Raw genomic sequence first — 50794 nt, 5'->3', positions numbered from 1 at the left:
CCTCCCCGGCTTCCGAAGGCTCCCCCGTCCCGCCCGCGTCCGCCGTCTCGTCGGACACCGCCTCGTCGGACACCGTCACCAGCAGCAGGCGGCCGTCGTGCGAGGCGATCGCCAGTCGTTCGCCCGCCGGGTCGCAGACCATCTCCAGCACCCGGCCCAGACCGCCGGAGGCCAGTCGCCGCGGCGCGCGGTCGCCGCTCGCGCGCGGCAGGTAGGCGATCTCGACGGCGTCCTCGCCCTCCGCGTCCGTCACATAGGCGACCTGCCCGCCCGGGCCGAGCATCTCGGGGAGCCGGACCCGTGCCCCGGGCGGGTCGGTGATGGTCCGCGCGGGCCCGTCGCGATGGGTGAGCCAGTACAGGCTGCCGCGCACGACGACCGCGCTCGCCCGCCCGGTCTCGTCGACCGAGATCCCGTCCACGTGCTGCGCGGCCGGAATCGGGTAGCGCCGCCGCCCGGTCCGCGGCCCGCCGAGCCGTACGTCGATCCGGCGCGGTTCGGAGTCCGGGGACAGGTCGTCGACGATCCAGAGGTCCCCGGCGCACTGGTAGACCACGCGGGCGCCGTCGCTGGCGGCGTTGCGGGCGTAGAAGGCGTCGTGGTCGGTGTGCCGGCGCAGGTCGGAGCCGTCGTGGGCGCAGGAGTAGAGGTTGCCGACGCCCTCGTGGTCGGAGAGGAAGGCGACCCGGCCGCCGACGAGCATGGGGGCGGCGAGGTGGCCCTCCAGGTCGGCGAGCAGCCGCTGTCCGTGCAGCCAGAGCCGGCCCGTGGCGCCGCCCCGGTACCGCTTCCAGGAGGCAGGCTCGTGCGGCGGGGTGCCGGTCAGGAGCAGGGTGCGGCGTTCGCCGTCGAGGTCGGCGCTCTGCAGGTCGGTGACCGGGCCCCAGGGGAGTTTGCGGCCGGGGGAGCCGTCGGGGGAGAGCTTGTAGGCCCAGGTGAAGTGGGAGAAGGGTTCGCCGTGGGAGCCGACGGCGAGGATGTCGCCGTCCGGAGTCCAGCCGCAGACGCGGGTGTCGGGGCTGCCCCAGTACGTCAGCCGCCGTCCGGGACCGCCGTCCACGGGGACCAGGTGGATCTCGGGCACGAGGCTGCGCCAGCTCGTGTAGGCGACCTGGCCGCCGTCGGGCGAGAGGCGGGGGTGACCGGCCTTGGTGCGGTCGGCGGTGAGCCGCCAGGCGCGGCCGGGTCCGTCGAGCGGGGCCAGCCAGAGGTCGTCCTCGGCCACGAAGCACAACTGGTCGCCGCTGAGGTGCGGCAGGCGCAAGTAGGTCACGTTCCCATGCTTTTCCGGCACCAGGGGCCGGGCAACTTGTGGGTTCTTGACGGACGTGAGCCAGAGCACGTACGAAACCGTTTCGTTTCGCAGGGGCGCAGGGTATCTTCTTGGTGTACGGGATGAGTCCGTACCGGAGCCGGAAGGTGAGTGGCATGACTGAGGTCGCGACGGCGCGTCGCAGTCGCATCACGCCCGAGCGCGAGGCCGAGCTGTACGCGGCCGTGCTCGACCTGCTCCGAGAGGTCGGCTACGACGCCCTGACCATGGACGCCGTCGCCGCCCGCACCCGGTCCAGCAAGGCCACGCTCTACCGCCAGTGGGGCGGCAAGGCCGATCTGGTCGTGAAGGCCATCAAGCACACCAAGCCGGATCACGGCGAGGGGATCGACACCGGCTCGCTCCGGGGCGATCTGCACGCGCTGATCCGGCTCGAGGACGACTGCACCATCGAGCAGAACTCGGCGCTCATGCGGGGCGTCGCCATGGCGATGCACAACAGCGCCGACCTGCGCAGGGCGTTCCGGGCGCAGCTCGTCGAACCCGAGATGGCGGGCTTCCACCAGGTGATCCAGCGGGCCGTCGACCGGGGCGAGGTCCGTGCGGACTGCCCCGCGCTGGAGTTCCTCCTGCACATGATGATCGGCGGCTTCGCCACCCGGGCCCTGCTCGACGACCAGCCGCCCACCCAGGCCTTCCTCACCTCGTACATCGACGCCGTGGTCCTCCCCGCCCTCGGTGTCCCCACCACCTCCTGACCGTCCCCGCGGTCGCCACCTCCCGACCGTCCCCGCGGTCCGCCCTTCCTGACGCCACCGCTCACGTCGTCGGGCCGGTCACGCCTGCCCGACGTGGACGTCGAGGGCGAGGGGCTCGAGGCCCTCGACTCCCGCGACGCGGACCCGGACCCCGGCAAGGGGCGGGAACCGGTCCGCGCATGACGCCGCGCTGAGCGGGCGCGGTGCGGAGAAGGCCGGTGAGGGCTCCGTGGGGACGGGGCGCTCTCACCGGCCTTTTGTCCGCCCGGTCCGTTGTGACCCACTTTCGGGTGACGCTCCATCACCGGGAGGGCCCGCAGGGCAGATGCGGCAACGGCTCCGTGCCTTCACTGCATAGATGGACATAGAAGGCTACTGTCACCGGAATATGGATGATTCGTAACGTGAGGCGTTAATCGGCCGCTTGCGGGACGTGTGGTGGTCAAGTGTGGGTTCTGCGGCCGATGCGGTCGCAACTCGCACAAAACTAGGAGACCTTGTGTCTGCTTCCGTTGTTTCCGCCCGTCGTCTCGCCGCCGCCGGCCTCGTGGCCGCCGCCGTGGTCGGTGCCGTGGCACTGCCGGCGTCCGCCGCCGACCACTCGCGCCCCGAACGGCCGAAGGTGGAGATCAGCGACGTCCAGTACGACGCGCCGGGCGGCCGTGACGACCGCTCCAACCGCTCCCTGAACAGGGAGTGGATCGAGCTCACCAACACCACCCGCCACGCGATCAACCTGGACGGGTGGAGGCTGTCGAACCGGGACGGCCGCGTCTACACCTTCGACGACTACCGCCTGGCCCCCCGCGCCACCGTCAGGATCCACACCGGCCAGGGCCGCGACACCCGCACCGACCTGTTCCAGGACCGCCGCCGCGAGGTGTGGGACAACCGCGCCGACACGGCCACCCTGCGCAACGACCGCAACCGCTTCGTCGACGCCGAGTCCTGGGGCGGCCGTCACCACCGCGATGACCGCTACCACGGCGGCGACCGTCACGACCGCGGCGACCGTCACCACGGCGGCGACCGTCACGACCGCGGCGACCGTCACTGACGAACCCTCACCGGCGGCGCGCCCGTCCCCCTCTTCCGGGGGCGGGCGCGCCGTCCTGACGTGCGCGGGGCGCCGTGACGTCCTGCGGGTGACCGCCGTACCCGGCTTCGCAGAGCCGGGCCCATGGCCCGCCTTCGAACCCGCCCGTGCGATGCCCTCCCGTCCGCTACGGCCGCGCGTACGGCCGCGTCATGATCTCCAGGTTGTGGCCGTCCGGGTCGGCGAAGTACGCGCCCCGGCCGCCGAACAGGCTGTTGGTGCGGCCGGGTTCGGTGTGCCGGGGATCGGCGTAGTACGTGACGCCGACGGCGTCCAGGCGGGCGATCATCGTGTCGAACTGCTCCTCCGCCACGAGGAACGCGTAGTGCTGGGACTGGATCTGCTCGTCGCGCTTCTCGTAGAAGTCGAGGGTGACGCCGTTGCCGAGGTCGACCGGCAGGAACGGGCCGAAGGGCGCGCCGACCGGCAGGCCCAGGATCGCGGCGAGGAACTCGGCCGAGAGCTGCCGGTCATGGGCGTGCACGGCGAGGTGGTTGAGCTGGGGAAGCGTTGACTGAACGGGCATGGTGAGGGAAGGTCTCCGGTCTCGGTGTCCAGGGTGGCGCCCTCGCGGGGAGGGTGAGAAAGAAGGACGCGGAGACGGGACGGCGGGCCCCTGGCCCGCCTCGCGCTCATGCCGGGGCCGGGCGCCTCACTCGTGCATGGCCCATGGCCGACCCGGTAGTCACCAGAGGGAAGGTAGTGGCCGCCCCGGCCGGCCGCAACGATGTTTCCGGCCGAACCGGATCACCGGTGTTCCCGCGACGCGGACCGACCCGGGACGCGGTGGTGCGCGAGGTGCTCGCCGAGGACTTCGGCATCGACGTACCGGACGACTGCCCGAGCCCGCTGCCGTGACCCGAGTGGATGCGCCCCGGCGCGTCGAGGAGCACCCTGGAAGCAGGTGTTCCGGAGGTGATCGTCGTGATGCACACCACAGTCGGATGGCACGTCGAGTTGGAGTTCGAGGAGGACGATCAGCACACGCGCGCGGTCGCGCTGGTCAGGTTGCCCGACGGGTCCGAGGTCCGGGCCCACGGGCACGCCAGCCGCCACCGGGTCGACCCCAACCAGCCGCGGGTGGGCGAGGAGATCGCCGGCGCCCGTGCGCTGAACGAGATCGCCATGCAGCTGCTGACGAAGGCCCACATGGAGATCGACGACGCGTCGGGAAGGACCTCGCACCCGATCCACGTATGAGCGGAGGAGTCGGACGCGGCGGACCCGGCGGGAGCAACGGACGCGTCGGGCGCGGCGGACGCGGGAGGACGGCCGTCAGCCGCCGGTCGTCGCCGTCCGTACGGCCCTTACGAGTGCCTGCGCCCGCGGGTCCGCCGTCACGCTCGACCGGAAGCCGTTGGTGACGTAGCCGAAGGCGATGCCCGACTCCGGGTCGGCGAAGCCGAGGGGGCCGCCGCGGCCGGGGTGGCCGAAGGAGGCGGGGGACAGCAGCGGCGACGCGGCGCCGTGCAGCATGTAGCCCAGGCCGAAGCGGGTGTTCACCACGAGTACCCGGTCCGCCCCGGCCGACCGCTCACCGCGCGCCGCGGCCGCCGTCTCCGGTGCGAGGAGGCGGCGGCCACCGTCGGCCCCGCCGATCAGCGACGCGTAGAAGCGGGCCAGGCCGTCCGCCGTGGCGATGCCGTTGGAGGCGGGCAGGACCGCCGCCCGGTAGGCGGGGTCGTTCTCGTCGGGCAGCGGGGTGATCGCGGCGAAGGCGCGGCGGGTGAGCGAGTCGGGGTCGGCGTAGGCGTCGGCGACCGCGCGCTTGGGGCGCGTGCGCAGCGCACCCGCCTGCGAGGGCGCCTCGGTCTGCCCCACGCGTCCCACGCGCGCCCGCTCGCGCTCCGGCAGACCGAGCCACAGCTCGGCCCCGGCCGGTGCGGCGATCTCCTCGGCGACCCAGGCGCCGATCGTCCGCCCGGTGACCCGTCGCACCAGCTCGCCGGTCAGCCAGCTGTAGGTCTGCGCGTGGTAGCCGTGGTCCGTCCCCGGCTCCCACACCGGCGCCTGCGCGGCGACCGCCGCGGCGCCGAGATCGGGGTCGGCGGCCTCGGCCGGCGTCAGCGGCCGGTCCAGCACGGGCACCCCGGCGCGGTGCGCGAGCACGTCCCGCACGAGGGTCCGGTCCTTGCCGGCCGCCTTGTACTGCGGCCAGTACGTCCCCACCGGCGCGTCCAGGTCCAGCTCCCCGCGCTGCCACAGCATCAGCAGTACGGCGGCGGCGACACCCTTCGTCGCGGAGCGCACGACCTGCGCGGTGCCCCGCTCCCAGGGCGCCCCGCCGTCGACGTCGCGGCTGCCGCCCCACAGGTCGACGACCTTGTGCCCGTCCCGGTAGACGGCGACGGCCGCGCCCCGCTCCCCGAGGGTGTCGAAGTTGCGGGCGAACGCCTCCCCGACCGGCTCGAAGCCGGCGGTCACCGTGCCGTGCACATCCACGTCCGTACGTCCTCTCGGTTCACCTGCGACCGGGGGGACAACGTCCTAGCCGGACCCGCGATTCCGGTGTCCGGTCAGCCCAGCAGAATCGTTACGTCGATGTTGCCGCGGGTCGCGTTCGAGTACGGGCACACCTGGTGCGCCGCGTCCACCAGCTGCGCTGCGAGGCCCGCGTCGAGCACGGGCAGCGAGACGCTGAGGGCGACCGCGAGGCCGTAGCCGTGGGTCCTGTTGGGGCCGATGCCGACCTTCGCGGCGACGGTGGAGCCGGTGAGGTCGTATCCCGCCCGGTTGCCGACCAGGATCAGCGCGTTGTGGAAGCAGGAGCTGTAGCCGGCCGCGAAGAGCTGTTCGGGATTGGTGCCGTCGCCGTCGCCGCCCAGTTCCGGCGGCATGGCCACCTTCAGATCGATCCGTCCGTCCTGGCTGGTCACATAGCCGTCCCGGCCGCCGTGGGCGGTCGCCTCGGCGACGTACATGATCTTCGTCGGACGGGTGTCGATCGTGTCGACGGTGCTGACGGCGTCGACAGCGGCGCCTTCGGTCACTGCGGGACCTCCCCGGAGTTGTGCCCCATTACATCGTGCACAAGGTACCTGCCGGTGGGGAAGCGCTCGGCCGAGGGGGCGGTAACCGCAGGTAAGAGTCCTCGCCCCGAAGGCCCGGCGGCGTCGCCCCGAGGGTCCGGCTGCCCAGTCCCGAGGTTTCGGCGGCCTCGCCGCGAGGCTTCAGCGGCCCCGCTCCGCCGCCCCCTGCGCCTTCTCCGCGAGCCTCCACAGCTCCTCGCGCAACCGCACGGCCTCCGCCGCGTCGAGCCCGGTCGACGCGAGCAGCGCGCTGGGCACCCGCTCCGCGCGCTCCCTCAGTTCCTCCCCGCGCCCGGTGCAGGCGACGAGCACCGAGCGCTCGTCGCGCGCCGAGCGCTCCCGGTGCACGAGCCCGGCCGCCTCCAGCCGCTTCAACAGCGGCGACACCGTGCCGTAGTCGAGCCGCAGGGCCGCCGCCAGGTCCTTGACCGTGGTCTGGCCGCGTTCCCACAGCACCAGCAGCACCAGGTACTGCGGGTAGGTGAGGCCGAGGTCGTCGAGGAGCGGCCGGTAGGCGGCCGTCACCGCACGCTGGGCCGCGTAGAGCGCGAAGCACAGCTGCTCGTCCAGCGACAGCGAGCCCTCGACGTCACGGTCCTGGCGTGTCACGCGCGCGTTCGTCACGCTCCCATTGTCACGGAGCGCGGGTCGAATCCGAACGGCAGCTCCAGACGGTGCGCCCGCATCAGCGCGTCGTCGGCGAGCAGTTCGCCCGTGCGCCCGTCCGCCGCGATCACGCCCTCGCTGAGGATCAGGGAGCGCGGGCACAGCTCCAGGGCGTACGGCAGGTCGTGCGTGACCATCAGGACGGTGACGTCGAGGGAGCGCAGGATGTCGGCGAGTTCGCGGCGGGAGGCGGGGTCGAGGTTGGAGGACGGCTCGTCCAGGACGAGGATCTCCGGCTCCATCGCCAGCACGGTCGCGACGGCGACCCGGCGGCGCTGCCCGAAGGACAGGTGGTGCGGCGGACGTTCCCTGAAGTCGGCCATGCCGACCTGCGCGAGCGCCCGGTCCACGCGCTCATCCAGCTCCGCGCCCTTCAGCCCGGCCGCCGCGGGCCCGAACGCCACGTCCTCGCGCACGGTCGGCATGAACAGCTGGTCGTCGGGGTCCTGGAAGACGATGCCGACCTTGCGCCGGATCTGGGCCATGTGCCGCTTGCCGACGGGCAGCCCGGCGACCGTCACCGTGCCGGCGCCGCCGGTCAGGATGCCGTTGAGGTGCAGCACGAGGGTGGTCTTGCCGGCGCCGTTCGGCCCGAGCAGCGCCACCCGCTCCCCGCGCGCGATCGAGAAGTCCACGCCGAACAGGGCCTGGTGGCCGTCGGGGTAGGCGAAGGCGAGGCCCGAGACCTCGAGGGAAGCAGTCACAGGGTCCATCCCAGCACGCAGACGACGAGGGCGGCCAGCGGCGGGGTCAGCGCGTACGACCACTGCGCGCGCGAGGCGGTCACCTCGTCGATCACCGGCATGGTGCCGGCGTAGCCCCGGCTGACCATGGCCAGGTGCACGCGCTCCCCGCGTTCGTAGGAGCGGATGAACAGGGCGCCCGCGGACTTCGCGAGGACACCCCAGTGGCGGACGCCGCTCGCCTCGAACCCGCGTGACTCCCGCGCGATCCGCATGCGCCGCATCTCGTCCGTGATGACGTCGCCGTAGCGGATCATGAAGGAGGCGATCTGCACGAGCAGCGGCGGCAGCTTCAGGCGCTGCAGGCCGAGGAGGATCTCGCGCAGTTCGGTGGTGGAGGCCAGCAGGACGGAGGCGGCCACGCCGAGGGTGCCCTTGGCGAGCACGTTCCAGGCGCCCCACAGACCGTCGACGCTGAGGGACAGCCCGAGGACGCCCACCCGCTCGCCCTCGGCCACGAACGGCATCAGCACGGCGAACGCGACGAACGGCACCTCGATCAGCAGCCGCTTCAGCAGGAAGCCGGCCGGGACGCGCGCCCGGAACGCGACGACGCCGAGCAGGACGGCGTACAGGCCGAACGCCCACACCGCCTCGCGCGGTGTCGACACCACGACCACGACGAACGCGAACGTGGCGGCGAGCTTGGTGTGCGGCGGCAGGGCGTGCACCGGCGAGTGCCCGTGCCGGTAGAGCCGGTGGGCGTGCCCGGCGCCCATGTCAGACGTTCTCGACGGAGGTCGGGGAGGCGTCGGCGCCGCGCCGGCGGCGTACCGCCCAGAACACGGTGCTGCCCGCGACGACGGTCACGCCGACGCCGATGACGCCCGCGAGCCCGCCGGACAGCCGGGCGTCGTCGACGTCCTCGACGCCGTAGTCGGCGAGCGGGGAGTCCGCGGCGGCGTGCTCCTCGGTCTTGTCGTCGATGCCCTTGTCGGCGGCGACCTTCTCCAGGCCGTCCGGGTCCGAGGAGGCGTAGAAGCTGACGAAGCCGGCGAGGACGAGGGAGGTGACCAGGCCGGTCACCCACAGCGTGCGGCGGGAGGCGCGCGCCGCGACGGGCGCCGTGCGCGCCTCCTCGGCGGCGGGCACGTCCACGAGCTCGCCGTGCACCCGCAGCCGGAGCCGCTGCCGCAGCCCGCGCGCCCCGTACACGAGATCCGGCCGTACGGCGATGACGGCGCCGACCGTCAGCGCGGTGATCGCGGCCTCACCGACGCCGATCAGCACGTGCACGCCGACCATCGCGGTGGCCACCTTGTCGATCGCCACGTCGGTGGTGCCGCCGACCGCGTACATCAGCGTGAAGGCGAGGGCCGCCGCCGGCACGGACAGCAGGGCTGCGGTGAAGGAGGCGACGGTGACGGAACGGTGGCCGCGCGGCAGGACCTTCAGCAGTCCGCGGAAGACGGCGTAGGCCACCACCGTCGTCACGACCGCCATGTTGGTGATGTTCACGCCGAGCGCGGTCAGACCCCCGTCGGCGAAGAGGATGCCCTGCATCAGCAGGACGACGGACACGCACAGGACCCCGGTGAAGGGGCCCACGAGTATCGCCGCGAGGGCACCGCCGAGCAGATGGCCGCTTGTTCCGGCCGCGACGGGGAAGTTGAGCATCTGTACGGCGAAGATGAAGGCGGCCACCAGGCCGGCCAGCGGTGCCGTGCGCTCGTCGAGTTCGCGGCGCGCCCCTCGCAGGCTCACGGCGATGGCGCCCGCGGCGACGACTCCGGTCACGGCGGAGGTCGGGGCGTTGATGAATCCGTCGGGTACGTGCACCGTTCGATGATAGTGGCTTAATGCGAACAGGTTGCAAGAGCGAGGGAGTCCTGCTGTGGGGCGCACGGTGAAGTTCGTGTATCGCACATGTGAGATGCGCCCGTCCCGGCGGGCGGGGCCCGGGAAATGTGCGACATTGGAGAAGGGGGGGACGCACAGATTCCGCACAGGTCACGCAGAGTGAGAGGGCGGCAGATGTCTGTAGTCGAGCAGTACGCGCGAGCCCATATCGTCACGGACGCGGACCTGACCGAGGAGGAACGGAGCGCCGTTCCCGTCTCCCTGCACTACGACCCCGACGACGACCCGCGCACGGTCCGTGTCGGACTCCCCGGCGGCCGTGAGTGGAGCATCGCCCGCACCCTGCTGGAACAGGGGCTGCGCGCTCCGGCCGGCAGCGGGGAGGTCCGCGTCTGGCCCTGTGGGCGCGTCCAGGCCATCGTCGAGTTCCACTCCGCGCAGGGCGTCTCGGTCGTGCAGTTCGAGTCCAAGGCACTGCTGCGCTTCCTGCGCCGCACCTACGCGGCGGCGAGCGCGGCGGGCCGGCAACTGACCCGCTAGCCGCCCGGCCCGGATCTGTCCGGTCCTGGCCCCGGCCCGCCTGCCCCGGCTCGCCTGGCTCCGGTCCGCCCGGCTCCGGTCCGGCTCTGGCCCTGGCTCGCCTGGCCCCGGCCCGTCCGCCCTAGGCGCCCGCCTTCAGCAGCGCCGCCACGATCGGTCCCGCCGACTCGCTGCCGTGACCGCCCTGCTGCACCACGCCCGCCGCCGCGAGGTCGCCGCGGTAGGCCGTGAACCAGCCGTTGGGCTGCTTCTGCCCGTCGACCTCGGCGGAGCCCGTCTTGGCGCCGTAGTCCGGGCCGAGCCCGGCCATCGCTTCGGCCGCCGTGCCGCGCGCGGCCGTGTAGTTCATCAGCTCCCGCAACTGCGACAGCGTGTCAGCGGACATCGTGCGCGGGGCCTTCGCCAGGCTGCGGCCGTCGACCGACGGGGCGACCAGGTACGGCTGGTGGAAGGTGCCCGACTTCACCGTGGCCGCCACCGACGCCATGTTCAGCGGGTTCATCCGCACCCCGCCCTGGCCGATCAGCTCCGCCGCCATCTGGGCCGCCGACTGCACCGGTACCGAGCCGTCGAAGGTCGGCACGCCGATCGCCCAGTTGTTCGACGACAGGCCGAAGACCTGCTGCGCCTGCTTGGTCAGGCTGTCGTCGTCGAGCTTGCCCGCCTGGCTGATGAAGGCCGTGTTGCAGGAGCGCGCGAAGCTCGCCTTGAAGGAGCCGCCCTTGATCTCGAACTTGTCGTCGTTCTGGAACTTCCAGCCGCCGTAACTGAAGTACTTCGGGCACGGATGCGCCTTGTTCGCCGACGCCAGGCCCTTCTCGATGAGCAGCGAGGAGGTGATGACCTTCATGGTGGAGCCGGGCGCCAGCGAGCCCTGGAACGCCGTGTTGAAGTTCGGGTTGCTGTTGGCCACGGCCAGGATCTCGCCGGTGGAGGCGCGGGTCACCACGACCGACGCCCGCGCGGCGCTCGCGACCTGCTTCTCGGCGGCGGCCTGCAGCGACGGGCTCAGTGTCGTCTTCACGGTGCCGGCGGTGCCCTCGCTCAGCTCCAGCAGCGTCTTGTCGGAGGCCTTCTTCGCCTTCGACGCCTTGCCGCGGACCACCCGCAGCTCGACCCCCGCGGTGCCGCCGGCCTTCTTGCCGTACTTCTCGCGCAGTCCGTCCAGGACGGTGCCCAGGGACGGGTACCTCTTCGCGGTCAGCTCACCGCCGTCGCGGTCGAGCGCCTTGACCGGCGGATCGCCGGCCTCGCCGGTCACCAGGGTGTCCCCGTCGGCCAGATCGGGGTGGACCACGGACGCGTGCCAGTCGACGAGCGGCTCGCCGTCCTTCGCCCGCCGCACCACGGTCAGCGCGCTGTCGTACACCACCGGCTTGCTCGCCTTGCCGAAGGTGACCGTGCCCTTCACGGCGAAGGGCACCTTGGTACCCGCGCGCGGGCCGGCCGTGAGGGTGGCGCCGGTGATGCGGGCGTCCTTGGTCCAGCCGGTGAGCAGGGCGCCGGCGGCCGCCGGATCGTCGGTGGCCGCGGCGGCCTCGGCGACCTTGCCCTGCTGCCAGGCCGCCAGGAACGCCCTGGCGGCGGTGGTGACCTCGGCCGCCGACAGCGGACCGGTCCGGACCGCCGGTTTCCTCGCCGTCGCCGAACCGTCCTGGGCCGCCGCTCCGCCGCCGTACAGCGCGTAGCCGCCGAGGCCCGCGCCCGCGACGACGACGGCGATCACGCCGCCGACCACGGCCGGCCGCTTGCTCCGCTGTTCGGCGACGCGCCTTCTCTTGCCCACAGCCCGCGATCCTCCGTGCTCTACGGGGGGCCGCCTCGCCCCACTGTCCCCGCCGGACCCTCCCCGCCGGGTGAACCGTCCCACCGGCGGTGCGAGTCCTTCCCACCGGCACCAACGACGGCGCCCAGCCTAGGGCCTCTCATTGGGATCATGCCGGGCTCGCGGGGTCTGGCACCGCGGCTCGCCGCGTTGTCGTCGGTTGCCATGGCTCCGCCATGGTGCCCTCCTCCGCCTTGCGACGCACGGCACCAGACCCCGTTCCCTGATCCGGCCCGATCCCGACGAAAGACCCTGGAGTCCCCGCCCGCGGGGTGACGTCAGGTGTGACGTCACCCACGCCTTACGGGTGTCCTCAGGCGCCCGACCGCAGTACGGCCGCGACGATCGGGCCGGCCGCGTCGGTGCCGTGACCGCCGTCCTGGACCATCGCCGCGGCGGCGACGTCGTTCCGGTAGCCGGTGAACCAGCTGTCGGAGCGCGCTTTCCCGTCGACCTCCGCCGAACCCGTCTTCGCGCCGATCCGGCCGCTCAGGCCGGACATCACGCCGGCCGCCGTGCCGCTGGTCGCGGTGCGGTTCATCATGGCGCGCAGTTGCTCCACGGTGCCGGCCGGCAGCCCGCGCGCGTGGGCGAGTTCGCGGCCGTCGAGGCTGCGCGGCACGATCACCGGCTGCCGGAAGGCACCCGTCATCGCGGTCGCCGTCACCGACGCCATGTTCAGCGGGTTCATCTGGACCTGGCCCTGGCCGAGCATGTCGGCCGCGGTGTCCGGGCCGCCGGAGGCCGGGACGGAGCCGTCGAAGGAGGGGACGCCGGTCTTCCAGTCGAGGCCGATCCCGAAACGGTTCCTGGCCTCGTCGGTCAGGGAGTCCACCTTCACCTCGTCCGCGTACTTCACGAAGGCGGTGTTGCAGGAGCGCGCGAAGCTCTCGGAGAGGGTCGCCTTCTCGTTCGGGGGCATGTTCTTGATGTTGCCGAAGGTCTGGCTCTGCCAGGTCGCCTCGGACGGACAGGGCGCCGGGCCGGTCGCGGTGGTGATGCCGTTGTCGATGAGGGTGGCCGCGCTGATGATCTTCATGGTGGAGCCGGGCGCCACCTGCCCCAGGAAGGCCGCGTTCCAGCCGTCGTTGCGGTTGTTGGCGACCGCCAGCACCTCACCGCTGCTCGGCTGGACGGCCACCACCGACGACTCGGGGTACTTCAGGACCGCCTTCTCGGCGGCCGCCTGCGCGCTCGCCCTGAGCGTGGTGGGCAGCCGGCCCGCCCTGCCCTCGGCCAGGGTCAGCAGCGGCGTGTCCGCGGAGTCCGGGGCGGCGTGGCGGATCACCAGCTCGACACCGGCCGTGCCGCCCGCCTTGTCGCCGTACTTGGCGCGCAGTTCGTTCAGCATCGGCCCGAGCGAGGGGTACCTCTCCTTCGTCAGCACCCTGCCGTCGCGGTCCACGGCCTCGATCGGCGGCGCCGCCGACTCGCCCGTGACCAGTGTGTCGTCCATGTCCCTGAGCCGGGGGTGCACGACCGACGGCTGCCAGTCCACCAGCGCCCTGCCGGTGGTCACCCCGCGCACGACGGTCAGCCGGCTGCCGTAGGCGAGCGCCTTGGACTTCCCCCCGTACGACACCGTGGCCTTCACCGTGAACGGCACGCTGCGCCCGGCCGGCGCGCCCGGAGTGACGCGCACACCGGTGATGCGCGCGGCCTGGCCGTACGAGGTGAGCAGCGGCCCCGCCTTGCCGGCGTTGTTGGTGAGCGCCGCCGCGCTCGCCGCCTCCCCCTTCTCCCAGGCCGCGAAGAACGCGGCGCTGGTCTCCTTCACCTCGGCGGCGCTCGGCGGCCCGGTCCGCACGGGCGCCGGTCCGCTCGCATCCGGTGCGCCGCCGGCGCCGTCGCCGTCCAGCGCGTTCACGATGTTGAAGGCGCCGTACCCGGCCCCGCCCACCATGACGGCGAACACCGACCCGACGATCGCCGCCTTGGCCCCCTTGCGCATGGTCGTCCTCCCCGTTGAACCGCCAGGCCCTTCTGAACGCGTTCAGAAGGATCCCCCACGGCTCACAGTAAGCGGAAGAGGGTTCTACGGGACGGGAGTTGTCGCAATCGTTAGACCCAGGCGTCCAACCACATATGTGAACGCCGGTCGTCGATCGGGATCGCGGTGCCGGTGTGCAGGGGCCAGAAGTAGATGAAGTCCGCGGGATCCGGGCCGGTAGGGCCCCGACCAGCGCGTTCGGCTCTGGCCGGGACCGTCTCAGGCGGCTTGGGCCGCCTCCGGGCCGTGATCTTGAGGAGTCGACGCCAGACAGAGGCTGTCGACGGCCCGCCGGGTGCGGCCCTCGCTGCTCGGCATGAGGTGCGTGTAGGTCCGGAGTGTGAACCCGGGATCGCTGTGTCCGAGGTAGGAACTCAGGGCCCGGATGTTCTCGCCGGCGTCCAGCAGCACGGACGCGTAGAAGTGCCTGAACGCGTGCATGCCGTGCTCAGGGGCCGACGCGTACCGCTTGCCTGCCTCCCGCGCCGGAATGATCCCAGCGGTGGCCGGCGCGGCTTTCCAGTGGTGCTCGTTGAAGTCGCTCACGCGGACGTGATTGCCTTCAGGGCCGCCGAACAGGAGCCGCTTCGTCACCGGCGGGCCGTCCGGCGTACGCCACGGAAGAGTCACGTCGACAGGCGCGCACGCCTCGGAACGAGCGCGCAGCGCGGTGGCCACGGCCTTCGGAAGCGGCACGTCGCGGACCTTGCCTCCCTTCGGCAGGGCGAACACGTACTTCCCGCGGATGCGCTTGAGCTGATGGCCCACGGCCAGCCACCCGCCCTCGAAGTCGAGTTCCTCCACGGACAGGCCGAAGAGCTCGCCCTGACGCAGCCCGCAACCCGCGCCGACGTCCACAGCGGCCTGACAGCGGCGGGGGAGGGCCGCGCGCACGCCGAAGACCTGCGCGGCCGTCCACGGGTGGACACGCGGCCTGCCGGGCTGCGTACGGGCTACTCGTCAGACCGTCCCATCCGGTGCACCATCACGATGTTCCGGGGCGACTCGAACCGTAGGTGCTGCCCGAATCGCGGCAGCGTAAGGGGCCAGCTAGGGCCTTCGGTTTCATGGAGGCCACGAACCAGCGGCGGGAGTTTCCCTCCGGCGCCTCCTAGCGGCCCGTATGGCCGTCGCTGACCGATCCGGCTGGGGCCTGTCGTCCGGATGAGCCCGGCAAGATCCGGACGGCAGGCCCCAGGTCCCTCAGACGCGGTCCTGGAAGACGGTGTACCAGGGGTACGTCCCCACCACGGCGCCGTCGGCCGTCACGGCCTCCAGCGTGTAGAAGTACGTGTTCCCCTTCGTCGCCGTGGCGTCCTCCCACGTCCGGGCGTCCGCCGGGAGCAGTCCGTCGTGCTGGGGCTCGTACGCCTTGGTCGCCGGGTTCCACCGGCTCACGCGGTAGCCGGTGACCGTGGCGCAGCGGGCCGTGTCGGTGCACTGCCAGTCGACGGACGGACGAGTGGCCGTCCGGTTGTGGCCCAGACCGCCGAGGCTCCAGTCCCGGGTGACGGTCACGGACGGCCGGACGTCGAGCTCGGTGGCCTCGACCACGGTGACCTTCGGGTCGCTCGGGGGCAGCGTATTGCCCCAGTGGTCCTTGGCGACGACCGCGTACACGTGCGTCTCGCCGTCCGGCAGGTTGCCGCAGAGGATCGCGAGCCAGTTGCCCGTGCCTTCCGAGCAGGTGTCGGGGCCGAGCCACTTGACCGTGCCGTCGGCCTGCCGTACGCCCTTCCACACCACGTACTCGTCGATGTCGTCCTCGGGCGAGGCGGCCCAGCTCACCAGCATGCCGTCGTTGCGCGGGGTGACCTTCACGCCGGTGACCGGGCCGGGCGCCACGGTGTCGCCGGTGCGGACGACGACCGGCGCGGAGTACGCCGACTCGTTGCCGTACGGGTCCACCGCCGTGACGGCGTACGTCACGTACGTGTTCGCGGGCATGTCCACGTCGTAGCAGTTGCCGCCGTTGCTCGCCTCGTCGCTCTCCTCCGCGACGCAGGTCACCTGGGTGCGCGCGGTCGGGTCGAACGTCTTGCCGGGCGAGCGGTACACGCGGTAGTGCCCGCCGTTGTCCCAGTCCTCGAAGAAACCGTCGGGCTGGCTCCAGTGCACGTTGGTGTGGCCGGGACGGGCGCCGGCGGTGACGCCGGTCGGGGACTTCGGTGGCATCCGGTCGACGCCGTCGCTGGTGACCGTCGCGTACGCCCCCGGGTTGCCGGCTGCGTCGAGGGCCCGGACCCGGTAGTACGTGTTCGTGTTCACGGCGCCGCTGGTCCGGTACGACGTCGTGGTCGTCGTGCCGCGCAGCTCGAACGGTCCGGCAGCCGCGGAGGCGGCGTACACCTCGTACTTCGCCGTGTCGGCGACTCCCTGCCAGTTCAGGGTGTCCCACCACCCGTCGCCGGTGGCGACCGTGAGTCCGGTGGGGGCGGCCGGCCCGGTGCGGTCGACGGTCGTCGCCGTCACGTCGGGGCTGCCGGTGGACTCGCGGCCGGCCTTGTCGACGGCGCGGACCTCGTACAGGAAGGTCTGGCCGGTGGCGGGCGGGGCGTCGACGAAGGACCGGGTGGTCAGCAGGGACGTCCCGCTGACCTTGGCCCAGCTGGTGGCGCTCAGCCGGCGGTACACGCGGTACCCGGCGAGGTCCATCTCCTTGTTGGCGGTCCAGCGCAGGGTGGTCTTGGCCGTCGTCCAGTCGTACGCGGCGGTGAGGCCGGTCGGGGCGAGCGGCTTGACCGTGTCGACGGCGGCCTCGGTGCGCGGGGTGTACGTGAAGGCGGCGTTGGCGACGCCGGTCCATGCGACGTAGTCCACGCGGATCGTGTGCCTGCCGGCCGGGATGGCCAGGTCGATGGTCTTGCGGGCGGTGGTGGAGACGTTCTTCCACAGGTCGATCTTCCGCACGCCGTCGACGTAGACGCGCATGCCGTCCTGCGTGGCGGCGGAGAGCCGGAAGGGGCCGCCGGAGCCGAAGTCACGGGTGAGGGACCAACGGACGGAGAAGTTGTCCTTGGGCAGCGTGACGCCGGCAGGGTCGCCGTACCCGTAGTTCTCGCTGATGGCGGTGTCGCAGGCGGTGAGCTTCGGCGTGCCGCTGAAGGTGGAGTTGCCGAAGTACTGCGCCCTCCAGACGGGAGAGGCGCAGGTGACCGCCGCGAAGGCAGGGGCGGCGATGATCAGGCCGCCGGTGGTGGCGAACGCGGCCGTCGCGGCCAGCGCGGACAGCCGGGTACGAGTCATCACAGAGGAAGGGCCCCTTTCGGACCAAGGCGGATCACGTGAAAAATCAGACCCCTGTGTGACTCGTGGGTCGGGGGCAGGGTTGTCCCCGACCCACGCACGTTTTTTCGGGCAACGTCCCGACCGCTCACCCGTACGCAGCGGCGCGGCGCTCAGGCGACACGCCTAGAGCTACGGATCGAAAGGCCGGCAGGCGGGCCGCCAGCCCGTCAGACCTCAGCGACCGCCCCGCCGGTAGTTCGCATGGGCGTGGTGCCTGGGCGGCTCATCGTGACCAACCTCTGGCCACACGCGTGCTGAGGTTGAGGAGCAGCGCGAGTATCACCCGAATAACGCGCTGGTCGTCGTTCACTCGATCCAGTTGGACCGGACAGGGGATGAGCCGGCGACCAGTGGCGGCGTCCTGCACTGCACCGGTCCACGGGCCATCCAGGACGAAGACCCGACGGTGATCTCGTATGCCTACCGGGCGCCGATCGGCGAGATGAGCTCCGACGAGGAACAGGGAGAACCGAGCCTCTTTCCCCCACATGTCCCCCAGCAGCGACAGGAGCGGGCAGAAGCGCAGGTCACCGATGGGGGACACGTCCCGCTGCAAATCTGCTGCGGGGCCGTCTCCGGGCCGTCCGAGGGCGGCCCACGACAACCGCTAACCACCAACAATGACCACGAGGGCACGGCGGACTGCCGTGCCCTCGTGGTGCGTCTGCCCAGCTAGACCCAGGTGTCCAGCCACATCCGCGACCGCCAGTCGTCGATCGGGACGGCGGTGCCGGTGTACAGGGGCCAGAAGTAGATGAAGTTCCAGGCGATCAGCAGCACCAGGACGCCCGCGCCCGTCGCGCCCACCACCCGCCGGGTGTCGCTCGATCCCGGCCGGCCGACGAGGGCCCCGGTCATCATCGCCACCGCCAGACACAGGAACGGCAGGAAGACGACGGCGTAGAAGAGGAAGATCGTGCGCTCCTGGTACAGGAACCACGGCAGGTACCCGGCGGCGATGCCGCACGCGATCGCGCCCGCCCGCCAGTCGCGGCGGAAGAACCAGCGCCACAGAACGAACAGCACCGCGAAACAGGCTGCCCACCACAGCACCGGCGTGCCGATCGCGAGTACCTCGCGCGCGCACTTCTCGCCCGCGTCCACCGGACAGCCGTCCGTGCCGGGCGCCGGGGACTCGTAGAAGTACGACACCGGACGGCCCAGGACCAGCCAGCTCCACGGGTTCGACTGGTAGGTGTGCGGAGAGGTGAGGTGGGTGTGGAACTGGTACACCTCGTGCTCGTAGTGCCACAGGCTGCGCAGCCAGTCCGGGAACAGCCAGGTCCAGCTGCCGCCCTTGCCGTCGGTCGCCGCCCAGTTGCGGTAGTAGCCGCCCGAGCCGCTGTCCGAGGAGAGGATCCAGCCCGTCCACGAGGCCAGGTAGGTGACCAGCGCGACCGGCACGGTCGCCAGGAACGCCAGGCCCGTGTCCCGCTTCAGCACCACCCGGTACGGGTGCCGGGCACCGGCCACCCGGCGCGCGGCGACGTCCCACACCACCGTCATCAGGCAGAACGCGACCATGATGTACAGGCCGTTCCACTTCGTGCCGATCGCCAGCCCCAGCATCACGCCCGCCGCCCAGCGCCACGGGCGCAGGCCCAGGCGGGCGGTCTCGGCGACGTGCGCGTCCGGGCGGCAGCGGCCGTCCGCGCCCGGCGGCAGCGCCGCGGCCAGCCTCGCGCGCGCCCGGTCCCGGTCCACCACCAGACAGCCGAACGTGGCCAGCACGAAGAACATCAGCACCCCGTCGAGCAGCGCGGTGCGGCTCATCACGAAGTGCAGCCCGTCCACCGCCATCAGCGCGCCCGCCAGACAGCCCAGGAACGTGGAGCGGAAGAGGCGGCGCCCGATCCGGCACAGCAGGAGGACCGACAGGGTCCCCAGCAGTGCCGTCATGAACCGCCAGCCGAACGGATCGAACCCGAAGACCAGTTCGCCCAGCCCGATGACGTACTTGCCGACCGGCGGATGCACGACGTACGCCGCGTCCGTCGGGATCGTGACGTGGCCGCCGCTGCCCAGGATGACGTCGTTGGCGTTCTTGTCCCAGTTGACCTCGAAGCCGCGGTGGACGAGCGCCCACGCGTCCTTGGCGTAGTACGTCTCGTCGAATATCACCTTCTTCGGGCCGCCCAGGTTCCAGAACCGCAGCACGCCCGCCACCAGCGTGACCAGCAGCGGACCCAGCCAGCCCGACCAGCGGGTGATCCGGCCGGCGAGCCCCGCCGGCACGCCGAGCGCCTGCCAGAGCCGCGGGCTCGGCTCGGCGAACGGCGGCACCAGCCGCTCCCGGACGTCGCCGTCCGACGCCGCCGTGTAGCCGAACCGGCGCAGCCGCGACTGCCACCCCGGCCGCCGGTCCTGCGGTGCCTGGTCCTGCCGGTAGTCCGTGGAGTCCGTGGAGGACGCGGTACTGGTCACCGCGCCATCGTAGGGAACGGGACTGTGGGAGTCCCGTGCACGGGCCCTGTTCGTCCGGCGACGCCGGGCTCCCGGCGATCCGGCCCGGCCGGTCGAACAGGGCACTTCTCCCCCTGCGAGGATGGAAACGTGACAGTCGCACCCGGAACCCTGGTCCTTGCCGGCACGCCCATCGGGGACATCGCGGACGCCCCGCCCCGGCTCGCGGAGGAGTTGGCCGGCGCCGACGTCATCGCCGCCGAGGACACCCGCCGGCTGCGCCGGCTCACGCAGGCGCTGGGCGTGACCCCCAAGGGGCGTGTCGTCTCCTACTTCGAGGGCAACGAGTCCGCCCGCACCCCCGAGCTGGTCGACCACCTCCTCGGCGGCGCCCGCGTCCTCCTCGTCACCGACGCCGGCATGCCGTCCGTCTCCGACCCCGGCTACCGTCTGGTCGCCGCGGCCGTCGAGAAGGACATCCGGGTCACCGCCGTACCCGGCCCGTCCGCCGTCCTCACCGCGCTCGCGCTGTCCGGCCTGCCCGTCGACCGCTTCTGCTTCGAGGGCTTCCTGCCGCGCAAGGCGGGGGAGCGGCTGTCCCGGCTGCGCGAGGTCGCCGAGGAGCGCCGCACCCTCGTGTACTTCGAGGCCCCGCACCGGCTCGACGACACCCTCGCCGCGATGGCCGAGGTGTTCGGCACCGACCGGCGCGCCGCCGTCTGCCGCGAACTGACCAAGACGTACGAGGAGGTCCGGCGCGGCCCGCTCGGCGAGCTGGCGCAGTGGGCGGCGGAGGGGGTGCGCGGCGAGATCACCGTCGTCGTGACCGGGGCGCCCGAGCGCGGCCCCGGCGAACTCGACGCTGCGGAACTGGTCCGGCGGGTGCGGGTGCGCGAGGAGGCCGGCGAGCGGCGCAAGGAGGCGATCGCGGCGGTGGCGGCGGAGGCCGGGGTGCCCAAGCGGGAGGTCTTCGACGCGGTCGTCGCGGCCAAGAACGCCGCGGGCTGAGGAGCCTCCCGGGCAGCCCGGCGGGCGGCAAAGAAGCGGCACGCCCGGCAGACGGTGGAGGACCGTCGCCGACGGGCGAGCCGGGCCGGTCGGCGGCCGACGGCCGGGTGTGCCCCTTCCGTAGGATCGGGGCATGCCTTCGAACGCCGACAAGAACGCGGCGCCGCCGCTCCCGGCCCCCCTGCGGGTACCGGTCGCCGACTCCCACACCCACCTCGACATGCAGTCCGGCACGGTCGAGGAGGGCCTTGCGAAAGCCGCGTCGGTCGGCGTGACGACGGTCGTCCAGGTCGGCTGCGACGTCGCAGGCTCCCGCTGGGCGGCCGAGACGGCGGCGGCGTACGACAGCGTCCACGCGGCGGTCGCCCTGCACCCCAACGAGGCCCCGCGCATCGTCCACGGAGATCCCGACGGCTGGTCGCGGCAGGGGGCGCGCGCGGCGGGGGGCGCCGGGGCGCTCGACGAGGCGCTCGCCGAGATCGACCGCCTCGCCGCGCTCCCCGAGGTCAAGGGCGTCGGCGAGACCGGACTGGACTACTTCCGCACCGGTCCCGAGGGCAAGGACGCGCAGGAGCGTTCCTTCCGCGCCCACATCGAGATCGCCAAACGGCACGGCAAGGCCCTCGTGATCCACGACCGCGACGCCCACGCGGACGTGCTGCGCGTGCTGAAGGAGGAGGGCGCCCCCGAGCGCACCGTCTTCCACTGCTACTCCGGCGACGCGCGGATGGCGGAGATCTGCGCCCGCGCCGGCTACTTCATGTCCTTCGCGGGCAACGTCACCTTCAAGAACGCCCAGCACCTGCGCGACGCCCTCGCCGTCGCCCCGCTGGAGCTGGTCCTCGTCGAGACCGACGCCCCCTTCCTCACCCCGGCGCCCTACCGCGGACGGCCCAACGCCCCCTACCTCGTGCCGGTCACGGTCCGCGCCATGGCGGCCGTCCGCGGCATCGACGAGGACGCCCTGGCGGGCGCCCTGGCCGCCAACACGGCCCGCGCCTTCGGCTACTGACCCGCGGGCACCGCCGGGCACCGCCCCGGACGCCACCGTGGGTAGTCGCGTCGCTTTGGAGAGTGACGGCCGCTCCGCTAGGTTCTGGGGGCCCGATCCGGACCCCTTTGGACCCAGGACCCCTGGAGCGTGTCGGAGTGAGCAACGTGCACCACCCGCGCAACGCGTACGGCGCCGACGGCACGTACGTCGACGTCCACAACGCCGAGACCCTCGCCCACGGGGTGTACGCGGCCCCCCGGGAGCAGGGCGTCCCCGGCCTCCCCGGCACCCCCGGCACCCCCGGCGGCCGTGGGGCGCCGGAGGCCTGCGCGGACAGGTGCCGGCCCGCCTACGAGCCGACCGTGCCCGCGGTGCCCGCGGTGCCCGTGGTGCCGCTGGAGTCACCCGAGCCGACGCTGCCGCGCCCGGCGGACGGAGCACCGTATGCCGGTGGTGCCGGCGACGCCGGCACGGGGCGCGCCGCACGCCGGCGCAGGACGCGCGACGCCGGGCGCGCGGACTCCCCGATGCGCCGGCTGCTGCCCCTGCTCCCCCTGGTGCCGCAGGCGCTGGTCGTCGCCTTCCTCGCGGGCGGCACCACCGCCTTCGTCGCCAAGGACAAGGCGATCGAGCTGACCGTCGACGGCAAGCCGCGCACCCTGCACACCTTCGCCGACGACGTGGGCGAGCTGCTGGCGGAGGAGGGCGTGCGGGTCGGGGCGCACGACATGGTGGCGCCCTCCCTCGGCACGGCCCTCGACAGCGGCGACGAGATCGCCGTGCGCCACGGCCGCCCCGTCCGGCTCACGCTCGACGGCCGGCGGCGCGAGGTGTGGACGACGGCCCACACCGTGGAGGAGGCGCTCGGACAGCTCGGTGTGCGGGCGGAGGGCGCCCACCTCTCCGTCTCCCGCTCCCGGCGCATCGGACGCGAGGGGCTGGTGCTGGACGTCCGTACCGAACGCGCCGTGACGATCATGGCCGACGGCCGGGCCCGCACCGTCCGCACCAACGCGGCGACCGTGGGCGAGGCCGTCGAGGAGGCCGGCATCACCCTGCGCGGCCAGGACACCACGTCCGTCCCCTCCGGCAGCTTCCCGCGCGACGGCCAGACGATCACCGTCCTGCGGATCACCGGGGCGAGGGAGGTGCGGGAGGAGGCGATCCCCTTCCTGGTACGGCGCACCGACGACCCCGCGCTGTTCCGGGGCACCGAGGTCGTGGAGCGGGCCGGCCGGCCGGGGCTGCTGCGGGTCACCTACGCCCTGCGCACCGTCAACGGCGTCCGGCAGAAGCCGAGACGCATCCGGACCGAGACCGTGCGCGAGCCGCGCGCGCAGGTGGTCAGGGTCGGCACGAAGCCACGGCCGGCCTCCGTGCGGGGCGCCGACCACCTCGACTGGCAGGCGCTCGCGGCCTGCGAGTCGGGCGGTCGCGCCGACGCCGTGGACCCGTCCGGCACCTACGGGGGCCTCTACCAGTTCGACACCCACACCTGGCACAGCCTCGGCGGCACCGGGCGCCCCCAGGACGCCCCCGCCGCCGAACAGACCTTCCGGGCCAAGAAGCTCTACATCCGCCGGGGCACCGCCCCCTGGCCCCACTGCGGCACCCGCCTCCACGACTGACACCGATGGCACCGGGGGCGGGCAGCGCCCCGCGCCCGTCGCCCACCGCCGCCGGACACGCGCCGTCCGCCGGGCACGCGCCGTCCGCCGGGCACGCGCCGTCCGTCGGGGTCCGCCGTCCGCCGTCCGTCGGTTGCCTGCCGCCTGCCGCCTGCCGCCGCCTGTCGCCCACCGCCGCCGGGCACGCGCCGTCCGTCGGTTGCCCGCCGCCCGCCGCCCCCCGCCTGCCGCCCCCCGCCCGCGGGTTCGGGGCACGCGCGGCCCGCCGCCGCAGCCTCGGCCGGGGACCTGCAGTCCCGCCTCCCACACCCCCGTACCCTTGTCCCGTGACCAGCCCCACCCCCGACGCCCTCCTGGGCCCCGCCGACATCCGCGAGCTCGCGGCAGCCCTCGGCGTGCGGCCCACCAAGCAGCGCGGCCAGAACTTCGTGATCGACGCGAACACGGTCCGCCGTATCGTCCGCACCGCGCAGGTGCACCCCGAGGACGTGGTCGTCGAGGTGGGCCCGGGCCTCGGCTCCCTCACCCTCGCGCTGCTGGAGGTCGCCGACCGCGTCACGGCCGTGGAGATCGACGACGTCCTGGCGAGCGCCCTGCCCGCGACGATCGCCGCCCGCATGCCGAGGCGCGCGGACCGCTTCGCGCTGGTGCACTCCGACGCCATGCACGTGACCGGGCTGCCGGGCCCCGCCCCCACCGCCCTGGTGGCGAACCTGCCGTACAACGTCGCGGTGCCCGTGCTCCTGCACATGCTCGAGACCTTCCCGACCATCGAGCGGACCCTCGTCATGGTCCAGTCGGAGGTCGCCGACCGCCTCGCCGCCGGCCCCGGCTCGAAGGTGTACGGCGTCCCGTCCGTGAAGGCGAACTGGTACGCCGACGTCAAGCGGGCCGGCGCCATCGGGCGCAACGTCTTCTGGCCGGCACCGAACGTGGACAGCGGGCTGGTCTCGCTGGTGCGACGGGCGGAGCCGGTCAGGACCACGGCCTCCCGGCAGGAGGTCTTCGCCGTCGTCGACGCGGCCTTCGCCCAGCGCCGCAAGACCCTGCGGGCCGCGCTCGCCGGGTGGGCCGGGTCGGCGCCCGCCGCCGAGGCGGCCCTGGTCGCCGCCGGGGTGTCCCCGCAGGCGCGCGGCGAGTCCCTCACGGTCGAGGAGTTCGCCCGGATCGCCGAGAACAAGCGGGAGAACACCGCCGAGCACGTGCAGGAGAACACGGCGTGAGCGTCACCGTCCGCGTACCCGCCAAGGTCAACGTCCAGCTCGCGGTGGGCGCCGCGCGCGCGGACGGCTTCCACGACCTGGCCAACGTCTTCCTCGCCGTCGGCCTGTACGACGAGGTCACCGTCACCCCGGCCGACGAACTCCGCGTCACCTGCGAGGGCCCGGGTGCCGCCCAGGTCCCCCTGGACCGCACCAACCTCGCCGCGCGCGCGGCGATCGCCCTCGCCGAGCGCCACGGCCGCACCCCGGACGTGCATCTGCACATCGCCAAGGACATCCCCGTCGCCGGCGGCATGGCGGGCGGCAGCGCGGACGGCGCGGGCGCCCTCCTGGCCTGCGACGCGCTCTGGGGCACCGGCGCCTCCCGCGGTGAACTGCTGGAGATCTGCGCCGAATTGGGCAGCGACGTGCCGTTCAGCCTGGTGGGCGGGGCCGCGCTCGGCACCGGACGGGGCGAGAAGCTGACGGCCGTGGAGACCGGCGGCACCTTCCACTGGGTGTTCGCGATGGCGGAGCGGGGACTGTCGACCCCGGCCGTCTTCCGCGAGTTCGACCGCCTCGCCGAGGGCCGTGACATCCCCGAGCCGGTCGCCTCGCGGGACCTCCTCGACGCCCTCGCGAAGGGTGACGCGGACGCGCTCGCGGCCACCGTCTCCAACGACCTCCAGCCCGTAGCCCTCTCCCTCTTCCCCGAACTCGCGGACACGCTCGCCGCGGGGGAGGCGGCCGGCGCGCTCACCGGCCTCGTCTCGGGCTCGGGCCCCACCACCGCGTTCCTGGCCCGGGACGCGGAAGCGGCGGAGGGGATCGCGGGTGCGTTGCGGGCCTCCGGCACCTGCCGCGACGTACGGACGGCGTCGGGTCCGGTGCCGGGGGCGACGGTGCTCTGAGGGACTCCGCTCAGAGTTCGTCGACGGCGGTCAGGTCGATGGAGATGTCGTAGGGCTCGTCGACCTTGAGCTGGTCCCGGTGCATCCCCATGTGAACGTACGCCTTGGTGAGCGGGTCCAGTCCGTAGACGTGGACGACGGGCCTGCCGCCGGTCCCGCCCTGCTCGACCCGCCAGAAGTTCGGGATGCCGGCGGCGGCGTACTTCTGCGGCTTGGTCGTGCGGTCCCGGGACTCCGAGTCCGGCGGGACGACCTCCACGGCGAGGAGCGCGTCCTCGGCGCGGTAGCTGGTCTGGTCCGGCCCGGTGACCGCGCCGGCGCGGATCACGCTGACGTCGGGTTCGGGGCCGTTGCGGTCGTCGAGGACGACGGTCATCTCGCGTTTGACCTTGAACTCGGCGGGCAGTCCGCCGCGCAGACCAGTGACCAGCAGGTCGATCACGTCGGCGTGGAAAGCTCGCTGCGGACTCGCGAAGACCAGGCTCCCGTCGATCAGTTCGGTGTGCGGCGGGAGATCGGGCAGCGTGAACAGGTCGTCCACGGTGTAGCCGTCCTGCGGCGGCACCGGCCACTGGACGCGGTGCTGTACGGACTCGGCGGCCATGGTTCCTCCCATGGACGGGATCCTGCTGCCCGTCCTCCACGGTAGCGGCCCTTTCCCGATCACGTCATCACAAAGAGTGACAGTCCCCTCGCGCCCCGTCCCCGGCCCGGCAGGCCCTAGGCTAGAAGGCTGACCGACCCCCATGCGCAGGAGAAAAATGGCCGTCAACCTGGTCAATGTCGAGAACGTCAGCAAGGTGTACGGAACCCGTGCGCTGCTCGACGGTGTCTCGCTCGGCGTCTCCGAAGGGGACCGGATCGGGGTCGTGGGCCGCAACGGCGACGGCAAGACCACCCTGATCCGCATGCTCGCCAAGCTGGAGGAGGCGGACACCGGGCGGGTCACGCACTCCGGCGGGCTGCGCCTGGGCGTCCTCACCCAGCACGACTCCCTCGACCCGGCCGCGACCGTGCGGCACGAGGTCATCCGGGACATGGCCGACCACGAGTGGGCCGGCAACGCCAAGATCCGCGACGTCCTGACGGGCCTGTTCGGCGGGCTCGACCTGCCCGGCTTCCCGCAGGGCCTGGACACCGTCATCGGGCCGCTCTCCGGCGGCGAGCGGCGCCGCATCGCGCTCGCCAAGCTGCTGATCGACGAGCAGGACCTGATCGTCCTCGACGAGCCGACCAACCACCTCGACGTCGAGGGCATCGCCTGGCTCGCCCGGCACCTGCGCGAGCGCCGTTCCGCGCTCGTCTGCGTCACCCACGACCGCTGGTTCCTCGACCAGGTCTGCACCCGCATGTGGGACGTGCAGCGCGGCGCCGTCCACGAGTACGAGGGCGGCTACTCCGACTACGTGTTCGCGCGCGCCGAGCGGGAGCGGATCGCCGCGACCGAGGAGGTCAAGCGGCAGAACCTGGTCCGCAAGGAGCTGGCCTGGCTGCGGCGCGGCGCGCCCGCGCGGACGTCCAAGCCGCGCTTCCGGGTCGAGGCCGCCAACGAGCTGATCGCCGACGTGCCGCCGCCGCGGGACAGCAGCGAGCTGATGAAGTTCGCGTCGTCGCGGCTCGGCAGGACCGTCTTCGAGCTGGAGGACGTGACCGTCCAGGCGGGCCCCAAGGTGCTGCTGGAGCACGTCACCTGGCAGCTCGGCCCCGGCGACCGCATCGGCCTGGTCGGCGTCAACGGCGCCGGGAAGACGTCCCTGCTGCGCGCCCTGGCCGACGCCGCCCGCACCGGGGGCGAGGCCCAGCCGGCCGGCGGGAAGGTCGTCGTCGGCCGCACCGTCAAGCTCGCCTACCTCTCCCAGGAGGTCGGCGAACTCGACCCGGGCCTGCGGGTCCTGGAGGCCGTCCAGCAGGTGCGCGAGCGCGTCGACCTCGGCAAGGGCCGCGAGATGACCGCCGGGCAACTGTGCGAGACGTTCGGCTTCGGCAAGGAGAAGCAGTGGACGCCGGTCGGGGACCTGTCCGGCGGTGAGCGCCGCCGCCTGCAGATCCTGCGGCTGCTGATGGACGAGCCCAACGTCCTCTTCCTCGACGAGCCCACCAACGACCTCGACATCGAGACCCTCACCCAGCTGGAGGACCTCCTCGACGGCTGGCCCGGCTCGATGATCGTCATCTCCCACGACCGCTTCTTCGTCGAGCGCACCACGGACCGCGTCTTCGCCCTCCTCGGCGACTCCGCGCTGCGCATGCTCCCGCGCGGCATCGACGAGTACCTGGAGCGCCGCCTGCGGATGGAGGAGGCCGCGGCCGCCGCCGTGCCCGCCGCGCAGCAGAAGGCGGCACCGGAGCGCAGCGCCGCCGACCAGCGCGCCGCCAAGAAGGAACTCCAGAAGATCGAGCGCCAGTTGGACAAGGTCTCCGAGAAGGAGTCCAAGCTGCACGCGCGGATCGCCGACAACGCCACCGACTTCGCGAAGGTCGCGGAACTGGACGCCGAGTTGCGCGCCTTGGCCGGCGAGCGGGAGGAACTCGAGATGCGCTGGCTGGAGTTGGCCGAGGACGCGTGAACCGGGCGGCGTGACCGAAACTCGCGCACGGGGTGCCGGGGGGCTCCGCGGGCGGGCGGCGGGCACGCACGGGGCGGACACGGGCACGCGACCCGGCGCGCGCTGGCGGCGCGCGCGCCGCGTGGAGGGGGCGTGAAGGCGCGTAACGGCGGTATCACGGCCCGGTCCTCCCTTGGGAACAGGGACGGACGCGGGCCCCTTCGCCGTCGGTGCCGGGTGATAGAAAGAGCCGTCCGGGACTTTCCGAGCACGAGTCCGGGTCCGTCACGAGCCTCAGGGCGTGGCTAAAAATCAGTGAGCGAGGGGGAGACGCTGATGACTCAGCCGCCCAGCCAGCAGCCGCCGCAAGGTGGTTCCGGAGCACCGCAGGACCAGCCGTCGCAGCCGCCGCAGGGCGGCTTCGGCGCGCCGCAGATGCCGGCCCAGCCGCCACAGGGCCCGCCCGCCCAGCCGCCGCAGGCCCCGCAGCCCGGTTACGGCTATCCGCAGCAGCAGCCTCCACAGCCGGGGCCGTACGCCCAGCCGAGCGGCCCCTACGGCGCACCGGCCGCACCGGGACCGTACGGGCAGCCGCCGCAGCCAGGGCCGTACGGGCAGCCGCCGCAGCCGGGCCCGTACGGGCAGCAGGCCGGTCCCTACGGGCAGCAGCCCGGCTACGGCTTCCCGCCGCCCCAGTTCCCCGGCGCCCCCGGCACCCCGCAGCCCGGTTCCCGCAACCCCTTCAAGGGCAAGCCCGCCCTGGCCGTCGGTGCCGCGGTGGCGGCGCTGCTGGTGATCGGCGGGACGGTGTTCGCGGTCACGAGCGGTGACGACGGCGGCGGCGAGAAGAAGCCGGTCGCCGGCCCGAGCGACGACGGCAAGCCGTCCGCGAGCGACGCCCCCGTCAACCCCGGTGACGGCAGCGGCGACGGCGGCGAGGACCCCGAGGACTTCAACGCCGACCGCAAGTCCGGCGAGGCCAAGGTGCTCTGGTACAAGGAGGCGCCCGACGCGCCCGCCTCCGGCGCCGAGGCCCCCGGCATGTGGATCACCTCCAGGACCGCGGTGAAGGCCGCGTACAAGGAGGTCGTCGGCTACGGCGTCGGGGACGGCAAGCCCGCCTGGGACACCATCACCCTGCCGCAGAAGATCTGCGCGGTCACCCCGCGGAAGACGGCGGCCGACAAGGTCGTCGTGGCGTACATGAACGGCACCAGTGACCGTGCCAAGTGCAACCAGCTCCAGCAGATCGACCTCAACACCGGTGCCAAGGGCTGGACGGGGACGGTTCCCGACGGCGCGCTGTTCGACAGCGCCATCACCATCGAACTGTCCGTCGCGGGCAACACGCTGATGGTGGGCCGCTCGCAGTCGGGCACCGCGTACGACGTGAACACCGGCAAGAAGCTCTGGGAGAAGAAGAAGTACGGCGACGCCTGCTTCCCGACCGCCTTCGCGGGCGGCGCCAAGCTGATCTCGGTGGCCTCCTGCGACGCGACCAAGGCCGGCGAGCACGACGAACTGCAGGAACTGGACCCGGCGACCGGCAAGGTCAAGTGGACCCAGAAGTTCGACAAGGGCTGGAAGGTCGCGCGCGCCTACTCCCTGGACCCGCTGGTCGTCTACAGCACCAACAAGGACAAGAACGCCTGGAACATCTCGACGCTCAAGCCGGACGGCACGTTCCGTTCGCAGGTCGGCGTCGACGAGGACTTCGCCCCCGAGTGCGGCTGGGCGATCCTCCAGCGCAACCTGACCGGCTGCAAGGGCACGGCCGCCGACGCGAACACCCTCTACCTGCCGACCAAGGCGACCACCGGGGCCAACGAGATCGTCGCGATCGACCTCGCCACCGGCAAGGAGAAGTGGCGCGTGAAGTCCCCCACGGACGAGTCGATGCTGCCGGTGACCGTCGAGGGCGGCAACCTCGTCGCCTACGTCGAGCCGTCGTACGCCGCCGCCGGGCGGGTCGTGTCGATCCCGACCGCCGGTGCCACGCACACGCCGGCGACGCTGCTCCAGATGCCGGAGAGCACGAGCCGGCTCGAGAACAGCTTCTTCTCCCGCGACCTCGCCTGGGCGGACGGCCGCTTCTACCTCTCCACCACCCGGCTGGCGGGCAGCGACGACTCGAAGGAGAAGCTGATGCTCGCCTACGGCAAGTGAGGCGGGCGAACCCGGCCGGGGCGGACCGCCACGGCCGGGCGGCCGGGCCGCCACCCCGGGCCGCACGGCCCGGAGCGCACGGCCCTCTGGCCGTCGCCCGTCCACCCCGCGTCCGCGAGGTCCCGTACTCCCGTCCCCGTCTCCGCCCGCGTCATCCCGAGGTACCCACACCATGACCCAGCCGCCGCCTCCGCCCCCGAACCAGCCGCCCCGGGACACCCCCGAGGACCAGCCCCCGCAGCAGGGCACCTCCGGCGCGCCCCAGGACACCCCGCCCAAGGACACGCCACCGCAGGACGCCCCGCGCCAGGACGCGGCACCTTCGCAGGACACCCCCGCGGCTCCCGAGGCACCGCAGCCGCAGGACGCCCCGCCCCCGCCGCAGGACGCTTCCGGCGCGCCCGCCCCGCAGGCCCCGGCCCCGGCGGCCCCCGAGCCCTCGGCCTCCGAGCCCCCGGCTCCTGCGGCCCCGCAGACCCCGCCGCCCGCGGCCCCGCCCGTGGGCCCGCAGCTCACCAAGACCCCGCAGGCCGAGGCCGGTTACGGCTACCCCGGCCCGCCGCCGCAGGCACCCGCGGGCCCGCCCCAGCCACCGACCGGTCCCGGCTACGGCTACCCGCAGGCGGCCCCGCCCGTCCAGCCGCCCCAGCCCCCGACCGGCCCCGGCTACGGCTACCCCGGCCAGCCCGCTCAGCCGGGCCAGCCGAACCCGTACGCCCAGCAGCCCCCCACCCCCGCCCCCTACGCCCCGCAGGCCCCCTACGCCCCGCAGGCGCCGTACGGCCAGCAGCCGGGCTACGGCTACCCGGGGCAGCCCGGTCAGCCGACCGTGCAGGGCGGCTACCCGAGCCCGCACGCCTACCCGACGCAGCCGGCCTACCCGGGGTACCCCGGCCAGCCCACCGTGCCGATGCAGGCGCCGCCCGCCGGCGGTGGCCGCAAGGGCAACGCCCAGGTCGCGATCATCGTCTCGGCCGTCGTCGCGATCGCGCTGATCATCGGCGGCGGCGTCTGGTACGCGAACTCAGGCGACAGCAAGAACGACACCACGAGCACCGCCGGTACGACCGGCGGAGGCGGCGAGGGCGGTGACGGCAAGGGCGGCGACGGCGGCACCACATCGGCCGGCGGCACCGAGAAGGTGCCCGGCGACCCGGCCTCCGAGCTCCTCTTCCAGATCCCGTCGCCCTCGGTCGGCGAGGACGACAGCGTCGTCGTCAGCGGCTCCTGGCTGACCGAGAAGGCGTACGTGAAGTCGGGCGTCGCCGAGATCGTCGGCTACGACCCCGACAAGGGCACCAAGCTCTGGACGATCAAGCTGCCCGGCCCGGTGTGCACGGCCAGCCGCAAGACCACGACGGACGGGAAGACCGCGGTGGTCTTCCAGCCGAAGATGCCCGCCAAGGACTCCCACGCCGGGTGCAGCGAGGTCGCCGCGATCGACCTCGACGCGGGCAAGCAGCTGTGGCGCAAGAACGTCACGTCCGGCGACTACCCGGTCACCTTCGACAACGTCACCGTCAGCGGGAACACCGTCGCCCTGGGCGCCACCGAGGGCGGAAGCGCCTTCGACATCACCACCGGCAAGCTGCTGTGGTCCCCCAAGGCGGCCGACACCTGCTACGACGCCGGCTACGGCGGCGGCGCGAAGCTGGTCGCGGTGCGCAAGTGCGGCAAGTACGACGCGCGCGAACTGCACATCCAGACCATCGACCCGGCCTCCGGGAAGGTGCTCTCGGAGTACAAGATGGCGACCGGCATCGAGTACGCGAGCGTCGTGTCGACCGACCCGCTGGTGGTGGCCGCCGACGTCGGCGACAGCGCCCAGGACGGCAGCGGCATCTCCGACTTCTTCTCCATCGACAACAAGACCGGCAAGCTGCTGACCAGGATCTCCGCGCCGGGCGAGCAGTTCGCGGCCCGCTGCGACGGCATCACCGAGATGGAGAAGTGCTCCGGCGTCGCGGTCGGCCCCAACCGGCTGTACCTGCCGACGGAGGAGCACGACGGCACCGGCGAGTACAGCCGGACCAACGAGGTCGTCGCCTTCGACCTGACCACCGGCAAGCAGACCGGCCAGCGTGCCGACGCCGGCGACGGCCACGTCCTGACCCCGCTGCGCACGGACGGCGAGAACGTCATCGCCTACAAGCGCCCGCCGTACGACAAGGGCGGCCAGATCGTCAGCATCGACGGCGGCACGTTCAAGCAGACGACGCTGCTCCAGAACCCCTCGACGGAGGCGGTGCGGGACGCGGAGAGCAGGATGCTGCCCGAGTACTCCGAGATCATCTACTCGCAGGGGCACCTGTACATGGCCGCGCTCTACGCGGACGACTCCCCCTCCAGCTCCGGTGACAAGGACTACCTGGCGCTCGCGTTCGGCGCGGCCGGCTGATCGTCCCGCCACCGCCGTGACGGCCCCGCCCCTGCTCAGGGGGCGGGGCCGTCCGCGTACCGTCCCCCGCCCCCGCGTGCGGGGAACTTCGGCGATCCGGGGCCGATCTCGCCGGTAGGGGGAGCGCGACGTCGAACAAGCGTGTAGCTTCCGGGGGCATGACGACGGGGTGCCGGGGGGGCACCTTTTGTCTGTCCGCGCGTGCCCGTCCGCACGTGTGCCGGTACGGGCTTTGCCCGGGTGCCCGTGCGGGCATCCATGGGGGGACTGGGGGGTGGGGTTGCTCGATGGGAGTGCGGCTGATGGTGGTCGACGACCACCGACTGCTCGCCGAGGCGCTGGCCTCGGCGCTGAAACTGCGGGGGCACCGGGTGCTCGCCGCGACGGCGCCCGCCGCGGGCGCGGCGGAGCTGGTGATCACCCGGGCGCCCGAGGTGTGCCTGCTGGGCACGGCGACCCCGGACGGGCCGGGCTTCTTCGACCCGGTCGTCCGCATCAAGCGGGAGCGGCCCCAGGTGGCCGTCCTGGTCCTGGGCCCGGTGCCGAACCCGCGCGGCATCGCGGCGGCCTTCGCCGCGGGCGCCTCCGGCTACGTACGCCACGACGAGCGCATCGAGGCGGTGGAGCGGGCGATCATGAAGGCGCGGTCGGGGGAGGCGGCGGTGGCCCCCCAGCTCCTGCAGAGCGCCTTCGGCGAGCTGCTCAACCCCACGGCCCAGCCCGACGACGAGGGTCGGCGCCTCCTCGACCTCCTGACCCCCCGCGAGGTGGAGGTCCTGCTCCGCGTCGCCGACGGCGAGGACACCCGCCTGATCGCCGCCGGCATGGGCATCGCCCCCTCCACGGCCCGCACCCACGTCCAGCGCGTCCTGATGAAACTGGACGTCGGATCGAGGCTGGAGGCGGCCGCACTGGCGGCCCGCACGGGCCTGCTGGACCGCGCGGGATCCCTGACACGGGGGTTCCGGGACGGGGAGGCGGGGCCGGAGCTCCCGTAGGAACTCCGGCCCCGCGCGGGACGCTCATCCGCCGAGGACGGGCGGGTTCATGCGAACGGTCAGTCGACGAGGGCGGTGGCTTCGATCTCGACGAGCACGCCGGGCTGGAAGAGGCAGTCGACGCCGATGAGCGACGACGGGGGGAGGGGCAGCGACAGCCCGATCTCGTCCGCGACGCTTTCGATGCCGGCCATGAAGGCGTCCATCTTCTCCGGCTCCCACTCGGTGACGTAGACCGTCAGCCGCACCACGTCGTCGAACGTCGCGCCGGCCCCGGCGAGACCGCGTGCGGTGTTCCGCAGTGCCTGCGCGACCTGCCCGGAAAGGTCCCCCGCGGCGACGGGCGTCCCGTCCGCGAGAACGGAGATCTGCCCACTGACGTGGACGTGCCTGCTGCCCGTGCCGACGGCGACGTGGTGGTAGGGCGTGGGCTGCAACATGCCCTCGGGGGTGAAACGCTGGACGGGCATGAGATCTCCTTGTGAGGTGACGGACCTGGTACCTCTTTGATATCTAGGAGACGCAGGACACTTCAACGAGACCAGGTTTCATGAGCGATACCGCCGCTTCCCACGACGACGAGCTGAGCATCTCCGCGCCGCACCGCGAACTGCTCGACCAGGTGCTGGACAAGTGGTCGCTGAGCGTCCTCGGCGAGCTGTGCGAGGGGCCGCGCCGGTTCAACGACCTGCGCCGCGCGATCCCTGCGGTCACCCAGAAATCGCTGACCGCCACCCTGCGCAGACTGGAGCGCAACGGCATCGTCGAACGCGAGGTCGTGAACACCAGGCCGGTCGCGGTGGAGTACCGGATCACTCCGCTGGGCAAGACGATGCGCCCTCCCGTCGACGTCCTTCTGGAGTGGGCACGGGTGTACATGCCCCAGATCGAGGAGGCGCGAGAGGCCTACGACGCCATGTGAGTGGCGGGCGGGTCAGGACGCCGCACCCGGGCCTGTGCACGCGAGGTCGCGACGGTTCACAGCGCGCCGTCGCGTATGCCTTCCAGGAGGCGGGCGAGGGCGGCGGGGGTGGTGGTGAGGGCGGTGACGGGGGTGTCGCTCTCGCGGAGGTGAATGCGGGTGGGGGAGGCGGCGAGTTCGACGCAGGCGTTGCCTTCGGCGCCGCCTGAGTACGTCGACTTCTGCCAGTGCAGCGCCACGGCCCGGTGGGCGGCCGAGCCGATCCACCTCGGGGTGCGGGGGTGCCCGTCGCTGACGGTGCGCCCGTTCGTGCTCGGCCCGGACAACGTGCCGGTGATCGCGGACGAGCGGGAGGCCGAGCGGGACGTACCCCTTGCGGTGCTGTCGGCGATGACGCACGGCCGGGGACGTCAGGCTCCCGCCATACTGGAATCGCTGGCAGCGGCCCTGCGGACCATCGACCGTGACAGTGCCGCGGTCTTCGTGCAGTTCGTCGACTCGTGCCTGGCGGACACCCGGGCCCGGCAGATGTGGAGGGACATGATGACGACGATCCAGTACTTCTGGCGGCACCCGCTCGCCGAGGAGGTACGCGAGGAGGGCCGGGAAGAGGGCCGGGAAGAGGGCCGGGAGGAAGGGCGGCTCGAGGCACTCGCGGAGACGACCCTGAACATCCTGCGCTGGCGCGGCATCGACGTGCCCGACGACGTCCGCGCACGGGTCCAGGCCTGCACCGACCTCGACCAGCTCACCATCTGGTCCCAGCGCGCCGTGCACGCCACCGCCGCCGCCGACCTCTTCACCGGCGAGTAGGCCCGTCACCGTCCCTCACCACCGGCCGTACGCACGGCCGCACACGTACGGGGCCGGGACCCGCCACCCGCGCGGAATCCGGCCCCGTACGCACGCCCGGAAGGACCCCTCAGTCCTTCGGCTCCAGCGCCTCCGGCGGCAGCTGGGCCGGCGGGACCGACGGGCGCAGTTTCATCCAGACCAGGAAGAAGATGCCCAGGGCCAGCATGCCCAGGCCCGTCCACAGGTTGATGTTGATGCCCTGGGCCTTGTCGATCTCCGCGTCGCCATCGGTGAGGCCCGCGACCGTGACGATGACGCCGTAGACGACGAACAGGCCGCCGATGATGCGGCGCAGGTCGAAGATGCGGGCCGCGGTCGCCGACTTCTGCTCCAGCTCGGAGACCTCGCGCTGGACGTCGGCCTCGGAGTAGCCGGCCTTGCGCAGCCGCGCGGCCGCTTCCGCCCGCTCGGACGGTTCGAATTGCTCTGACATGGTTCTTCCATCCTCCCGCGAACAGCGTCAGCAGGCTCGGGCGGGCTCAGAACGAGAACGGGATGTAGCAGGCGGCGGCGAGGACGACCGCGCCCCAGCCCAGCAGCGCGGGCCTGCGGTACCAGGCGTCGTCGCCCTCGGCGGCCGGCTCGGCCATGCCGGGCGAGACGGTGCCGTAGACCAGGCCCTGGAGCTCCTCGGCCGGCTTGGGGGCGGTGAACAGGGACACCACCACCATCACCACCGCGCCCGCGACGAAGCCCGCGATGGCGGAGACGAAGTTGGCGCCCTGGTCGGTGGGGATGCCGATGACGTCCTGCTTGTAGAGGACGAAGTAGTTGACCATCGCGGCCGTGGTGCCCGCGAGCAGGCCCCAGAAGCCGGACTTCATCGACGCCCGCTTCCAGAACATGCCGACGATGAAGACGACGAACATCGGCACGTTGAAGAAGGAGAACAGCGTCTGGAGGTAGCTCATGATGTTCGAGAACGACGAGGCGAGGAAGGCCGTGCCGATCGACGCCACCACGCCGATCGCCGTGATCAGGCGGCCGAAGCGGACGTAGTAGGCGTCCTCGCGGCCCCGCACCACGTACTTCGCCCAGATGTCGCTGGTGAACACCGTGTTGAAGGACGACACGTTCGCCGCCATGCCCGCCATGAAGGCGGCCAGCAGACCGGTCACCGCGATGCCCAGCACGCCGTTGGGCAGCAGCTGTTCCATCAGGTAGGGAATCGCGTCGTTGTACTGCAGGTCGGAGTCCGCGGTGCCGATCTTCGGGACCAGGACCGCCGCCACCAGGCCCGGGATCATCACCAGGAAGACGATGAAGATCTTCGGGAACGCGGCGATCAGCGGGGTGCGCTGGGCCGCGGAGAGGTTCCTCGCGGACAGGGCGCGCTGCACCTCGGCGAAGTTCGTCGTCCAGTAGCCGAAGGAGAGCACGAAGCCGAGGCCCAGGACGATCGTCAGCCAGTTCGCGCCCAGCGGGTTGTCGCTGCCGATGCCGGTGCCGCCCCAGGCGCTGACGAAGTCGTCGCCCTTGGCCGCCGTCAGCGAGTCCGTCAGGCCGTCCCAGCCGCCGGTCTTCTTCAGGCCCAGCACCGTCAGCGGGATCAGGGCCGCCAGGATCACGAAGAACTGGAGCACCTCGTTGTAGATCGCCGACGACAGACCGCCCAGCGTGATGTACGCCAGGACGAAGAAGCCCGCGACCACGATCGCCACCCACTGCGGCCAGCCCAGCAGCGCCTCGACGACGATCGCGAGGGCGTAGAGGTTCACGCCCGAGATGAGGATGGCGGCGAAGGCGAACAGGGCCGAGCTGAGCAGGTGCGCGCCCTTGTCGAAGCGCAGCAGCAGGAACTCGGGGACCGAACGGACCTTCGAGCCGTAGTAGAAGGGCATCATCACCAGGCCGAGGAAGACCATGGCCGGGATGGCGCCGATCCAGTACCAGTGGACGGTGTACGCGCCGTACTGCGCGCTGTTGGCGGCCATGCCGAGGATCTCCGTGGCCGCCAGGTTCGCCGAGACGAAGGCGAGACCGGTGATCCAGGCGGGCAGCGAGCGGCCCGAGAGGAAGAAGTCGAGGCTGGTCTTCACCGAGCGGCGCGCGGCGAAGCCGATGCCGAGGACGACCACGAAGTAGATCGCCATGATCGTGTAGTCGAGCCAGTTGGTCGGAAGCCGTAGCTCAGCCGCGAGATACGTGGGGGTTGGCATGCACTGCTCACTTCGCTTGGTGGACTTTGTTCGGTTGTGACGGTGACTCTCGTGGGGGATTGTGGTTTGATGTGTTTAGTTCTGTTGGAAGATTGTTCTGCTCGGTGTGAAGCGAGCCTCGCTCGACGCGAGGCCTGATGCCTTCGCCCGGTGGACGGATGGAGAGCCGCGGTGAAGAAGACCTCGACCCGCCTGGCCGACGGTCGTGAGCTCATCTACTACGACCTGCGGGACGACACGGTGCGCGACGCGGTGGACCGGCGTCCGCTGGACCCCACGGTCACCACTTCGGAGGTACGCCGGGACCCCCTCCTCGGTGACTCGGTCGCGATCGCCTCGCACCGGCAGGGGCGCACCTACCACCCGCCGGCCGACGAGTGCCCCCTGTGCCCCTCGCAGGGCGACCGGCTCAGCGAGATCCCGGACTCGTCGTACGACGCCGTCGTCTTCGAGAACCGTTTCCCCTCGCTGGCCGGCGACTCCGGGCGCTGCGAGGTGGTCTGCTTCACCTCCGACCACGACGCCTCCTTCGCCGACCTCACCGAGGAGCAGGCGCGACTGGTCCTGGACGCGTGGACGGACCGGACGTCCGAGCTGTCGCATCTGCCCTCCGTGGAACAGGTGTTCTGCTTCGAGAACCGCGGTGCCGAGATCGGTGTGACGCTGGGTCACCCGCACGGGCAGATCTACGCCTACCCGTTCACCACGCCCCGCACCGCCCTGATGCTGCGCCAGGTGGCCGCCCACAAGGAGGCCACCGGCGGCGAGAACCTCTTCGACGCCGTCCTGGAGCGCGAGCTCGACGGTGAGCGGGTCGTCCTCGAGGGTGAACACTGGGTCGCCTTCGTGCCGTACGCCGCGCACTGGCCCTACGAGGTGCACCTGTACCCCAAGCGGCGGGTCCCCGACCTGCTCGGCCTCGACGAGGCGGCGCGCACAGAGTTCCCCCAGGTCTACCTGGAACTCTTGAGGCGCTTCGACCGGATCTTCGGGGAGGACCAGCCCCTCACGCCTTACATCTCGGCCTGGCACCAGGCCCCGTTCGGCGCGCTGGAGGAGTTCGAGGGCGTCAACCGCGACGACTTCGCGCTGCACCTCGAGCTTTTCACCATCCGCCGTACGTCCGGCAAGCTGAAGTTCCTCGCGGGTTCCGAGTCCGGCATGAACGTGTTCATCAACGACGTGCCGCCGGAGCACGCGGCGAAGCGACTGCGAGAGGTAGCGAGTTGATGAGCGGCAAGTACTTGGTCACGGGCGGCGCGGGGTACGTCGGCAGCGTGGTCGCCCAGCACCTGCTGGAAGCCGGACACGAGGTCGTCGTCCTCGACAACCTGTCCACCGGCTTCCGCGAGGGCGTCCCCGCGGGCGCCGCCTTCGTCGAGGGCGACATCCGCGACGCCGGGAAGTGGCTCGACGCCTCCTTCGACGCCGTCCTCCACTTCGCCGCGTTCTCGCAGGTCGGCGAGTCCGTCGTGAAGCCCGAGAAGTACTGGGAGAACAACGTCGGCGGCACCATGGCCCTGCTCGGCGCCATGCGCGAGGCAGGCGTGCGCAAGCTCGTCTTCTCCTCCACCGCCGCGACCTACGGCGAGCCCGTCAGCACCCCCATCACCGAGACCGACCCGACCGCGCCGACCTCCCCCTACGGCGCGTCCAAGCTCGCCGTCGACCACATGATCACCGGCGAGGCCGCCGCCCACGGGCTGGCCGCGGTGTCGCTGCGCTACTTCAACGTGGCCGGCGCCTACGGCGCGCAGGGCGAGCGGCACGACCCCGAGTCGCACCTCATCCCGCTCGTCCTCCAGGTCGCGCAGGGCCGCCGCGAGGCGATCTCCGTCTTCGGCGACGACTACCCGACCCCCGACGGCACCTGCATCCGCGACTACATCCACGTCGCCGACCTGGCCGAGGCCCACCTCCTCGCCGTCGAGGCCGCCACCCCCGGCGAGCACCTCATCTGCAACCTCGGCAACGGCAACGGCTTCTCCGTCCGCGAGGTCGTCGAGACCGTCCGCCAGGTCACCGGACACCCGATCCCCGAGGTCGTGGCCCCGCGCCGGGGCGGCGACCCCGCCGTCCTGGTCGCCTCGGCCGCCACCGCCCGCGAGCGGCTCGGCTGGAACCCGTCCCGCGCGGACCTCGCGGGTATCGTCGCCGACGCGTGGGAGTTCACGCAGAAGATCGCAGAGGAGCGGTAAGTGGGGGCAGAACAGCAGGTCAGCGCCGGCTTCGCCGAGCTGTACGGGACCGCGCCCGAGGGCGTGTGGGCGGCCCCCGGCCGCGTCAACCTCATCGGTGAGCACACCGACTACAACGACGGCTTCGTGATGCCCTTCGCGCTGCCGCACACCGCGGTCGCCGCGGTCTCCCGCCGCACGGACGGCCGTCTGCGCCTGCACTCGGCGGACGTCGAGGGCGGCGTCACCGAGCTGCGCCTGGACGACCTCGCGCCCGAGTCGGACCGCTCCTGGACGGCGTACCCCGCCGGCGTGGTGTGGGCGCTGCGCGAGGCCGGGCACCCGGTCACCGGCGCCGACGTCCACCTCACCTCGACGGTCCCCTCCGGCGCGGGCCTGTCCTCCTCGGCGGCCCTGGAGGTCGTCGTCGCCCTGGCCCTGAACGACCTGTTCGAGCTGGGCCTGCCCGGCTGGCAGCTCGCCCGCCTGTGCCAGCGCGCCGAGAACGTCTACGTCGGCGCCCCCACCGGGATCATGGACCAGACCGCGTCCGCCTGCTGCGAGGCCGGCCACGCCCTCTTCCTCGACACCCGCGACCTGTCGCAGAAGCAGATCCCCTTCGACCTCGCCGCCGAGGGCATGCGCCTGCTCGTCGTCGACACCCAGGTCAAGCACGCCCACAGCGACGGCGAGTACGGCAAGCGCCGGGCCGGCTGCGAGAAGGGCGCCGCCCTGCTGGGCGTCGACGCCCTGCGCGACGTCCCCTACGCCGAGCTGGACGCGGCGCTGGAGCGGCTCGGGGACGAGGAGGAGGTCCGCCGGCTGGTGCGGCACGTCGTGACCGAGGACCAGCGGGTGGAGCGGGTGGTGTCCCTGCTCCAGTCCGGCGAGACCCGCGCGATCGGCCCCGTCCTGGTCGAGGGCCACGCCTCGCTGCGCGACGACTTCCGCATCTCCTGCCCCGAGCTGGACCTGGTCGTCGACACCGCCCTGGCGAGCGGCGCCCTCGGCGCCCGCATGACCGGCGGCGGCTTCGGCGGCTCGGCGATCGTCCTCGCGGAGGCGGCCGACGTCGACACCATCGGCAAGGCGGTCGAGGAGGCCTTCGCGGCAGCGGGCTTCACGGCCCCGAGGATCTTCGAGGCCGTCCCCGCGGCGGGCGCCCGCCGCCTGGCCTGAGACCCCGGCGGTCCCGAGCGACCCGCGCCCACCGAGGGCGCGGGTCGCTCACTCCTGGTGACGGCGGGCGACGACCGCGCCGGTCGCGGTGGACGGGCAGGCGCCGAGAACCCCGTGTCCGGCCGACGCAACGCACTCCGGACGTCCGGCCGACGCGCTCCGAACGCTCACCCCAGCCGCTTCGTCAGCGTGTACTCCGTGATGCCCGGCGGGTAGTCCTCGATCACGCACACCACCTCGTAGCCCTGCTTGCGGTAGAAGCGGGGGGCCTGGAAGTCCCAGGTCTCCACGCGGGAGCGCAGGCAGCCGCGGTCGTCGCGGGCCAGGCGTTCCGCCTCCGCGAGCAGGCGGGTGCCCAGGCCGGTGCCGCGGTGGCGTTCGTCGACCCAGAGGTAGGTGACGTGCAGCCAGGTCGTCCAGGTGTGGCCGACCAGGCCGCCGGCCAGTGCGCCGGTGTCGTCCGACGCCCACACGTGCAGCGGCGTATCGCGTTCGGCGGGGGTGCCGCGCAGCGCGCGCAGGACGGGAGAGGCCGCCGTGTTGGCGTCGCGCAGCCGGGAGCGGAGCAGATCGCGTCGGGACCTGTCGACTTCTGCCTCAAGACGGAACATGCGGCACACCATAAACGCGCGGGCCGACCAGTTCTGCGATTCCCCTTCCGCTCTCCCCGCACGGCCCTACTCTGTTCGACAGCACCGGTGGGGGCCGGTGCTGATCAGGGGGCGAGACAGCCGGGTACGGCGCCCGCGGTGGGGTAGCACTCTCTGCACGGCGGCGGCCGTGCGGTCGCACACCCCTCCCGGGCGTCGGGCCCGCGCCGGTCGTCGTTCTCCGGGCCTGGGGTATCCCCTGCTCCGTGGAGGAGCCTGGGGGAGGGGGGTTACGTGGTTCGCATCCGAGTTCTGGTCGTCGACGACCACCGCATCTTCGCCGAGTCGCTCGCCGCCGCCCTGGCGGCCGAACCCGACGTCGACGTCTTCGCCGCCGGCAGCGGCCCGGCCGCCCTGCGCAGCCTGGAGCGCGCCGCCGCCGAGGGGCGCCGCTACGACGTCCTGCTCGTCGACGCCGACCTGGGCGCCCGCCCGCCCGGTGTGCGACCGGCCGTGCCCGTGCGGGAGGTGGGGGAGGACGGGCTGGTCGACGGGCTCTCCCTCGTCGCCGGCGTCCGCGCCGCCCAGCCGTACGTCAGGATCGTCGTCCTCGCCGAGAAGGACGACCCGCGCCGCGCGGCCCTCGCCCTCCAGGCCGGCGCGTCCGGCTGGGTGGCGAAGGACTGCTCGCTGTCGCGGCTGCTCACCGTCGTGCGCGGGGTGCTGCGGGAGGAGACGCACCTGCCGCCCGCCCTGCTCACGGGCGTGCTCAAGGAGCTGACCGCCGCGCGCAGGCACCGTACCGAGAGCGAGCGGCTCGTGGAGTCCCTCACGCCGAGGGAGCGCGAGGTGCTGCGCTGCATGGTCGCGGGGCTCGGACGCAAGGCGGTCGCGGAGCGGCTGTTCCTGTCCCCGCACACCGTCCGCACCCACATGCAGAACGTCCTCGGCAAACTGGGCGTGCACTCCACGCTCGCCGCGGTCGCGCTCGCCCGGCGGGCGGGGGTCGGCCCGGCGGAGCCGGGACAGGCCCTAACCGGGAATGTTGTCGAACGGGGCGGTCAGCTGGCGTAGCAGCGCGGCCAGCTCGGCGCGCTGGGCGTGGGACAGCTCGGCGAGGATCGCCCGCTCCTGTTCGAGCAGGCCGGCCAGGGCCTGGTCGGCGCGGTCCTTGCCGCCGTCCGTGAGCCGCACCAGCACACCGCGCCGGTCGCTGGGATCGGGCAGCCGCTCGACCAGGCCCTTCTTCGCCAGCCGGTCGATACGGTTCGTCATCGTGCCCGAGGTGACCAGGGTCTGGGTCAGCAACTGCCCCGGCGACAGCTGGTACGGCGGCCCGGCGCGCCTGAGCGCGGTCAGCACGTCGAACTCCCAGGGCTCCAGCTGGTGTTCGGAGAACGCCAGACGGCGTGCGCGGTCCAGGTGCCGGGCCAGCCTGCTCACCCGGCTGAGTACTTCCAGCGGCTCCACGTCGAGGTCCGGGCGCTCCCGGCGCCACGCTGCGACCAGCCGATCGACCTCGTCCTCCATGACGATCAGTGTAGTGGTTGTGTCGACGTGAAGTCTCTTGATATGAAGTTTCTTGACGTCAAGGTAAATCGGCGGGACGGTGGACCCACCGCGAACGACGAACACACCGGCGGACACACCCGCGAAGACCCACGGGAAGTCCCCGACGAAGACCTCACCCCGAGGAGCCGCCCATGCCCTCCCCCGCCTGGGACCCCGCCCAGTACCTGCGCCACGCCGGCCACCGCGCCCGCCCCTTCGCCGACCTCCTCGCCCGCGTCCCCGACCTGCCCGGCACCCCGCCCCGCATCGCCGACCTCGGCTGCGGCCCCGGCAACGCCACCCTCCTGCTCACCCGCCGCTGGCCCACCGCCCGCGTCACCGGCTACGACAACTCCGCGCGGATGCTCACCGAGGCCCGCGCGCACGCCGGCGCCCGCCTCGACTTCGTCCACGCCGACCTCACGACCTGGGCGCCCACCGAGACCTACGACCTGATCGTCTCCAACGCCGCCCTGCACTGGGTCCCCGGCCACCTCGACGCCCTCCCCGCCTGGCTGGCCGGCCTCGCCCCCGGCGGCACCCTCGCCTTCCAGGTCCCCCACAACACCGACGCACCCCTGCACGCCCTCATGCGCGGCCTCGCCGGCGCCCCCCGCTGGAAGAACCGCCTCGGCACGGCGCTCCGCCCCGAGGACTCCGTCCACGCCCCAGGCGTCTACCTCGACCGCCTCGCCCGCCTCGGCTGCGACACCGACGTCTGGACGACGACGTACCACCACGTCCTGACGGGCGAGGACCCTGTCCTCGACTGGGTCCGGGGCGCCGGCCTGCGCCCCGTCCTCACCGCCCTCGCCGACGACCCCGAGGCCCGCGACGCCTTCGTCACCGACTACCGCGACCTGCTCCGCGAGGCCTACCCGCCCCGCCCCTACGGCACGGTCCTGCCCTTCCGCCGCCTGTTCGCGGTGGCACGGAAGGGGGCCTGAGGCGCGTCCCCGGTGACCGCCCTGAGTTCCGGGAGCCGGCAGTCGCACCGACAGACCCGCGGAGGTCGGCCTCCGGCCGAGCCAACAGCTCAGGGACAGAGCCCCAACACGCGTTCGACCTCCGCGTGCGGGATGCCTGGGCCGAGCGTGCTCTCGGCCTTGCGGCGCTCGTGGTCGGCGACGGCGAGGGCGTCTTCCAGGTCCTCGATCACCCGCGCAGGCACGAGCAGGGCCGCCGTCCCACCGTCGGTGAGAGAGATCGTCTCGCCATCGCCCGCGCGGCGGACCAGGTCCCCGAGCTGGGGGCCGGCCTCGGAGACCGGGATCTTCGTCATCCGCACGGCGTGCCACGCGCCGACGTGTGAAGGGTTGTTTCAACCGCGCCGCACGGGTCACCCGTAGTGACACGACAGGACCCCGTACCTCACTGGGAGTGATGGATCGTGGCAGGCGAGCAGAAGTCCAAGGCGAAGACGGAACAGGTCAAGGGCAAGGTCAAGGAAGCGGCCGGGCGGGCCGTGGGCAACGAGCGGCTCGAGGCCGAGGGACGCGCCGAGCAGGCCAAGGGCGACGCCCGCCAGTCCAAGGAGAAGGCGAAGGACGTCTTCAAGCACTGACCCGGATGCACGCAGGAGGGGCCCCGTCCGACGGACGGGGCCCCTCCACTCGCGTGTACGTCAGCTCTTGCGCCGGCCTATCAGGTGCGGCTTGGCCTCCAGGCCGTCCAGCCCGTGCCACGCCAGGTTCACCAGGTGCGCCGCCACCTCCGCCTTCTTCGGCCGCCGCACGTCCAGCCACCACTGGCCGGTCAGCGCGACCATCCCCACCAGCGCCTGCGCGTACAGCGGCGCCAGCTTCGGATCGAAGCCCCGGCTCTTGAACTCCCGGCCCAGGATGTCCTCCACCTGGGTGGCGATGTCCGAGATGAGAGAGGCGAAGGAGCCGGTGGACTGCGGGATCGGGGAGTCCCGGACGAGGATGCGGAACCCGTCCGTGTACTCCTCGATGTAGTCCAGCAGGGCGAACGCCGCCTGCTCGCACAGCTCCCGCGGATGACCGGCCGTGAGCGAACTCGTCACCATGTCCAGCAGCCGCCGCATCTCACGGTCGACCACCACCGCGTACAGACCCTCCTTGCCGCCGAAGTGCTCGTACACCACCGGCTTGGACACCCCGGCCTTCGCCGCGATCTCCTCCACCGACGTGCCCTCGAACCCCTTCGCGGCGAACAGGGTGCGACCGATCTCCAGCAACTGCTGGCGACGCTCCGCACCGGTCATCCGGGTGCGGCGCACTCGCCGCGGCTTCTCATTGCTCGGGGTGCTGCTGGAGTCGGTCGCCACGGCGTCCATCATGCCGCTTCCGCGGTCGCCTTCCGGCGCCGGGAGCCGTCCCCGCCCGTGTTCCGGCGCGAATCGATACGCGAGCGTGACGGCCAGCGCACGTCGTACGCCCAGCCGAGCATCTCGAACCAGCGGATGAACCGCGCCGAGGAGTCCAGCTGGCCACGCATCACACCGTGCCGCGCCGAGGTGGGGTCGGCGTGGTGCAGGTTGTGCCACGACTCCCCGCAGGACAGCACCGCCAGCCACCACACGTTGCCGGACCGGTCACGCGACTTGAACGGCCGCTTGCCCACCGCGTGACAGATCGAGTTGATCGACCAGGTGACGTGGTGCAGCAGCGCCACCCGCACCAGCGAACCCCAGAAGAACCCGGTGAACGCGCCCCACCAGGACATCGTCACCAGCCCGCCGATCACCGCCGGCAGCGCCAGCGAGAGCACCGTCCACAGCACGAACTGCCGGGAGATCGCCCGCAGCGCCGGGTCCTTGATCAGATCCGGCGCGTACTTGTCCTGCGGCGTCTGCTCCTCGTCGAACATCCAGGCGATGTGCGCCCACCACAGGCCCTTCATCAGCGCCGGCAGCGTCTCCCCGAAACGCCACGGCGAATGCGGGTCGCCCTCCGCGTCCGAGAACTTGTGGTGCCTGCGGTGGTCCGCCACCCAGCGCACCAGCGGCCCCTCGACCGCCATCGACCCCATGACCGCCAGCGCGATCCTCAGGGGCCGCTTCGCCTTGAAGGAACCATGCGTGAAGTACCGGTGGAAACCGATGGTGATGCCGTGGCACCCGAGGTAGTAGAAGAAGACCAGCAGGCCCAGGTCCAGCCAGCTCACCCCCCAGCCCCAGGCCAGCGGCACCGCCGCCAGCAGGGCCAGGAACGGCACCACGATGAAGACGAGCAGCGCGACCTGCTCGATCGAACGCTTCTGCTCACCGCCCAGCGTGGCGGTCGCCGTGGGAGGGACGTGGGAGGAGGGGGTACCGGAGCCGCCGGGCGCCGGTGAGGGGTCTTCGAACACGTCGGAGCTTGAGGTCATGCGCGTCCCCTGTGGGGTCGTGGGTGGAAAGGGGTGCCGGATCCGCAGGACCGCACCACACTTCCTACGGTTCCGTAACCTACGGTGACGTAAGTATGACAGTGCGGCACCCGGAGGCACGAGCCCGCCAGACCGCGCGTCCTCCCGGACACCTATCCTTGGATCGGTCGGACAGCGCGGTCCGCTCTGTTTTCTTCCCGGACGACAGACCCGCAAGCGGCCCCGCCGCCGGGCCTGACGGCCGAGTTCCCTCCCGGACGAGCTTCAACACTGCAAGGAGCCGCACCTGTGAGCAGTGCCGACGACCAGACGACAACCAGCCCCGAGCTGCGCGCCGACATCCGCCGACTGGGCGACCTCCTCGGTGAGACCCTCGTCCGGCAGGAGGGCCCCGAGCTCCTCGACCTGGTCGAAAAGGTCCGCCGCCTCACCCGCGAGGACGGCGAGACAGCCGCCGATCTGCTGCGCGGCACCGAACTGGAGACCGCGGCCAAGCTGGTCCGCGCCTTCTCCACCTACTTCCACCTCGCCAACGTCACCGAGCAGGTCCACCGCGGCCGCGAACTGCGCGCCAAGCGCGCCGCCGAGGGCGGCCTCCTCGCCCGCACCGCCGACCGCCTCAAGGACGCCGACCCCGAACACGTCCGCGAGACGGTCCGCAACCTCAACGTCCGCCCCGTGTTCACGGCGCACCCCACCGAAGCCGCGCGCCGCTCGGTCCTCAACAAGCTCCGGCGCATCGCCGCGCTCCTGGAGACCCCCGTCATCGAGGCAGACCGCCGCCGCCACGACACCCGCCTCGCCGAGAACATCGACCTCGTCTGGCAGACCGACGAACTCCGCGTCGTACGCCCCGAGCCCGCCGACGAGGCCCGCAACGCCATCTACTACCTCGACGAACTCCACGCCGGAGCCGTCGGCGACGTCCTCGAGGACCTCACCGCCGAACTCGAACGCGTCGGCGTCACCGTCCCCGCCGCGACCCGCCCCCTCACCTTCGGCACCTGGATCGGCGGCGACCGCGACGGCAACCCCAACGTCACCCCCCAGGTCACCTGGGACGTCCTCATCCTCCAGCACGAACACGGCATCAACGACGCCCTGGAGATGATCGACGAACTCCGCGGCTTCCTCTCCAACTCCATCCGCTACACCGGAGCCACCGAGGAACTCCTCACCTCCCTCCAGGCCGACCTCGAACGCCTGCCCGAGATCAGCCCCCGCTACAAGCGCCTCAACGCCGAGGAGCCCTACCGGCTCAAGGCCACCTGCATCCGGCAGAAGCTGGAGAACACCAAGCAGCGCCTCGCCAAGGGCACCCCCCACGAGCCCGGCCGCGACTACCTCGGCACCAGCGAGCTCATCGGCGACCTCACCCTCGTCCAGACCTCCCTGCGCCAGCACCGCGGCGGCCTCATCGCCGACGGCCGCATGAACCGCACCATCCGCACCCTGGCCGCCTTCGGCCTCCAGCTCGCCACCATGGACGTCCGCGAACACGCCGACGCCCACCACCACGCCCTCGGCCAGCTCTTCGACCGCCTCGGCGAGGAGTCCTGGCGCTACTCCGACATGCCCCGCGACTACCGCGCCAAGCTCCTCGCCAAGGAACTCCGCTCCAGGCGCCCCCTCGCACCCACCCCGGCACCCGTCGACGCCGCCGGCGAGAAGACCCTCGGCGTCTTCCTCACCGTCAAGCGCGCCCTGGAGGTCTTCGGACCCGAGGTCATCGAGTCGTACATCATCTCCATGTGCCAGGGCGCCGACGACGTCTTCGCCGCCGCCGTCCTCGCCCGCGAGGCCGGCCTCGTCGACCTGCACGCCGGCTGGGCCAAGATCGGCATCGTGCCCCTCCTGGAGACCACCGACGAACTCAAGGCCGCCGACACCATCCTGGAGGACATGCTCTCCGACCCGTCGTACCGCCGCCTGGTGGCACTGCGCGGAGACGTCCAGGAGGTCATGCTCGGCTACTCCGACTCCTCCAAGTTCGGCGGCATCACCACCAGCCAGTGGGAGATCCACCGCGCCCAGCGACGCCTGCGCGACGTCGCCCACCGCTACGGCGTCCGCCTGCGCCTCTTCCACGGCCGCGGCGGCACCGTCGGCCGCGGCGGCGGCCCCTCCCACGACGCCATCCTCGCCCAGCCCTGGGGCACCCTCGAGGGCGAGATCAAGGTCACCGAACAGGGCGAGGTCATCTCCGACAAGTACCTCATCCCCTCGCTGGCCCGCGAGAACCTGGAACTGACGGTCGCCGCCACTCTCCAGGCCTCCGCCCTGCACACCGCCCCCCGCCAGTCCGACGAGGCACTCGCCCGCTGGGACGCCGCCATGGACGTCGTCTCCGACGCCGCCCACGCCGCCTACCGCAGGCTCGTCGAGGACCCGGACCTGCCGACGTACTTCCTCGCGTCGACGCCGGTGGACCAGCTCGCCGACCTGCACCTGGGCTCCCGGCCCTCCCGCCGCCCCGGTTCCGGCGTCTCGCTCGACGGCCTGCGCGCCATCCCCTGGGTCTTCGGCTGGACCCAGTCCCGCCAGATCGTCCCCGGCTGGTACGGCGTCGGCTCCGGCCTCAAGGCCCTGCGCGAGGCGGGACTGGACACCGTGCTCGACGAGATGCACAAGCAGTGGCACTTCTTCCGCAACTTCATCTCCAACGTCGAGATGACCCTCGCCAAGACCGACCTGCGCATCGCCCAGCACTACGTCGACACCCTCGTCCCCGACGACCTGCGCCACGTCTTCGACACGATCAAGGCCGAACACGCCCTCACCGTCGCCGAAGTCCTCAAGGTCACCGGCGAGAAGGAACTGCTCGACGCCACCCCCGTCCTCAAGCAGACCTTCGCCATCCGCGACGCCTACCTGGACCCCATCTCCTACCTCCAGGTCACCCTGCTCAAGCGCCAGCGTGACGCGGCGGCCGCCGGCCAGGAACCCGACCCCCTCCTCGCCCGCGCCCTCCTCCTCACCGTCAACGGCGTCGCCGCCGGCCTGCGCAACACCGGCTGACCCGCACCACACCCCCCACACGTGAAGGGCGCCCCGAGAACCTCGGGGCGCCCTTCACACGTCGTACCGCGCCGCCGTGGCACGACCTCGTGGCACGACCTCGTGCCACGACCGCCGCCCTACACTGCCGCCCTACACCGCCACGAACGCCGCCGTCAGCAACGCCACCCCCGACCCCGCCAGCACCCACCCCCACCGCGCCCGCCCCAGACCACCCGCGACCACCACCGACGCCAGCAGCAACGCACCACCCATCGGCACCCACGCGTACAACACCCCCGCAGGACCGGACCGCACGACGTCGTCACCACCGCCCGGCTTGATCACCACCGTGTACGTCTGCCCCCTGCGCACCGCCACCGTCTTCTCGATCACCACCCGCGCCCGCGCCAACGACCCCGGCGACAACGGCGTGTACGGCCCCGAGCAACTGTCCGCACCACAGCGCGCCACCGCGATCGTGCCCTGCTCCCGGCCCTTCGTCAGCATCACGTGCTGCGCCGTCCCCCAGGAACCCCACACCCCCGCCACCAGGATCAGCGACGCCACCACCCACATCGCCGCCAGCCGCCCGAACCGCAACGCCGCGCCCGAGACCCCGCGGGAGGAACCCCGGCGCGCGGGACGCCGACGAGCGGGACGCCGATGGGACGTGGCGACGGTGGCAGGCATGGCCGGGATCATTGGCCATGCCTCTACGGCCCGTCAACCTCGGCGGGTGACACGTCGCGAGTTGTCCGCACCTGTCCACGCCCCGCACCCCCCGGCTCAGGAGTTGTACGTCCCCTGCGCCCGCTCCAGCCCGTCGATCACCAGACACTCCACCGCGTCCGCCGCCCGGTCCACGAACCAGTCCAGCTCCTTGCGCTCCGCCCCCGAGAAGTCCTTCAGCACGAAGTCCGCCACCTGCATCCGCCCCGGCGGCCGCCCGATCCCGAACCGCACCCGGTGGTAATCCGCCCCGAACGCCTTCGTCATCGACTTCAGACCGTTGTGCCCGTTGTCCCCGCCACCCAGCTTCAGCCGCAACATCCCGTAATCGACGTCCAGCTCGTCATGGACCGCCACCACCTGCGCCACCGGCACCTTGTAGAACTCCCGCAACGCGTTCACCGGACCGCCCGACAGGTTCATGTACGACATCGGCTTCGCCAGCACCACCCGGCGGTTGCCCGGCCCCGGCGGACCGATACGCCCCTCCACGACCTGCGCCTGCGCCCGCCCCGCCCGCTTGAACCTCCCCCCGATCCGCACGGCCAGCAGATCGGCCACCATGAACCCCACGTTGTGCCGGTTCATCGCGTACTCCGGACCCGGATTGCCCAGCCCCACGATCAGCCAGGGGGCATTGGCGTCGGTCGTCACGTCCATGTCTCCTCGATACACGCCAGCCGCTGCCCCCCGAGGGAACAGCGGCTGACGAACAAACGACGGCGGTACGGGATCAGGCCTCCGCGGAAGCCTCTTCGCCCTCACCCTCGGTGGGCTCCTCCGCCTGCGCGGCCAGCACCTGCAGCACGACGGTCTCACCGTCGACACCCAGCTTCGTGCCCGACGGCAGCGGAATGTCCTTCGCCAGGACCGAGTCACCGGCCGTCAGACCCTCGACGGAGACCGTGACCGACTCGGGGATGTGCGTGGCCTCGGCCTCGACCGGCAGCGCGTTCAGGACGTGCTCCAGCAGGTTGCCACCCGGAGCCAGCTCACCCTCGGTCTGCACGAAGATCTCGACGTTGACCTTCTCACCA

46 protein-coding genes and 2 pseudogenes (1 of these 48 running past the window's edge) are annotated in these 50794 nt (G+C 72.3%); 22 read left to right on the top strand and 26 right to left on the bottom strand.

Going from position 1 to position 50794, the window contains the following annotated elements:
• Window positions 1–1273: pseudogene (locus ACGFQC_RS22180) on the bottom strand (peptidase S41); the annotation flags it as partial.
• Between the two features lie 155 nt (window positions 1274–1428).
• Between ACGFQC_RS22180 and ACGFQC_RS22175 the strand changes: the two are divergent.
• Window positions 1429–2031 (top strand): TetR/AcrR family transcriptional regulator, encoded by a 603-nt coding sequence (locus tag ACGFQC_RS22175; RefSeq protein ID WP_363086612.1) that lies wholly within the window; start codon window positions 1429–1431, stop codon window positions 2029–2031.
• Window positions 2032–2530: 499 nt separating this feature from the next.
• Window positions 2531–3088 carry a lamin tail domain-containing protein gene (locus ACGFQC_RS22170; RefSeq protein ID WP_363086611.1) on the top strand — a complete coding sequence of 186 codons (558 nt, stop codon included), beginning with the start codon at window positions 2531–2533 and terminating at the stop codon, window positions 3086–3088.
• A 166-nt stretch (window positions 3089–3254) separates the two neighbouring features.
• Here the strand turns inward: ACGFQC_RS22170 and ACGFQC_RS22165 are convergent, their stop codons facing one another.
• Window positions 3255–3653 carry a VOC family protein gene (locus ACGFQC_RS22165; protein ID WP_363086610.1) on the bottom strand — a complete coding sequence of 133 codons (399 nt, stop codon included), beginning with the start codon at window positions 3651–3653 and terminating at the stop codon, window positions 3255–3257.
• A 398-nt stretch (window positions 3654–4051) separates the two neighbouring features.
• Between ACGFQC_RS22165 and ACGFQC_RS22160 the strand changes: the two genes are divergently transcribed.
• Complete coding sequence (locus ACGFQC_RS22160) at window positions 4052–4327, top strand: DUF1876 domain-containing protein (protein WP_363086609.1); 276 nt, start codon at window positions 4052–4054, stop codon at window positions 4325–4327.
• Between the two features lie 75 nt (window positions 4328–4402).
• On the opposite strand, the gene ACGFQC_RS22155 is transcribed toward ACGFQC_RS22160, so the two are convergent.
• The 6 genes from ACGFQC_RS22155 to ACGFQC_RS22130 all read right to left on the bottom strand — a co-directional run bounded on the left by ACGFQC_RS22155 (window position 4403) and on the right by ACGFQC_RS22130 (window position 9344).
• The gene (locus ACGFQC_RS22155; protein WP_363086608.1) at window positions 4403–5569 is read right to left on the bottom strand and encodes a serine hydrolase domain-containing protein; all 1167 of its coding nucleotides are present in this window, start codon (window positions 5567–5569) and stop codon (window positions 4403–4405) included.
• Between the two features lie 74 nt (window positions 5570–5643).
• Window positions 5644–6117, bottom strand: a complete 474-nt coding sequence (locus ACGFQC_RS22150; RefSeq protein WP_363086607.1) for an organic hydroperoxide resistance protein — start codon at window positions 6115–6117, stop codon at window positions 5644–5646.
• Between the two features lie 180 nt (window positions 6118–6297).
• Complete coding sequence (locus ACGFQC_RS22145; RefSeq protein WP_363086606.1) at window positions 6298–6780, bottom strand: MarR family transcriptional regulator; 483 nt, start codon at window positions 6778–6780, stop codon at window positions 6298–6300.
• Window positions 6777–7535 carry an ABC transporter ATP-binding protein gene (locus tag ACGFQC_RS22140; RefSeq protein ID WP_363086605.1) on the bottom strand — a complete coding sequence of 253 codons (759 nt, stop codon included), beginning with the start codon at window positions 7533–7535 and terminating at the stop codon, window positions 6777–6779. Before ACGFQC_RS22140 ends, ACGFQC_RS22145 begins: the two co-directional genes overlap by 4 nt.
• Window positions 7523–8284 (bottom strand): cobalt ECF transporter T component CbiQ, encoded by a 762-nt coding sequence (gene cbiQ / locus ACGFQC_RS22135; RefSeq protein WP_363086604.1) that lies wholly within the window; start codon window positions 8282–8284, stop codon window positions 7523–7525. Before cbiQ ends, ACGFQC_RS22140 begins: the two co-directional genes overlap by 13 nt.
• Before the next feature lies 1 nt (window position 8285).
• Window positions 8286–9344 carry an energy-coupling factor ABC transporter permease gene (locus ACGFQC_RS22130; RefSeq protein ID WP_363086603.1) on the bottom strand — a complete coding sequence of 353 codons (1059 nt, stop codon included), beginning with the start codon at window positions 9342–9344 and terminating at the stop codon, window positions 8286–8288.
• 195 nt (window positions 9345–9539) lie between these two features.
• Between ACGFQC_RS22130 and ACGFQC_RS22125 the strand changes: the two genes are divergently transcribed.
• The gene (locus ACGFQC_RS22125) at window positions 9540–9905 is read left to right on the top strand and encodes an SsgA family sporulation/cell division regulator (protein ID WP_363086602.1); all 366 of its coding nucleotides are present in this window, start codon (window positions 9540–9542) and stop codon (window positions 9903–9905) included.
• Between the two features lie 121 nt (window positions 9906–10026).
• Here the strand turns inward: ACGFQC_RS22125 and ACGFQC_RS22120 are convergent, their stop codons facing one another.
• The 5 genes from ACGFQC_RS22120 to ACGFQC_RS22100 form a co-directional block, all read right to left on the bottom strand.
• Window positions 10027–11691, bottom strand: coding sequence for a penicillin-binding transpeptidase domain-containing protein (locus tag ACGFQC_RS22120; RefSeq protein WP_363086601.1), 1665 nt, complete (start codon window positions 11689–11691; stop codon window positions 10027–10029).
• Window positions 11692–12043: 352 nt separating this feature from the next.
• Entirely contained in the window at window positions 12044–13681 is a 1638-nt protein-coding gene (locus tag ACGFQC_RS22115; protein WP_363086600.1) for a penicillin-binding transpeptidase domain-containing protein, read from the bottom strand.
• A gap of 258 nt (window positions 13682–13939) precedes the next feature.
• Entirely contained in the window at window positions 13940–14614 is a 675-nt protein-coding gene (locus tag ACGFQC_RS22110; RefSeq protein WP_393288537.1) for a tyrosine-type recombinase/integrase, read from the bottom strand.
• Window positions 14615–14923: 309 nt separating this feature from the next.
• The gene (locus ACGFQC_RS22105; protein WP_363086599.1) at window positions 14924–16966 is read right to left on the bottom strand and encodes a PA14 domain-containing protein; all 2043 of its coding nucleotides are present in this window, start codon (window positions 16964–16966) and stop codon (window positions 14924–14926) included.
• A 714-nt stretch (window positions 16967–17680) separates the two neighbouring features.
• Window positions 17681–19432 carry a phospholipid carrier-dependent glycosyltransferase gene (locus ACGFQC_RS22100; protein WP_363086598.1) on the bottom strand — a complete coding sequence of 584 codons (1752 nt, stop codon included), beginning with the start codon at window positions 19430–19432 and terminating at the stop codon, window positions 17681–17683.
• Between the two features lie 129 nt (window positions 19433–19561).
• Between ACGFQC_RS22100 and rsmI the strand changes: the two genes are divergently transcribed.
• The 5 genes from rsmI (at window position 19562) to ACGFQC_RS22075 (ending at window position 25154) form a co-directional block, all read left to right on the top strand.
• Window positions 19562–20419 (top strand): 16S rRNA (cytidine(1402)-2'-O)-methyltransferase, encoded by an 858-nt coding sequence (rsmI, locus tag ACGFQC_RS22095; RefSeq protein WP_363086597.1) that lies wholly within the window; start codon window positions 19562–19564, stop codon window positions 20417–20419.
• A gap of 133 nt (window positions 20420–20552) precedes the next feature.
• Entirely contained in the window at window positions 20553–21431 is an 879-nt protein-coding gene (locus tag ACGFQC_RS22090; RefSeq protein ID WP_363086596.1) for a TatD family hydrolase, read from the top strand.
• Window positions 21432–21568: 137 nt separating this feature from the next.
• Window positions 21569–23041, top strand: coding sequence for a ubiquitin-like domain-containing protein (locus tag ACGFQC_RS22085; protein WP_363086595.1), 1473 nt, complete (start codon window positions 21569–21571; stop codon window positions 23039–23041).
• Between the two features lie 326 nt (window positions 23042–23367).
• Window positions 23368–24264: a 16S rRNA (adenine(1518)-N(6)/adenine(1519)-N(6))-dimethyltransferase RsmA gene (gene rsmA, locus ACGFQC_RS22080; RefSeq protein ID WP_363086594.1), complete on the top strand. Its 897-nt coding sequence runs from the start codon at window positions 23368–23370 to the stop codon at window positions 24262–24264.
• The gene (locus ACGFQC_RS22075) at window positions 24261–25154 is read left to right on the top strand and encodes a 4-(cytidine 5'-diphospho)-2-C-methyl-D-erythritol kinase (protein ID WP_363086593.1); all 894 of its coding nucleotides are present in this window, start codon (window positions 24261–24263) and stop codon (window positions 25152–25154) included. The genes rsmA and ACGFQC_RS22075 overlap by 4 nt, the downstream gene beginning before the upstream one ends.
• A 10-nt stretch (window positions 25155–25164) precedes the next feature.
• Here ACGFQC_RS22075 and ACGFQC_RS22070 read toward each other — a convergent pair whose 3' ends face one another.
• A complete protein-coding gene (locus ACGFQC_RS22070) occupies window positions 25165–25770 on the bottom strand; it encodes a Uma2 family endonuclease (RefSeq protein ID WP_363086592.1) in 606 nt (201 codons plus the stop codon).
• 145 nt (window positions 25771–25915) lie between these two features.
• On the opposite strand from ACGFQC_RS22070, the gene ACGFQC_RS22065 reads away from it, so the two are divergent.
• The 4 genes from ACGFQC_RS22065 to ACGFQC_RS22050 all read left to right on the top strand — a co-directional run bounded on the left by ACGFQC_RS22065 (window position 25916) and on the right by ACGFQC_RS22050 (window position 33262).
• Window positions 25916–27721 (top strand): ABC-F family ATP-binding cassette domain-containing protein, encoded by a 1806-nt coding sequence (locus tag ACGFQC_RS22065; RefSeq protein WP_363086591.1) that lies wholly within the window; start codon window positions 25916–25918, stop codon window positions 27719–27721.
• A 315-nt stretch (window positions 27722–28036) separates the two neighbouring features.
• Window positions 28037–29866 (top strand): PQQ-binding-like beta-propeller repeat protein, encoded by a 1830-nt coding sequence (locus ACGFQC_RS22060; RefSeq protein WP_363086590.1) that lies wholly within the window; start codon window positions 28037–28039, stop codon window positions 29864–29866.
• A 172-nt stretch (window positions 29867–30038) separates the two neighbouring features.
• Complete coding sequence (locus ACGFQC_RS22055) at window positions 30039–32264, top strand: PQQ-binding-like beta-propeller repeat protein (protein WP_363086589.1); 2226 nt, start codon at window positions 30039–30041, stop codon at window positions 32262–32264.
• A 287-nt stretch (window positions 32265–32551) separates the two neighbouring features.
• A complete protein-coding gene (locus ACGFQC_RS22050) occupies window positions 32552–33262 on the top strand; it encodes a response regulator transcription factor (protein ID WP_363086588.1) in 711 nt (236 codons plus the stop codon).
• Between the two features lie 59 nt (window positions 33263–33321).
• Here the strand turns inward: ACGFQC_RS22050 and ACGFQC_RS22045 are convergent, their stop codons facing one another.
• Window positions 33322–33732 (bottom strand): RidA family protein, encoded by a 411-nt coding sequence (locus ACGFQC_RS22045; RefSeq protein ID WP_363086587.1) that lies wholly within the window; start codon window positions 33730–33732, stop codon window positions 33322–33324.
• Between the two features lie 80 nt (window positions 33733–33812).
• Between ACGFQC_RS22045 and ACGFQC_RS22040 the strand changes: the two genes are divergently transcribed.
• On the top strand, window positions 33813–34184 hold the full coding sequence (locus ACGFQC_RS22040; RefSeq protein WP_363086586.1) for a helix-turn-helix domain-containing protein: 372 nt from the start codon (window positions 33813–33815) through the stop codon (window positions 34182–34184).
• 56 nt (window positions 34185–34240) lie between these two features.
• Here ACGFQC_RS22040 and ACGFQC_RS22035 read toward each other — a convergent pair whose 3' ends face one another.
• Window positions 34241–34423: a DUF397 domain-containing protein gene (locus tag ACGFQC_RS22035; protein WP_363086585.1), complete on the bottom strand. Its 183-nt coding sequence runs from the start codon at window positions 34421–34423 to the stop codon at window positions 34241–34243.
• On the opposite strand from ACGFQC_RS22035, the pseudogene ACGFQC_RS22030 reads away from it, so the two are divergent.
• A pseudogene (locus ACGFQC_RS22030) lies at window positions 34410–34997 on the top strand (hypothetical protein); the annotation flags it as partial. The gene ACGFQC_RS22035 and the pseudogene ACGFQC_RS22030 overlap by 14 nt on opposite strands.
• Window positions 34998–35106: 109 nt before the next feature.
• Here the strand turns inward: ACGFQC_RS22030 and ACGFQC_RS22025 are convergent.
• Together ACGFQC_RS22025 and ACGFQC_RS22020 are read right to left on the bottom strand one after the other, a co-directional pair.
• Window positions 35107–35472: a hypothetical protein gene (locus ACGFQC_RS22025; protein ID WP_363086584.1), complete on the bottom strand. Its 366-nt coding sequence runs from the start codon at window positions 35470–35472 to the stop codon at window positions 35107–35109.
• A 46-nt stretch (window positions 35473–35518) separates the two neighbouring features.
• Window positions 35519–37198, bottom strand: coding sequence for a sodium:solute symporter family protein (locus tag ACGFQC_RS22020; protein WP_363086583.1), 1680 nt, complete (start codon window positions 37196–37198; stop codon window positions 35519–35521).
• Between the two features lie 171 nt (window positions 37199–37369).
• Here ACGFQC_RS22020 and galT point away from each other — a divergent pair, with 171 nt between their 5' ends.
• Genes galT through galK form a run of 3 tightly spaced genes read left to right on the top strand, consistent with a single transcriptional unit; the run spans window position 37370 to window position 40554 of the window.
• Entirely contained in the window at window positions 37370–38428 is a 1059-nt protein-coding gene (galT, locus tag ACGFQC_RS22015; protein ID WP_363086582.1) for a galactose-1-phosphate uridylyltransferase, read from the top strand.
• Window positions 38428–39396 carry a UDP-glucose 4-epimerase GalE gene (gene galE / locus ACGFQC_RS22010; protein WP_363086581.1) on the top strand — a complete coding sequence of 323 codons (969 nt, stop codon included), beginning with the start codon at window positions 38428–38430 and terminating at the stop codon, window positions 39394–39396. The genes galT and galE overlap by 1 nt, the downstream gene beginning before the upstream one ends.
• Complete coding sequence (gene galK, locus ACGFQC_RS22005; RefSeq protein ID WP_363086580.1) at window positions 39397–40554, top strand: galactokinase; 1158 nt, start codon at window positions 39397–39399, stop codon at window positions 40552–40554.
• A gap of 167 nt (window positions 40555–40721) precedes the next feature.
• On the opposite strand, the gene ACGFQC_RS22000 is transcribed toward galK, so the two are convergent.
• Window positions 40722–41177, bottom strand: a complete 456-nt coding sequence (locus tag ACGFQC_RS22000) for a GNAT family N-acetyltransferase (protein WP_363086579.1) — start codon at window positions 41175–41177, stop codon at window positions 40722–40724.
• Between the two features lie 261 nt (window positions 41178–41438).
• Here ACGFQC_RS22000 and ACGFQC_RS21995 point away from each other — a divergent pair, with 261 nt between their 5' ends.
• Entirely contained in the window at window positions 41439–42218 is a 780-nt protein-coding gene (locus ACGFQC_RS21995) for a response regulator transcription factor (protein ID WP_363086578.1), read from the top strand.
• On the opposite strand, the gene tamR is transcribed toward ACGFQC_RS21995, so the two are convergent.
• The gene (tamR, locus tag ACGFQC_RS21990; RefSeq protein ID WP_356568718.1) at window positions 42177–42674 is read right to left on the bottom strand and encodes a MarR family transcriptional regulator TamR; all 498 of its coding nucleotides are present in this window, start codon (window positions 42672–42674) and stop codon (window positions 42177–42179) included. The two genes, ACGFQC_RS21995 and tamR, sit on opposite strands and share 42 nt — an antisense overlap.
• Window positions 42675–42847: 173 nt before the next feature.
• Between tamR and ACGFQC_RS21985 the strand changes: the two genes are divergently transcribed.
• Window positions 42848–43642: a trans-aconitate 2-methyltransferase gene (locus ACGFQC_RS21985; RefSeq protein WP_363086577.1), complete on the top strand. Its 795-nt coding sequence runs from the start codon at window positions 42848–42850 to the stop codon at window positions 43640–43642.
• 89 nt (window positions 43643–43731) lie between these two features.
• On the opposite strand, the gene ACGFQC_RS21980 is transcribed toward ACGFQC_RS21985, so the two are convergent.
• Complete coding sequence (locus ACGFQC_RS21980) at window positions 43732–43977, bottom strand: type II toxin-antitoxin system prevent-host-death family antitoxin (RefSeq protein ID WP_363086576.1); 246 nt, start codon at window positions 43975–43977, stop codon at window positions 43732–43734.
• 108 nt (window positions 43978–44085) lie between these two features.
• On the opposite strand from ACGFQC_RS21980, the gene ACGFQC_RS21975 reads away from it, so the two are divergent.
• Entirely contained in the window at window positions 44086–44259 is a 174-nt protein-coding gene (locus ACGFQC_RS21975; protein WP_363086575.1) for a CsbD family protein, read from the top strand.
• 60 nt (window positions 44260–44319) lie between these two features.
• On the opposite strand, the gene ACGFQC_RS21970 is transcribed toward ACGFQC_RS21975, so the two are convergent.
• Both ACGFQC_RS21970 and ACGFQC_RS21965 read right to left on the bottom strand, forming a co-directional pair.
• Window positions 44320–44997 carry a TetR/AcrR family transcriptional regulator gene (locus ACGFQC_RS21970; RefSeq protein ID WP_086770897.1) on the bottom strand — a complete coding sequence of 226 codons (678 nt, stop codon included), beginning with the start codon at window positions 44995–44997 and terminating at the stop codon, window positions 44320–44322.
• Window positions 44994–46028: a fatty acid desaturase gene (locus ACGFQC_RS21965; protein ID WP_363086574.1), complete on the bottom strand. Its 1035-nt coding sequence runs from the start codon at window positions 46026–46028 to the stop codon at window positions 44994–44996. Before ACGFQC_RS21965 ends, ACGFQC_RS21970 begins: the two co-directional genes overlap by 4 nt.
• A 288-nt stretch (window positions 46029–46316) precedes the next feature.
• Between ACGFQC_RS21965 and ppc the strand changes: the two genes are divergently transcribed.
• Window positions 46317–49046 carry a phosphoenolpyruvate carboxylase gene (ppc, locus tag ACGFQC_RS21960; protein ID WP_363086573.1) on the top strand — a complete coding sequence of 910 codons (2730 nt, stop codon included), beginning with the start codon at window positions 46317–46319 and terminating at the stop codon, window positions 49044–49046.
• Between the two features lie 132 nt (window positions 49047–49178).
• Here the strand turns inward: ppc and ACGFQC_RS21955 are convergent, their stop codons facing one another.
• The 3 genes from ACGFQC_RS21955 to ACGFQC_RS21945 all read right to left on the bottom strand — a co-directional run.
• Complete coding sequence (locus ACGFQC_RS21955) at window positions 49179–49730, bottom strand: hypothetical protein (protein WP_363086572.1); 552 nt, start codon at window positions 49728–49730, stop codon at window positions 49179–49181.
• 84 nt (window positions 49731–49814) lie between these two features.
• Entirely contained in the window at window positions 49815–50417 is a 603-nt protein-coding gene (gene pth / locus ACGFQC_RS21950; protein WP_363086571.1) for an aminoacyl-tRNA hydrolase, read from the bottom strand.
• 73 nt (window positions 50418–50490) lie between these two features.
• A protein-coding gene (locus ACGFQC_RS21945) for a 50S ribosomal protein L25/general stress protein Ctc (RefSeq protein WP_363086570.1) crosses the window boundary here: on the bottom strand, window positions 50491–50794 show its 3' portion. The gene runs 287 nt beyond the window's last position; 304 of the gene's 591 nt are visible here — the last part of the coding sequence; its start codon lies off the right edge, out of view; it ends in the stop codon at window positions 50491–50493.

The sequence above is a fragment of the Streptomyces sp. NPDC048734 genome, assembly GCF_043198675.1.
Taxonomy (GTDB): Bacteria; Actinomycetota; Actinomycetes; order Streptomycetales; family Streptomycetaceae; genus Streptomyces.
Note: the sequence above shows the minus strand (reverse complement) of the source record. Positions and strands in the feature narration are given on the sequence as shown.

Excerpts from the sequence above, each read along its gene's own strand:
- ACGFQC_RS22175 (WP_363086612.1), top strand. The coding sequence starts at position 1,429 with ATGACTGAGGTCGCGACGGCGCGTCGCAGTCGCATCACGCCCGAGCGC.
- ACGFQC_RS22165 (WP_363086610.1), bottom strand. The coding sequence starts at position 3,653 with ATGCCCGTTCAGTCAACGCTTCCCCAGCTCAACCACCTCGCCGTGCAC.
- ACGFQC_RS22140 (WP_363086605.1), bottom strand. The coding sequence starts at position 7,535 with ATGGACCCTGTGACTGCTTCCCTCGAGGTCTCGGGCCTCGCCTTCGCC.
- cbiQ (WP_363086604.1), bottom strand. The coding sequence starts at position 8,284 with ATGGGCGCCGGGCACGCCCACCGGCTCTACCGGCACGGGCACTCGCCG.
- ACGFQC_RS22125 (WP_363086602.1), top strand. The coding sequence starts at position 9,540 with ATGTCTGTAGTCGAGCAGTACGCGCGAGCCCATATCGTCACGGACGCG.
- ACGFQC_RS22115 (WP_363086600.1), bottom strand. The coding sequence starts at position 13,681 with ATGCGCAAGGGGGCCAAGGCGGCGATCGTCGGGTCGGTGTTCGCCGTC.
- ACGFQC_RS22105 (WP_363086599.1), bottom strand. The coding sequence starts at position 16,966 with ATGACTCGTACCCGGCTGTCCGCGCTGGCCGCGACGGCCGCGTTCGCC.
- ACGFQC_RS22090 (WP_363086596.1), top strand. The coding sequence starts at position 20,553 with ATGCCTTCGAACGCCGACAAGAACGCGGCGCCGCCGCTCCCGGCCCCC.
- ACGFQC_RS22070 (WP_363086592.1), bottom strand. The coding sequence starts at position 25,770 with ATGGGAGGAACCATGGCCGCCGAGTCCGTACAGCACCGCGTCCAGTGG.
- ACGFQC_RS22065 (WP_363086591.1), top strand. The coding sequence starts at position 25,916 with ATGGCCGTCAACCTGGTCAATGTCGAGAACGTCAGCAAGGTGTACGGA.
- ACGFQC_RS22060 (WP_363086590.1), top strand. The coding sequence starts at position 28,037 with ATGACTCAGCCGCCCAGCCAGCAGCCGCCGCAAGGTGGTTCCGGAGCA.
- ACGFQC_RS22055 (WP_363086589.1), top strand. The coding sequence starts at position 30,039 with ATGACCCAGCCGCCGCCTCCGCCCCCGAACCAGCCGCCCCGGGACACC.
- ACGFQC_RS22050 (WP_363086588.1), top strand. The coding sequence starts at position 32,552 with ATGGGAGTGCGGCTGATGGTGGTCGACGACCACCGACTGCTCGCCGAG.
- ACGFQC_RS22045 (WP_363086587.1), bottom strand. The coding sequence starts at position 33,732 with ATGCCCGTCCAGCGTTTCACCCCCGAGGGCATGTTGCAGCCCACGCCC.
- ACGFQC_RS22040 (WP_363086586.1), top strand. The coding sequence starts at position 33,813 with ATGAGCGATACCGCCGCTTCCCACGACGACGAGCTGAGCATCTCCGCG.
- ACGFQC_RS22025 (WP_363086584.1), bottom strand. The coding sequence starts at position 35,472 with ATGTCAGAGCAATTCGAACCGTCCGAGCGGGCGGAAGCGGCCGCGCGG.
- ACGFQC_RS22020 (WP_363086583.1), bottom strand. The coding sequence starts at position 37,198 with ATGCCAACCCCCACGTATCTCGCGGCTGAGCTACGGCTTCCGACCAAC.
- galE (WP_363086581.1), top strand. The coding sequence starts at position 38,428 with ATGAGCGGCAAGTACTTGGTCACGGGCGGCGCGGGGTACGTCGGCAGC.
- ACGFQC_RS22000 (WP_363086579.1), bottom strand. The coding sequence starts at position 41,177 with ATGGTGTGCCGCATGTTCCGTCTTGAGGCAGAAGTCGACAGGTCCCGA.
- tamR (WP_356568718.1), bottom strand. The coding sequence starts at position 42,674 with ATGGAGGACGAGGTCGATCGGCTGGTCGCAGCGTGGCGCCGGGAGCGC.
- ACGFQC_RS21985 (WP_363086577.1), top strand. The coding sequence starts at position 42,848 with ATGCCCTCCCCCGCCTGGGACCCCGCCCAGTACCTGCGCCACGCCGGC.
- ACGFQC_RS21980 (WP_363086576.1), bottom strand. The coding sequence starts at position 43,977 with ATGACGAAGATCCCGGTCTCCGAGGCCGGCCCCCAGCTCGGGGACCTG.
- ACGFQC_RS21970 (WP_086770897.1), bottom strand. The coding sequence starts at position 44,997 with ATGATGGACGCCGTGGCGACCGACTCCAGCAGCACCCCGAGCAATGAG.
- ACGFQC_RS21965 (WP_363086574.1), bottom strand. The coding sequence starts at position 46,028 with ATGACCTCAAGCTCCGACGTGTTCGAAGACCCCTCACCGGCGCCCGGC.
- ACGFQC_RS21955 (WP_363086572.1), bottom strand. The coding sequence starts at position 49,730 with ATGATCCCGGCCATGCCTGCCACCGTCGCCACGTCCCATCGGCGTCCC.
- pth (WP_363086571.1), bottom strand. The coding sequence starts at position 50,417 with ATGGACGTGACGACCGACGCCAATGCCCCCTGGCTGATCGTGGGGCTG.